The sequence below is a fragment of the Novosphingobium hassiacum genome, from assembly GCF_014196055.1.
GTDB lineage: Bacteria > Pseudomonadota > Alphaproteobacteria > Sphingomonadales > Sphingomonadaceae > Novosphingobium > Novosphingobium hassiacum.
This window is the reverse complement of record NZ_JACICY010000001.1, coordinates 436,481-490,818: the sequence shown is the minus strand read 5'-3', so window position 1 is coordinate 490,818 and position 54,338 is coordinate 436,481. Positions and strand designations below refer to the sequence as shown.

Annotated in this window: 57 protein-coding genes, 2 tRNA genes, 1 other RNA gene and 2 pseudogenes (1 of these 62 cut by a window edge); 31 read left to right on the top strand and 31 right to left on the bottom strand. The window is 64.1% G+C overall.

Features of this window, described 5'->3' with window-relative positions:
- On the top strand, positions 1–1,501 hold the 3' portion of the coding sequence (locus GGQ88_RS02630; RefSeq protein WP_183611498.1) for an acetyl-CoA carboxylase biotin carboxylase subunit. Its footprint begins 521 nt before the window's first position; only the last 1,501 of its 2,022 coding nucleotides appear in the window; its start codon lies off the left edge, out of view; its stop codon occupies positions 1,499–1,501.
- Positions 1,502–1,692: 191 nt separating this feature from the next.
- Complete coding sequence (locus GGQ88_RS02625) at positions 1,693–2,085, top strand: c-type cytochrome (RefSeq protein WP_183611496.1); 393 nt, start codon at positions 1,693–1,695, stop codon at positions 2,083–2,085.
- On the opposite strand, the gene GGQ88_RS02620 is transcribed toward GGQ88_RS02625, so the two are convergent.
- From GGQ88_RS02620 to GGQ88_RS02610, 3 genes are all read right to left on the bottom strand, one after another.
- Positions 2,082–4,019: an alkyl/aryl-sulfatase gene (locus GGQ88_RS02620; protein WP_183611494.1), complete on the bottom strand. Its 1,938-nt coding sequence runs from the start codon at positions 4,017–4,019 to the stop codon at positions 2,082–2,084. The two genes, GGQ88_RS02625 and GGQ88_RS02620, sit on opposite strands and share 4 nt — an antisense overlap.
- 77 nt (positions 4,020–4,096) lie before the next feature.
- Positions 4,097–4,366, bottom strand: a complete 270-nt coding sequence (locus GGQ88_RS02615; RefSeq protein ID WP_183611492.1) for a hypothetical protein — start codon at positions 4,364–4,366, stop codon at positions 4,097–4,099.
- Positions 4,367–4,447: 81 nt separating this feature from the next.
- The gene (locus GGQ88_RS02610; protein ID WP_183611489.1) at positions 4,448–6,205 is read right to left on the bottom strand and encodes a fatty acyl-AMP ligase; all 1,758 of its coding nucleotides are present in this window, start codon (positions 6,203–6,205) and stop codon (positions 4,448–4,450) included.
- A gap of 147 nt (positions 6,206–6,352) precedes the next feature.
- On the opposite strand from GGQ88_RS02610, the gene GGQ88_RS02605 reads away from it, so the two are divergent.
- The 4 genes and pseudogenes from GGQ88_RS02605 to GGQ88_RS02590 all read left to right on the top strand — a co-directional run.
- Positions 6,353–6,925 (top strand): regulatory protein RecX, encoded by a 573-nt coding sequence (locus GGQ88_RS02605; protein WP_183611487.1) that lies wholly within the window; start codon positions 6,353–6,355, stop codon positions 6,923–6,925.
- Positions 6,909–7,406: a DUF192 domain-containing protein gene (locus GGQ88_RS02600; RefSeq protein WP_183611481.1), complete on the top strand. Its 498-nt coding sequence runs from the start codon at positions 6,909–6,911 to the stop codon at positions 7,404–7,406. Before GGQ88_RS02605 ends, GGQ88_RS02600 begins: the two co-directional genes overlap by 17 nt.
- 74 nt (positions 7,407–7,480) lie before the next feature.
- Positions 7,481–7,894 (top strand): NADH:ubiquinone oxidoreductase subunit NDUFA12, encoded by a 414-nt coding sequence (locus GGQ88_RS02595; RefSeq protein ID WP_183611478.1) that lies wholly within the window; start codon positions 7,481–7,483, stop codon positions 7,892–7,894.
- Positions 7,894–8,310: pseudogene (locus GGQ88_RS02590) on the top strand (DUF2155 domain-containing protein); the annotation flags it as partial. The gene GGQ88_RS02595 and the pseudogene GGQ88_RS02590, both read left to right, overlap by 1 nt.
- Before the next feature lie 35 nt (positions 8,311–8,345).
- Here the strand turns inward: GGQ88_RS02590 and aat are convergent.
- A complete protein-coding gene (gene aat / locus GGQ88_RS02585) occupies positions 8,346–9,128 on the bottom strand; it encodes a leucyl/phenylalanyl-tRNA--protein transferase (protein ID WP_183611476.1) in 783 nt (260 codons plus the stop codon).
- Positions 9,129–9,195: 67 nt separating this feature from the next.
- Between aat and GGQ88_RS02580 the strand changes: the two genes are divergently transcribed.
- A tRNA-Trp gene (locus GGQ88_RS02580) sits at positions 9,196–9,271 on the top strand.
- A gap of 1,031 nt (positions 9,272–10,302) precedes the next feature.
- On the opposite strand, the gene GGQ88_RS02575 is transcribed toward GGQ88_RS02580, so the two are convergent.
- A complete protein-coding gene (locus GGQ88_RS02575) occupies positions 10,303–10,764 on the bottom strand; it encodes a hypothetical protein (RefSeq protein WP_183611474.1) in 462 nt (153 codons plus the stop codon).
- A 336-nt stretch (positions 10,765–11,100) separates the two neighbouring features.
- Between GGQ88_RS02575 and secE the strand changes: the two genes are divergently transcribed.
- From secE to GGQ88_RS02550, 5 genes are all read left to right on the top strand, one after another.
- A complete protein-coding gene (gene secE / locus GGQ88_RS02570; RefSeq protein ID WP_183611472.1) occupies positions 11,101–11,295 on the top strand; it encodes a preprotein translocase subunit SecE in 195 nt (64 codons plus the stop codon).
- 32 nt (positions 11,296–11,327) lie between these two features.
- Positions 11,328–11,864 carry a transcription termination/antitermination protein NusG gene (gene nusG, locus GGQ88_RS02565; protein WP_183611470.1) on the top strand — a complete coding sequence of 179 codons (537 nt, stop codon included), beginning with the start codon at positions 11,328–11,330 and terminating at the stop codon, positions 11,862–11,864.
- A 168-nt stretch (positions 11,865–12,032) separates the two neighbouring features.
- Positions 12,033–12,464, top strand: a complete 432-nt coding sequence (gene rplK / locus GGQ88_RS02560) for a 50S ribosomal protein L11 (RefSeq protein ID WP_054107820.1) — start codon at positions 12,033–12,035, stop codon at positions 12,462–12,464.
- A gap of 4 nt (positions 12,465–12,468) precedes the next feature.
- Positions 12,469–13,170, top strand: a complete 702-nt coding sequence (gene rplA, locus GGQ88_RS02555) for a 50S ribosomal protein L1 (RefSeq protein WP_343057053.1) — start codon at positions 12,469–12,471, stop codon at positions 13,168–13,170.
- Between the two features lie 202 nt (positions 13,171–13,372).
- On the top strand, positions 13,373–13,537 hold the full coding sequence (locus GGQ88_RS02550) for a hypothetical protein (protein ID WP_183611468.1): 165 nt from the start codon (positions 13,373–13,375) through the stop codon (positions 13,535–13,537).
- On the opposite strand, the gene GGQ88_RS02545 is transcribed toward GGQ88_RS02550, so the two are convergent.
- The 4 genes from GGQ88_RS02545 to GGQ88_RS02530 are packed head-to-tail and all read right to left on the bottom strand — an operon-like array spanning position 13,521 to position 17,080.
- The gene (locus GGQ88_RS02545) at positions 13,521–14,066 is read right to left on the bottom strand and encodes a chorismate--pyruvate lyase family protein (protein WP_343057052.1); all 546 of its coding nucleotides are present in this window, start codon (positions 14,064–14,066) and stop codon (positions 13,521–13,523) included. The genes GGQ88_RS02550 and GGQ88_RS02545 overlap by 17 nt on opposite strands.
- 1 nt (position 14,067) lies before the next feature.
- Entirely contained in the window at positions 14,068–14,760 is a 693-nt protein-coding gene (locus GGQ88_RS02540) for a peptidylprolyl isomerase (protein WP_183611463.1), read from the bottom strand.
- A 4-nt stretch (positions 14,761–14,764) separates the two neighbouring features.
- Positions 14,765–15,526, bottom strand: a complete 762-nt coding sequence (locus GGQ88_RS02535; protein WP_183611460.1) for a competence/damage-inducible protein A — start codon at positions 15,524–15,526, stop codon at positions 14,765–14,767.
- Positions 15,527–15,565: 39 nt separating this feature from the next.
- The gene (locus GGQ88_RS02530; RefSeq protein ID WP_183611457.1) at positions 15,566–17,080 is read right to left on the bottom strand and encodes a flavin-containing monooxygenase; all 1,515 of its coding nucleotides are present in this window, start codon (positions 17,078–17,080) and stop codon (positions 15,566–15,568) included.
- 85 nt (positions 17,081–17,165) lie between these two features.
- On the opposite strand from GGQ88_RS02530, the gene GGQ88_RS02525 reads away from it, so the two are divergent.
- The 5 genes from GGQ88_RS02525 (at position 17,166) to GGQ88_RS02505 (ending at position 23,135) form a co-directional block, all read left to right on the top strand.
- Positions 17,166–18,140, top strand: coding sequence for a magnesium and cobalt transport protein CorA (locus GGQ88_RS02525; RefSeq protein ID WP_183611455.1), 975 nt, complete (start codon positions 17,166–17,168; stop codon positions 18,138–18,140).
- Positions 18,141–18,279: 139 nt separating this feature from the next.
- On the top strand, positions 18,280–18,927 hold the full coding sequence (locus GGQ88_RS02520) for a DUF47 domain-containing protein (protein WP_183611453.1): 648 nt from the start codon (positions 18,280–18,282) through the stop codon (positions 18,925–18,927).
- A 24-nt stretch (positions 18,928–18,951) separates the two neighbouring features.
- A complete protein-coding gene (locus GGQ88_RS02515) occupies positions 18,952–19,950 on the top strand; it encodes an inorganic phosphate transporter (RefSeq protein ID WP_183611450.1) in 999 nt (332 codons plus the stop codon).
- Between the two features lie 79 nt (positions 19,951–20,029).
- Positions 20,030–21,649, top strand: a complete 1,620-nt coding sequence (locus tag GGQ88_RS02510) for a M20/M25/M40 family metallo-hydrolase (protein WP_183611448.1) — start codon at positions 20,030–20,032, stop codon at positions 21,647–21,649.
- A 223-nt stretch (positions 21,650–21,872) separates the two neighbouring features.
- Positions 21,873–23,135 carry an HD-GYP domain-containing protein gene (locus tag GGQ88_RS02505; protein ID WP_183611446.1) on the top strand — a complete coding sequence of 421 codons (1,263 nt, stop codon included), beginning with the start codon at positions 21,873–21,875 and terminating at the stop codon, positions 23,133–23,135.
- On the opposite strand, the gene rimO is transcribed toward GGQ88_RS02505, so the two are convergent.
- Positions 23,132–24,523, bottom strand: coding sequence for a 30S ribosomal protein S12 methylthiotransferase RimO (gene rimO / locus GGQ88_RS02500; protein ID WP_183611928.1), 1,392 nt, complete (start codon positions 24,521–24,523; stop codon positions 23,132–23,134). The two genes, GGQ88_RS02505 and rimO, sit on opposite strands and share 4 nt — an antisense overlap.
- Before the next feature lie 152 nt (positions 24,524–24,675).
- On the opposite strand from rimO, the gene GGQ88_RS02495 reads away from it, so the two are divergent.
- The gene (locus tag GGQ88_RS02495; RefSeq protein ID WP_183611444.1) at positions 24,676–25,086 is read left to right on the top strand and encodes a DUF1761 domain-containing protein; all 411 of its coding nucleotides are present in this window, start codon (positions 24,676–24,678) and stop codon (positions 25,084–25,086) included.
- A 90-nt stretch (positions 25,087–25,176) separates the two neighbouring features.
- On the opposite strand, the gene GGQ88_RS02490 is transcribed toward GGQ88_RS02495, so the two are convergent.
- The 6 genes from GGQ88_RS02490 to GGQ88_RS02465 all read right to left on the bottom strand — a co-directional run bounded on the left by GGQ88_RS02490 (position 25,177) and on the right by GGQ88_RS02465 (position 29,214).
- Positions 25,177–25,581 carry a DUF6869 domain-containing protein gene (locus GGQ88_RS02490; protein WP_183611442.1) on the bottom strand — a complete coding sequence of 135 codons (405 nt, stop codon included), beginning with the start codon at positions 25,579–25,581 and terminating at the stop codon, positions 25,177–25,179.
- Positions 25,582–25,692: 111 nt separating this feature from the next.
- Positions 25,693–26,736: a potassium channel family protein gene (locus tag GGQ88_RS02485; protein ID WP_183611440.1), complete on the bottom strand. Its 1,044-nt coding sequence runs from the start codon at positions 26,734–26,736 to the stop codon at positions 25,693–25,695.
- Positions 26,736–27,515 carry a M23 family metallopeptidase gene (locus tag GGQ88_RS02480; protein WP_183611438.1) on the bottom strand — a complete coding sequence of 260 codons (780 nt, stop codon included), beginning with the start codon at positions 27,513–27,515 and terminating at the stop codon, positions 26,736–26,738. Before GGQ88_RS02480 ends, GGQ88_RS02485 begins: the two co-directional genes overlap by 1 nt.
- Positions 27,515–28,795: a serine--tRNA ligase gene (gene serS, locus GGQ88_RS02475; RefSeq protein ID WP_183611436.1), complete on the bottom strand. Its 1,281-nt coding sequence runs from the start codon at positions 28,793–28,795 to the stop codon at positions 27,515–27,517. Before serS ends, GGQ88_RS02480 begins: the two co-directional genes overlap by 1 nt.
- Before the next feature lie 46 nt (positions 28,796–28,841).
- Complete coding sequence (locus GGQ88_RS02470) at positions 28,842–29,033, bottom strand: YgaP family membrane protein (protein ID WP_183611434.1); 192 nt, start codon at positions 29,031–29,033, stop codon at positions 28,842–28,844.
- 106 nt (positions 29,034–29,139) lie between these two features.
- Positions 29,140–29,214: transfer RNA gene (locus GGQ88_RS02465), tRNA-Val, on the bottom strand.
- Positions 29,215–29,315: 101 nt separating this feature from the next.
- On the opposite strand from GGQ88_RS02465, the gene GGQ88_RS02460 reads away from it, so the two are divergent.
- The gene (locus GGQ88_RS02460) at positions 29,316–29,645 is read left to right on the top strand and encodes a DUF3297 family protein (protein ID WP_183611433.1); all 330 of its coding nucleotides are present in this window, start codon (positions 29,316–29,318) and stop codon (positions 29,643–29,645) included.
- A gap of 140 nt (positions 29,646–29,785) precedes the next feature.
- Here GGQ88_RS02460 and GGQ88_RS02455 read toward each other — a convergent pair whose 3' ends face one another.
- Positions 29,786–30,682, bottom strand: a complete 897-nt coding sequence (locus GGQ88_RS02455; RefSeq protein WP_183611431.1) for a LysR family transcriptional regulator — start codon at positions 30,680–30,682, stop codon at positions 29,786–29,788.
- Between the two features lie 90 nt (positions 30,683–30,772).
- Here GGQ88_RS02455 and GGQ88_RS02450 point away from each other — a divergent pair, with 90 nt between their 5' ends.
- The 7 genes from GGQ88_RS02450 (at position 30,773) to mmsB (ending at position 37,257) form a co-directional block, all read left to right on the top strand.
- Positions 30,773–32,272, top strand: coding sequence for a CoA-acylating methylmalonate-semialdehyde dehydrogenase (locus GGQ88_RS02450; RefSeq protein WP_183611430.1), 1,500 nt, complete (start codon positions 30,773–30,775; stop codon positions 32,270–32,272).
- A gap of 97 nt (positions 32,273–32,369) precedes the next feature.
- Positions 32,370–32,873, top strand: a complete 504-nt coding sequence (locus tag GGQ88_RS02445; RefSeq protein ID WP_183611427.1) for an RAD23 family protein — start codon at positions 32,370–32,372, stop codon at positions 32,871–32,873.
- Positions 32,870–33,169, top strand: a complete 300-nt coding sequence (locus GGQ88_RS02440) for an I78 family peptidase inhibitor (protein WP_183611425.1) — start codon at positions 32,870–32,872, stop codon at positions 33,167–33,169. The genes GGQ88_RS02445 and GGQ88_RS02440 overlap by 4 nt, the downstream gene beginning before the upstream one ends.
- An 84-nt stretch (positions 33,170–33,253) precedes the next feature.
- A complete protein-coding gene (locus GGQ88_RS02435) occupies positions 33,254–34,396 on the top strand; it encodes an acyl-CoA dehydrogenase family protein (protein WP_183611423.1) in 1,143 nt (380 codons plus the stop codon).
- On the top strand, positions 34,393–35,463 hold the full coding sequence (locus GGQ88_RS02430; protein ID WP_183611420.1) for a 3-hydroxyisobutyryl-CoA hydrolase: 1,071 nt from the start codon (positions 34,393–34,395) through the stop codon (positions 35,461–35,463). Before GGQ88_RS02435 ends, GGQ88_RS02430 begins: the two co-directional genes overlap by 4 nt.
- A complete protein-coding gene (locus tag GGQ88_RS02425) occupies positions 35,460–36,242 on the top strand; it encodes an enoyl-CoA hydratase-related protein (protein WP_183611419.1) in 783 nt (260 codons plus the stop codon). Before GGQ88_RS02430 ends, GGQ88_RS02425 begins: the two co-directional genes overlap by 4 nt.
- Positions 36,243–36,387: 145 nt before the next feature.
- A complete protein-coding gene (gene mmsB, locus GGQ88_RS02420; RefSeq protein WP_183611418.1) occupies positions 36,388–37,257 on the top strand; it encodes a 3-hydroxyisobutyrate dehydrogenase in 870 nt (289 codons plus the stop codon).
- A 110-nt stretch (positions 37,258–37,367) separates the two neighbouring features.
- Here mmsB and GGQ88_RS02415 read toward each other — a convergent pair whose 3' ends face one another.
- Complete coding sequence (locus GGQ88_RS02415) at positions 37,368–38,141, bottom strand: CHAP domain-containing protein (protein WP_246385405.1); 774 nt, start codon at positions 38,139–38,141, stop codon at positions 37,368–37,370.
- A gap of 124 nt (positions 38,142–38,265) precedes the next feature.
- Here GGQ88_RS02415 and der point away from each other — a divergent pair, with 124 nt between their 5' ends.
- A complete protein-coding gene (gene der, locus GGQ88_RS02410; protein ID WP_183611416.1) occupies positions 38,266–39,660 on the top strand; it encodes a ribosome biogenesis GTPase Der in 1,395 nt (464 codons plus the stop codon).
- Entirely contained in the window at positions 39,660–40,085 is a 426-nt protein-coding gene (locus tag GGQ88_RS02405) for a DUF983 domain-containing protein (RefSeq protein ID WP_183611415.1), read from the top strand. The genes der and GGQ88_RS02405 overlap by 1 nt, the downstream gene beginning before the upstream one ends.
- A 4-nt stretch (positions 40,086–40,089) precedes the next feature.
- On the opposite strand, the gene GGQ88_RS02400 is transcribed toward GGQ88_RS02405, so the two are convergent.
- The 5 genes and pseudogenes from GGQ88_RS02400 to GGQ88_RS02380 form a co-directional block, all read right to left on the bottom strand.
- Positions 40,090–41,265, bottom strand: coding sequence for an acetyl-CoA C-acyltransferase (locus tag GGQ88_RS02400; RefSeq protein ID WP_183611413.1), 1,176 nt, complete (start codon positions 41,263–41,265; stop codon positions 40,090–40,092).
- A gap of 28 nt (positions 41,266–41,293) precedes the next feature.
- Positions 41,294–42,532: pseudogene (locus tag GGQ88_RS02395) on the bottom strand (3-hydroxyacyl-CoA dehydrogenase); the annotation flags it as partial.
- 36 nt (positions 42,533–42,568) lie between these two features.
- Positions 42,569–43,804, bottom strand: a complete 1,236-nt coding sequence (locus tag GGQ88_RS02390; protein ID WP_183611411.1) for a serine hydrolase domain-containing protein — start codon at positions 43,802–43,804, stop codon at positions 42,569–42,571.
- Positions 43,801–44,592, bottom strand: coding sequence for a thioesterase family protein (locus GGQ88_RS02385; RefSeq protein WP_183611410.1), 792 nt, complete (start codon positions 44,590–44,592; stop codon positions 43,801–43,803). The genes GGQ88_RS02390 and GGQ88_RS02385 overlap by 4 nt, the downstream gene beginning before the upstream one ends.
- Before the next feature lie 196 nt (positions 44,593–44,788).
- The gene (locus tag GGQ88_RS02380; protein WP_183611409.1) at positions 44,789–45,676 is read right to left on the bottom strand and encodes a LysR family transcriptional regulator; all 888 of its coding nucleotides are present in this window, start codon (positions 45,674–45,676) and stop codon (positions 44,789–44,791) included.
- A gap of 98 nt (positions 45,677–45,774) precedes the next feature.
- On the opposite strand from GGQ88_RS02380, the gene GGQ88_RS02375 reads away from it, so the two are divergent.
- Positions 45,775–46,887 carry an S-(hydroxymethyl)glutathione dehydrogenase/class III alcohol dehydrogenase gene (locus GGQ88_RS02375; RefSeq protein WP_183611408.1) on the top strand — a complete coding sequence of 371 codons (1,113 nt, stop codon included), beginning with the start codon at positions 45,775–45,777 and terminating at the stop codon, positions 46,885–46,887.
- Between the two features lie 300 nt (positions 46,888–47,187).
- Here the strand turns inward: GGQ88_RS02375 and GGQ88_RS02370 are convergent, their stop codons facing one another.
- From GGQ88_RS02370 to GGQ88_RS02345, 6 genes are all read right to left on the bottom strand, one after another.
- Positions 47,188–47,481 (bottom strand): GIY-YIG nuclease family protein, encoded by a 294-nt coding sequence (locus GGQ88_RS02370; protein WP_183611407.1) that lies wholly within the window; start codon positions 47,479–47,481, stop codon positions 47,188–47,190.
- A gap of 219 nt (positions 47,482–47,700) precedes the next feature.
- Positions 47,701–48,480: an SDR family oxidoreductase gene (locus tag GGQ88_RS02365; protein ID WP_183611406.1), complete on the bottom strand. Its 780-nt coding sequence runs from the start codon at positions 48,478–48,480 to the stop codon at positions 47,701–47,703.
- A gap of 146 nt (positions 48,481–48,626) precedes the next feature.
- Entirely contained in the window at positions 48,627–49,172 is a 546-nt protein-coding gene (locus tag GGQ88_RS02360) for an NUDIX hydrolase (RefSeq protein WP_183611405.1), read from the bottom strand.
- The gene (locus tag GGQ88_RS02355; RefSeq protein WP_246385403.1) at positions 49,169–49,834 is read right to left on the bottom strand and encodes a TPM domain-containing protein; all 666 of its coding nucleotides are present in this window, start codon (positions 49,832–49,834) and stop codon (positions 49,169–49,171) included. Before GGQ88_RS02355 ends, GGQ88_RS02360 begins: the two co-directional genes overlap by 4 nt.
- A gap of 17 nt (positions 49,835–49,851) precedes the next feature.
- The gene (locus GGQ88_RS02350) at positions 49,852–50,682 is read right to left on the bottom strand and encodes a TPM domain-containing protein (RefSeq protein ID WP_183611403.1); all 831 of its coding nucleotides are present in this window, start codon (positions 50,680–50,682) and stop codon (positions 49,852–49,854) included.
- A gap of 1 nt (position 50,683) precedes the next feature.
- Positions 50,684–51,325 (bottom strand): LemA family protein, encoded by a 642-nt coding sequence (locus GGQ88_RS02345; RefSeq protein WP_183611402.1) that lies wholly within the window; start codon positions 51,323–51,325, stop codon positions 50,684–50,686.
- 147 nt (positions 51,326–51,472) lie between these two features.
- Here GGQ88_RS02345 and mscL point away from each other — a divergent pair, with 147 nt between their 5' ends.
- Both mscL and ssrA read left to right on the top strand, forming a co-directional pair.
- Positions 51,473–51,940: a large conductance mechanosensitive channel protein MscL gene (mscL, locus tag GGQ88_RS02340; protein WP_221214458.1), complete on the top strand. Its 468-nt coding sequence runs from the start codon at positions 51,473–51,475 to the stop codon at positions 51,938–51,940.
- Between the two features lie 134 nt (positions 51,941–52,074).
- Positions 52,075–52,441: a transfer-messenger RNA gene (gene ssrA / locus GGQ88_RS02335) on the top strand.
- Positions 52,442–52,548: 107 nt separating this feature from the next.
- Here the strand turns inward: ssrA and GGQ88_RS02330 are convergent.
- On the bottom strand, positions 52,549–52,809 hold the full coding sequence (locus tag GGQ88_RS02330; protein WP_183611400.1) for a hypothetical protein: 261 nt from the start codon (positions 52,807–52,809) through the stop codon (positions 52,549–52,551).
- 138 nt (positions 52,810–52,947) lie between these two features.
- Positions 52,948–54,213, bottom strand: a complete 1,266-nt coding sequence (locus GGQ88_RS02325) for an N-succinylarginine dihydrolase (protein ID WP_183611399.1) — start codon at positions 54,211–54,213, stop codon at positions 52,948–52,950.
- Between the last annotated feature and the right edge of the window lie 125 nt (positions 54,214–54,338).

Genomic DNA, 54,338 nt, shown 5'->3' with positions numbered 1-54,338 from the left:
GCAGGACGTGCGCGAGGGCTTCGAGGCGACGAAGCGCGAAGGCCTCAACAGCTTCGGCGATGACCGCGTGTTCATCGAGAAGTTCATCCTCAACCCGCGCCACATCGAAATCCAGATCCTCGGCGACAAGCACGGCAACATTCTTTACCTGAACGAGCGTGAATGCTCGATCCAGCGCCGTCACCAGAAGGTGGTGGAAGAGGCGCCTTCGCCGTTCGTGACCCCAAAGATGCGCAAGGCGATGGGGGAACAGTGCGTCGCGCTCAGTCGTGCCGTTGGCTACTACAGCGCGGGCACGGTCGAACTGATCGTCTCGGGCGCCGATCCCACGGGCGAAAGCTTCTACTTTCTCGAAATGAACACCCGCCTGCAGGTGGAGCACCCGGTCACCGAGGCGATCACCGGCATCGATCTGGTCGAACAGATGATCCGCGTCGCCTATGGCGAGAAGCTGTCGATGACCCAGGACGACATCAAGATCGATGGCTGGGCGATCGAGAACCGCGTCTATGCCGAAGATCCCTATCGCGGGTTCCTGCCCTCGACCGGACGTCTAGTGCGCTATCAGCCGCCAGTTGCCGGTTGGGAAGATGATGGCGCAGAGAACGGCCGCCGGGGCGTGGACGGCGTGCGTGTGGACGATGGCGTCTACGAAGGCGGCGAGGTGTCGATGTTCTACGACCCGATGATCGCCAAGCTGATCACCTGGGGCCCAACGCGCGACGCAGCGGCGGACAAGCAGATCGAGGCGCTGGACGCGTTCGAGATCGAGGGGCTTGGCCACAACATCGATTTCGTCAGCGCGATCATGCAGCATTCTCGCTTCCGCTCGGGCGAGTTGACCACGGGCTTCATCGCCGAGGAATATCCCGAAGGGTTCACCGGCGCTGCCACGTCGGAAGACCTCAAGCAGACGTTGGCAGCCCTTGCAGGGTTCCTTGCGGCGGCGCGGTCGGACCGGGCGCGCCGGGTGGATAATCAGTTGGGCGACGAGCTTGATCCGCCGTCCGATTGGGCGGTGAAAATCGGCGGGACGACATACAACGTCGAACTCGATGACAACGAGGTTTCGGTCGACGGCAATGCGGTGTTCCTGTCGCTCGAATACACGCCGGGCGACCGCATGGTACACTGCGAGATCGATGACCAGCCGCTGTCGGTGAAGGTCGAGCCGACGCGTGCGGGCTTCAAGCTGACGACGCGGGGCGCGATCCATCAGGTGCAGGTCCTGCCGGCGCACGTGGCGGGTTACGCGCGGCACATGATCGAGAAGATCCCGCCGGATCTTTCGAAATTCCTGATCTGCCCGATGCCGGGACTGCTGGTCACGCTCAGCGTGGGCGAGGGCGATGCGGTTGAGGCGGGGCAGCCGCTGGCCGTGGTCGAGGCGATGAAGATGGAGAACATCCTGCGCGCCGAGAAATCAGGCCGGGTGAAATCGGTCAACGCCAAGGCGGGTGACAGTCTGGCCGTGGATGCGATCATTCTCGAGATGGAGTGACCCGGTCGGCACGCGCCCTGCCTCCCCCGGCAAGCGCCGATAATCAGTGGGTAGCTACTTGCCCCACCCTTTTGGGCTGTCCCGCGATTCTGCTATGGCGCATGATCATTCAGCCGCGATAAAGCGAACAGAATGGAATCATGTGTGGGCTCGGCGTAGGTCGGGTTCGGAATTTTCAGGGCAGGTGATTGATGAACAAGTTTGCAGGTGCTTTCGTCGTGATTGGTCTGGCGGCTTCGGCGCTCGCAGGGGCGGCCGTTGCAGCCCCGCCCAAGGGTGATCCGGCGCTGGGCAAGAAGGTCTTCATGCGCTGCGTCGCGTGCCACGCGGTGACGCCGGGCGCGGGCGTGAAGATGGGCCCGAACCTGGCAGGTGTCGTCGGACGCAAGGCCGCAGCCGCGCCAGGCTTCAAGTATTCGGCGGCCATGCAGAAAGCAGCGCTGAAGTGGGACGACGCCACGCTCGACAAATGGCTGACCAAGCCATCGGCAGTGGTGCCCGGCACCTCGATGGCATTTGTAGGCATCCCCGTTCCCGCCGATCGCGCAAACGTGATTGCCTATCTGCGCAAGCCCGTCCCCTAAGGCGTAACGATCGCGAAGGTCGGGTCCGGTTTGTCGAGCCAGCCGGTGAGGCGGGCAAACGCTGCCGGATCGCCTTCGATTGTTGCCTCTCCCGACGCTATCTTGGCGGCCAGCGGTTTGCCTGTGAACAGAGCAGCGAGCAGATCGGCGTAGCGCACGGTCAATGTGGCTTGCCGCCCATCGCGCAATCCCGGGCGGTGGACGAGCACGCCATTGGCAACGGTAATCGTGTGTTGCTGGGCCTTGTCGGGGAAGACGAACCCGAGAGATATGGCGCCGTCGCCGATCTTGGCCGGATCGATGCGTACCGCGAGCACGTCGAACAGGTCGCTCGGCGGAAGCTGGCTGATCAGGCCTGCGCCACCGGTCGGGTCCTCGGCGGCAACGCCGTTGGCCAATTCGTCAGCGCCGGTCAGATACATGTTGCGCCATAGCGCGTTTTCGCTCTGGTAGGCGAGTTGGCGATAGGTGCGGGCAAGCAGCGCCTTGGTGCTGTCGTCACTGGCACCGGCAAAGATCACCTTGTCGAGCAGTTCTGCCGCCCAGGCGTAATCGCCCTTGTCGAAAGCCGCCTGCGCCAATGCGGTTACCTTGGCAGCGCCGCCGATCGCCTCGACATAGCGGCGACCGCTGTCTTCCGGGGGCAGGGGTGCGAGGTGCACCGGGTTGCCGTCGTACCAGCCCATGTAGAACTGATATACGGCGCGCGAATTGAAGCTGTACGAGCCGTAGTAGGGCCGGTCGTACCACTGCCTGGCCAGCGCCGGGGGCAGGGTGAGCTTTGCGGCGATCTCCGGCCCGGTCAGGCCCTTGTTCATCAGGCGCACGGTCTGGTCGTGGAGGTAGGCGTAGGCATCGCGGTGGCGCGACAGGTAGGTCGTGATCTCGTCCGCACCAAAGCGGGGCCAGCCGTGGCTGGTGATCAGTACGTCGGCCCCTGCGAAGAAGTCTATCGCTTCGGTCAGCCCTTGCGCCCAGGCCTTGGCATCGCGGATCACCGCGCCGCGCGGGGTGAGGATGTTGTGCTGGGTGGCATTGGCGTTTTCGGCGAGGTCGGCAACCTTCCAGTCGGGGAAGCCGAAATTCATCTCGGCAGGCGCTTCGGTGCCGGGCGTAACCTGAAAGCGGATGCGTACGCCGTCGAGGGTCAGTTCGGTGCCGGTCTCGGTTATCTCGCGCGTGGGGGGCAGCAGGCCGCGCGTGCCCGCAGCGACGCCCATCCCGATCCCGGACCCCATCGAGCCTTCTGGCCCTTTGGGCAGACGGATGCCGAACTGGTAACCGGCGCGGCGGCCCATCGCGGGGCCTGCGATCACGTTCTCGCTGACGGCGGCACGCGTGAAGCCCTGCGGCGCGATGATCGGCGCGTTCTCGACCAGCAGCGCAGAAAACGCGCCCGCGCCGCCAAAGTGATCGACGTGGCTATGGGTGTAGATCATCGCGCTGACCGGGAGCTTGGCCACCTTTTCGGAAATCAGCTCGTAGGCGGCTGCCGCGGTTTCGGTGGCGGTGAGCGGGTCGATCACGATCCAGCCCGTGTTGCCGCGCACGAAAGTGATGTTGGCAACGTCAAAGCCACGCACCTGCCAGATACGTTCGGTCACCTTGAACAGGCCGGCCTTGCCCAAGACTTGCGCGTGGCGCCACAGGCTGGGGTTGACCGTGGCCGGAGCGTCGCCCTTGGCGAAGGCGAGTGCGGTCGTATCCCACACCGACTTGCCCGCCGCATCGCGGATCAGCGGGTCCTTGCGCGTGGCAATGAACCCGCGCGAAGCGAAATCGAAGTCCTGACGATCGGCCATCGGCAGTTCGGTGAGGGCTGCGGCATTGGCCTTGCGCGTTGCTGCGCTCGCCGTGTCGGCCCATGCGGCTGACGGTGATAGTGCGATGGCGGCACAGGCCGTAACCAGGCCCCCAAGAAATCTAGTTGGCATGCCCTCTCCCCGGCTCCTGTTCACGGAGTCTAGGGGAGTAGTCTGACCTTAATCGCGCGGTTGGGGAAGCGGTAAACTTAGCCGAACCAGCGCGCGAAAAACCCCCTGCGACGCGGCGCGGGCCTTTCGAGGCCACTCAACTGCATCAGGTACCGCGCCAGCAGAAAGGCTTGGCTGCGCGTCATCAGCAGATGGTGCGTATCGACCATGTCGGGCGTGAGCTTACTCTTGCTGGCCGATTGCACCGTCAGGTGAATGTTCCGCGCGAAATTGCGATGTTCCCAACCGACAACCACTCCGGACAGTTCTTGCGGCGCGCCCACGGGCGCGGTGTTGCCTGTCGCCATTTCCAAACCTCTCCCATTCCCTGTCGGAGAAGGAATCCGAAGTGGATGCCTTCGTCAAGCGAGAAGTGGAAGCGCGTGAGCTCAGGCCGCCAACCGGTACGGCGCGATCTCGCCGGCAAGGTACTGTTTCTTGGCCTTCGCGCGGCTGAGCTTGCCCGAACTGGTGCGGGGCAGGGTGCGCGGCGGCACGAGTTCGACGACGCAGTTCATGCCGGTGATCGATCGCACCTTGTCGCGGATCTGGTCGCGCAGCTTGATGCGCTCGGCCGGGTCGGAGACGCGGCAATGGACCAGCACGGCCGGTGCTTCCTCACCGCTTTCGGTCTCGACCGAGAAGGCCGCGATATCGCCTTGGTGGAACCCGGGAAGCTGCTCCACCGCCCATTCGATGTCCTGTGGCCAATGGTTCTTGCCGTTGATGATGATCATGTCCTTGGCGCGGCCGACGATGAACAGGTAACCGCCTTCGTCGACGTAACCCATGTCGCCGGTGTCGAGCCAGCCATCGACCATGCAGGCTGCGGTCGAATCGGGATCGCGGAAGTAGGAATGCATGACCGACGAGCCCTTGCACCACACCTTGCCGATGTGGTGATGCGGCAGGTCGTTACCCGCTTCACCGCGAATTGCGAGTTCCATGCCGAGCACCGGCACGCCGCAGTTGACCATCGCACGGTAGCGGGCGGGGCGTGACAGGTCGCGCGGGGTGCCCGACAGGCGTTCCTCGGCGACGAGTTCGACGCGGATGCCTTCGCCCGGGGGCATGATCGTGACGCCGAGCGTGGCTTCGGCCAGGCCGTAGCTGGGCAGGAAGGCGTCGGCGCGAAAACCTGCTTCGGCAAAGGCATTGACGAAGTTCTGCATCACATCGGGGCGGATCATGTCGGCGCCGTTGCCCGCCACGCGCCAGCGCGACAGGTCGAAGCGGTCGGCCACATTGGTCTGGCTGGAGATGCGGCGCGCGCAAATATCGTAGCCGAAGGTCGGCGAGTACGACAGCGTCGTGCCCGGATTGCGGCTGATCATGTCGAGCCACGCCAGCGGGCGTCGAGCGAAATCCTCGGTCTTGATGTAGTCGACCGAGACGCCGTTGGCGATCGGCGAGAGGAAGCAGCCGACCAGCCCCATGTCATGATACCATGGCAACCACGACACGGCACGATCGGGATCGGCGATCTTCATGCCGTGCGAGTGACCGGCCAGATTGGCGAGCAGGGCGCGGTGAGTGACTGCGACGCCGTGCGGGAAGCGGGTCGATCCGCTGGAATACTGGAGATAGCTGATCGCGTCGGGATCGGGTGTGGGCAGCGCGGTATCGGCGGCGATACCGGCGTGGAATTCGCTCCACGAAATGCCGTTGCAGCCCTGACGCGCGGCGGCGGCCGCCGCCATCTCGGCGATTTCGTCGGGGTAGATCAGCATCATCGGGTCCGAGCTGCCGAGCTGGACCGCAAGCTGATCGATGTAGTTTTCCTTGCCGCCGAAGCTGGTCGGCAGTGGCAGCGGCACGGGCCACGCGCCAGCATACATCGCGCCGCAGAAGATCGCTGCGAAATCGGGGCCGGTTTCAGCCACCAGCGCGACGCGATCGCCGGGGGCGACGCCAAGCGCGATCAGCTTGCGCGCGGCAACGAGCGCGTCATCGCGCAGTTCGGAATAGGGATAGACCCGTGCCAGGTTGCCGCGCGGGTCATGAAAGTTGAAGCCGAGCACGCCCTTGGCAGCATAGTCCAGCGCATCGCAGAACGTATCGAAATCCGCATAGCGACGCGGCTGACTGTCGACATTGGGTGTGGGCACGAGTGTCGCCTGTGCGGCAACGGCGTCCAAAACGGTCATGCGATACCCCGATGTTCTCTTCAGATCGTCCTGCCGGCTTGATCTGCGCCTGCAGGTGAATGGCCCATGACTTCGGTGTGACGGTAAAACAACCATGTCACAGCACGGACGTTCTCATTTAGCGTCGAGTGTGGCACGAATATGGCGATGGCCCGCAAACCGCCTTACGATCCTGCCGCTCGTAAAGAGCGCAGGGTGCCCAAACCGCTCGATCCTGCGCGGATGGAGGAGATGGCGCTGGCTTATGTCGCGCGCTTTGCGACCAGCGCGGGCAAGCTGTCGGACTATCTGCGCCGCAAGTTGCGCGAGCGCGGGTGGGAGGCGGAGGCCTCGCCCGACATCCCCGCGCTGGTCGGGCGGTTCGTTGCGATCGGTTATGTCGACGATGCCACATACGCGCGCGGCAAGGCGCAAGGGTTGCTGCGGCGCGGCTATGGCGCGCGGCGGATCGACCAGGCATTGGGCGCTGCCGGGATCGCCGAGCCCCTGCGCGAGGAATCGCACGGTTCGGATGTGGAGCGGCGGCGTGCGGTGCTGGTGCTGGCACGCAAGCGGCGCTTCGGGCCGTTCGGGGTGGTGCCGCTATCCGACCGTGCAGCGCGCGAAAAGCAGGTCGGGGCGATGTTACGCGCAGGGCACCCCCTTGATCATGCCCGCGAAGTGGTCAATGCCGTGTCTGTGGAAGCCTTGGAAGAATGGGTCGATGAAACAGACGATTAGATTCGGCATGCTGGCGGCATTGGCAATGATTGCCGGCTGTTCGCCGCAAGCGGCGGGCGCGGGTACGCGCACTGCACAGGAAAGCGCCACGCCAGCGATTCATCCCGTGTCCGGGCTGGCAGTCGTCCCGGTGACCATTAACAGCGCCGGTAAAGCCCACGTCTTCCGTTCCGAACTGGCTCGGACCGGCCCCGAGCAGGCCAAGGGGCTGATGTTCCGCACGCAGATCGGCGACGAAGAGGGCATGATCTTCCTGCGCAACCCACCAGATTACGCCTCGTTCTGGATGCGCAATACGGTGATCCCGCTCGACATCATCTTTGTCGGGCTCGACCACAAGATCATGAACATCGCCGCAAATGCAGTGCCATACGACGAGACGCCGCTCCCGGCGGCGGGTCTGACCCTGGCCGTGTTCGAGATCAATGGCGGGCTTGCGGCAAAGCTCGGGATCAAGCCGGGCGACAAGGTCGACTGGTGACCGCAAATGGCGTGGGGTTCAAGTCGCACTCCACGCTTGCCCAGACCCCTGTTGAAAGGCTAAGCGCGAGCCCCATGAGCATCCTCGGCAAGATCTTCACCTGGTGGAATGGCGCGACCATGACCACCATGCTCGACAGCGCGCTTCGCGGCGAACAGGTCGGCACCGACGCGCAGGGCAACACCTATCACCGGGCAAAGAAGCCTTTCCCCAAGGGCCATCCCTTTGCCGGACGTGAGCGCCGCTGGGTGATCTACAATGGTGCCAACGACGCCAGCCGCGTGCCTTCGGAATGGCATGGCTGGCTGCACGGATCGTTCGATGGCGTGCCCGAGAGCAACCTGCCGCCCTCGCGAATCTGGGAGGTCGATTTCACCCCCAACGCTACCGGCACTTCGGCTGCCTACCGTCCGCAGGGCGCGCTCGAGCGGGGCGGGAAACGTGCTGCTGCCACGGGCGATTACGAAGCCTGGTCGCCGGAAGCCTGATGTTGCCTGTCGCATCGCCGGCACTGCGCGCGCTCGCTTTTGCGAGCCTGCTGGCGCTTGCCGCGTGCGGCGAAAAGGAAGCGCCGCCACCGCCCGAAGCGACCGAGACTGGCTCTGCCATCGCCTCTGCATCGGGCGCGGCGGTCGAGAGCGAGTTCGGCACCCCGATCAAGGATCGCGTGGCGACGATCGGTTTCCTCAACAAGCGCAACAACATCACGCAGGACATCGTGCTCAAGAGCGGCGAATCGCGCCGCATCGGCAACGCCATCATCAAGCTGGCCACGTGCGAAAAGACCGCGCCGTGGGAAGACCCGCCGGAGACCGGCGCATTCGTCCAGCTGTTCGTGCAGGAGCGCGCATCGACCGATCAGCCATTGGCGTGGCGCAAGGTGTTTTCGGGCTGGCTGTTCAAGTCCGCGCCGTCGCTCAACGTCGTCGAGCATCCGGTTTACGATGTCTGGGTCAAGAACTGCGCGATGATTTTTCCGGGCGAGGATGAGCCGAAGGCGGCCGAGCGCAGCGCTGCAAAGCCCTCGGGCAGCCCGAGCGGCGCGGCGGCGTCGCCGGATGCTGCAGTGGCGGCACCGACGCCAAGTTCGTCGGCCAGTGCGCGCGCGGCGGCTGTTTCGCCCGAAGAATAAGCGCGCTGGGCTGCGGCCAGCAGTTGCAGATAGTGGCCTTGCGGGATTTCGACCGCACCAAGCGATGCGAGATGCGTCGTGGTGAACTGGCAATCGAGCAGTTCGGCCCCGATCCGGCGCAGCGAGGCCACCAGCCATGCCAGCGCGACCTTCGACGCATCGGCCTCACGGCTGAACATTGATTCGCCGCAGAACACGCGCGCAAACCCGACGCCATAGAGTCCGCCTACCAGCCGACCGTCATGCCAGCACTCGATCGAATGGGCGTGGCCATATTCGTGCAGGCCCATGTAGCTTTCGCGGATGCGCGCGCTGATCCAGCTTTCGTCGGCTCCCGGGCGGGGGGCGGCACAGGCGTCGATCACCGCTTCGAACGCCGCGTTGCAGGTGACGTTGAAATGGCCGCGCCGCAGGGTGCGGGCCAGCGACTTCGACAGGTGGAAGCCCTCGAGCGGCAGGATCGCCCGCATTTTCGGTTCGACCCAGAATACGTCGGGATCGTCGCGGCTGTCCGCCATCGGAAATATCCCCGCGCGGTACGCCTTGAGCAACAGCTCGGGCGGAATGATATGGGGATCGGTGCGGGACATTTTGCTGAGATTACGTTTCGGTCGGTTGCATACCCCGCGTCAAGCCTCTAAGGGCGCTTCCGGGCACAGGAGTGTAGCTCAGTTGGTAGAGCATCGGTCTCCAAAACCGAGGGCCGTGGGTTCGAGTCCCTCCACTCCTGCCAATCGTTCACTAAGTATTTGATATTGAACGATTATTATCGGGTTAGCCAACGACAGAACCTGCAAGCCTGCTCGTTCGAGGCCAGCATCTCGTCTGGACTGGCTGAATGAACGGCAGCATTCGGTTTGATTCTGTGGCCCTCACAACGGCAGGAAATGGGTGGGAAGCGGACCTATCCGTCTCCGACCTCGGGCACTGTCCCGCCGAAGAATAAACCACATTGTCGCTCAACTGATCGGTTCGCCCGCAACAACAGAGGGACAACCTGGCCTTGCTCCTCCCTTGTTATCTTTGTCCCGGTCTTGCTCCATTCGTGCCAATAATGCGTGTTGCCATCCGATTGCACTGCTACATCGAGGGTGTAGCCCCCTTGAAAAGATGGATCAGAGTAGTTGAATTGGGTGACGGTGAGGCCACTCTCGAACCCCCGCGGCCCGTGACCATCTGACTCATACGAGCCCCGCCTTACATCGGGAGCGACAGCCCGAAGCGCATTTTCAATGCAGTCATAATCGACGACGCCCTTAAAATCCTTCTTTAGCGCGACATGCACACCGGGGTCGCATCCAGCTAGCAGGACAGTCAGTGCAGCGAAGACGGCGTGGTTAGCAAGGGATCGGATACTCACGTTACGACGATGACCGAAGTTTTGGGTGCCTGCAACTGGGCGCTTTCTGCCACAAGACTTATGGCAGTTATGGCGTCGTGTCCTGACAGACAGCTTTTAGCTCAAGATATGTTGATAGCCGCCCTTCAGCGGTGCCACCCCATGAGCGAGCATTGACCGGCGTTAGACGACAGCCCGTATGCCGGAAATGTTAGCCAATGATCCCGGGTTGTGGCGGATCTGTGTGGGTTTTTTCGGAAGGTTAGCCAATCTAAGATGTTGAAAAACAACACTTCAGGCAATCCCTCCACTCCTGCCAGTCGCGCGATTAGCTGGCGCGACATGAGATCCGAAACAGACGCGCTTTAAACGCGAAAGGCCGAGGTCTTGCGACCCCGGCCTCGTCGTTTATTCGGCTTGCGATGTTACGGCCTGCGGCCAACAACCCCGCCTACTGCGCCGTCGACGGTCCCGCCAACGCCGGTTGTCGCTGTCGTGCCGTGACCGTCAGCATGGCCGCTGACCGCCGAATCGACAGAACCCGAAGTCGCTACGTCGTTGAGCGAACGTGCCTTGCGATCTTCGGTGCGCGACGTCTTGCGTGTATCGTTGCGGACCTTCGCCTTGGCCGACACGTCGCCGCCGATGCCGCCGTCACGATCCGTGCGCGCCGTCGTGCTGACGTCCGCACCAACGCCGGTATTGGCGCTATCTGAACCCGTTGTGCCCTGAGTTGGCGTAGGACTTGGCGTTGGCGTTGCCGTTGGCGTTGCGGTCGATGCTGCGGCTGCAGCCTCGGCGTCCGTTGCAGTCTTGGCCTGCTGGGCCAGCGCGGGAGTCATCGCGACGGCTGCTGTCAGCGAGGCGAGGACAAAATACTTCTTCATGATCGTTCCTTTTCAGGCCCCCGATAATGCGATCCCTGTTTCAGGTCGGCCCTTGTGCAGGGCGGGGTCTAAACCGGGGTCGGCGATGCCTGTTCCCGCGCCGCGCGCAGCCCGTCCTGCCGGTCGTTCGCCTCGTCGGTCGGTGCCCTGTGGACGCGTCGAGCTGAGCCTTCCGATACCGCACTTGCCAAATTCCGGGCCTGCGACTAAATGAAGGCAACTCCGACATCGGAAAATCGCCAGCCCCTCCCGGACCTGTCCGGGGCGGCGATTTCCCCTAGGCGGAAGAAGCGAGTTTCACGCGGTGGTTTCCGCAACCTAACAAGGCGTTCAGCGATGGCCAAGACCAGCCCCGGCGAGTTCTTCAATCAGGTGAAGGCAGAAGCGCGCAAGGTCGTATGGCCGACGCGGCAGGAAACGACGACCACCGCGATCTTCGTCGGCATCATGATGCTGATCCTCGCGGTGTTCTTCCTCGGCATCGATTCGCTGTTCGGTGCGATCGTCCGCTTCCTGCTCAAGCTCGCCTGACCCGATCCACTTCAGGACCAAGAGAAACAGATATGGCCCGCTGGTACATCATTCACGCCTATTCCGGCTTCGAGAACAAGGTTCGCGACGCGATCATTTCCGAAGCCGAACGCATCGGTCTTTCGCAGCTGGTCGAGGCGGTCGAGGTCCCGACCGAGACGATCACCGAGGTCAAGCGCGGCAAGAAGGTCCAGGTCGAACGCAAGTTCATGCCGGGCTACGTGCTGGCCAAGCTGGCGATGAACGATGATATCTATCACCTCGTCAAGAACACGCCGAAGGTGACCGGATTTCTCGGCACCAACAGCAAGCCACAGCCGATTTCCGACAAGGAAGCCGCCCGTTATTTCGGCGCGCGCGATCAGGCTGCTGCCGAGCCGCGCAAGAGCGTTGTGGTCGATTACGAGATCGGCGATTCGGTCAAGGTCAACGCAGGGCCTTTCGCCTCGTTCAACGGCATCGTCGAGGAACTGGACTTCGACAAGAGCCGCGTAAAGGTCTCGGTCTCGATCTTCGGTCGCGCAACGCCGGTCGAACTGGCCTTCGAGGAAGTCGAACTGGTTCGCTGATTAGGCGACAATGCTTGCATTTCCGGGTCGATAGCCCTATCGGCCCGGCCTTCGCAGCCTTCCAGGCTGTGATTCCGTGCGGGAGTCCCGGTTCTCCGGGGTGTTTGACCGCTCACTCTGAGGTCCCGTCCTGATCGGGCGGGCCAACAGGAAGAAAGGAGGCCCCTCGTGGCCAAGAAAATTGAAGGCTATATCAAGCTGCAGGTAAAGGCTGGCGAAGCCAAGCCTGCTCCCCCGATCGGTCCTGCGCTGGGTCAGCGCGGCGTCAACATCATGGAATTCTGCAAGCAGTTCAACGCTGCCACGCAGGAAGTCGAGAAGGGCACGCCGCTTCCGACCGTGATCACCGTCTATGCCGACCGTTCGTTCACCTTCGTCACCAAGACCCCGCCTGCCACGTTCTTCATCAAGAAGGCCGTCGGCATCCAGTCGGGTTCGAAGACTCCGGGCAAGGCTTCGGCCGGCACGATCACTCGCGCGCAGCTGTCGGACATCGCCCAGGCCAAGATGAAGGACCTGAACGCGAACGACATCGACGCCGCAACGAAGATCATTGAAGGCTCCGCTCGCGCGATGGGCCTCACCGTGGTGGAGGGCTGAGACCGTGGCCAACCTGACCAAGAAGCAGAAGTCGCTGACCGAAAAGCTCGGCGAAAACATGAAGCTTTATGCCGTCGATGACGCCATCAAGCTGCTTAAGGACCTCAAGAGCGCCAAGTTCGACGAGAGCCTCGAAGTCTCGCTGAACCTCGGCGTCGATCCGCGCCACGCCGACCAGATGGTCCGTGGCATGGTTACGCTGCCATCGGGCACCGGCAAGGACATCAAGGTCGCCGTGTTCGCACGTGGTGACAAGGCCGAAGCGGCTCTGGCCGCCGGTGCTGACAAGGTCGGTGCCGAAGATCTGCTCGAAGACATGCAGAACGGCAATCTCGACTATGGCCGCGTGATCGCGACGCCCGACATGATGGGCATCGTCGGTCGCCTCGGCAAGGTGCTGGGTCCCAAGGGCCTGATGCCGAACCCGAAGCTGGGCACGGTTACGCCGAACGTCGCCGAAGCGGTCAAGGCTGCCAAGGGCGGCCAGATCGAATTCCGCGTCGAAAAGGCCGGGATCATCCATGGCGGCATCGGCAAGCTCTCGTTCTCGGACGATGCGCTGCGTGCCAACTTCAACGCGTTCGTCGATGCGATCGTCAAGGCCAAGCCAGCCGGCGCCAAGGGCAAGTACCTGCGCAAGGTCGGCCTGTCCTCGTCGATGGGCCCAGGCCTGAAGATCGACGTGTCGCAGGTTCACGGCGGCTGATCAGTCGAACCTGACCGAAGACAAAAGCGGGCCGGGAGGGGAAACCTTCCCGGCCCCTTTTTTATGCTCCCGGCTTTTTTGCTGGCGGGCGTGGACAGGCCCACCCCGCTGCGACTAACGCCACCTTCGGTGACGCAAGTCTTACTCCCCTCCCGCCTGCGGGAGGGGTTGGGGGTGGGCCTCCACGGAGCAAGGATTGACGATGACCGACAGCAAACCACCCCGCAATCCGGTAACCGTCGCGCGCGAACAGGTCGAAGCGGTAATCCCACTGGAAAAGCGCGGCCCCGGCTGGGACCGGCACTGGCGCGAGTTGGAACACTACGCCGAAGCGGCGATGGACTGGACGGTCAACCCGCGCGATTGAGGTTGGCGCGGGTATAGCACTCCACGACGAGACTGATCGCCTGGCCGTCGGCGAGGCGCAGGACCGCGCGGTGCGACAGCACGGTGCCTGCGGGGCACTCGGCCATGCGTCCGCGCCTGCTCGCCAAACGCTCCCGCCGGAAGCCGAGCGGGGCGACGACTTTGCCAAACGGGGTCTCGGTGGTTTCCAGAATGCGGTTCATATCGGGCGTCAGACGCGCGGGCACGAACCAGTTGTGCGCGACTGACAGCACCGTGTCGCCGCATGCCAATCGGACATGACGATAAGCGACAGGCTCGGTTGCAGATACGCCGAGCACCGTGCGAATGGCGGGCGATGCCACCATACTTGCGCGGCGATCTGCCAGCGCCCGGATGGTCGGCGGTTGAGCAATGCCTTGGGCACCGCACCATTGTCCGAGAGCAGCGGTTGCGCTTTCATTTGTGGCAAGCACGCTTTCGAAGCGCGGCAAGTCGCCAGCCGCACAACCCCCCAGTGCAAGCGGGGCAGCCAGCAGTGACAGGCGCACGTTACGGAGCGGGCGTTGGCGCAAGTGTCGCGTCGGGCAGCCGCCGCGCAGTCAAAATCTTGACCGGCTTGGCCAGCATCTGCCCGCGCATGATGCCTTCGCCTTCGGTTTCCGAAATCGGGGCGGCGTAGATCGCCTTGACCACGTCCATGCCCTCGATCACCTGCCCGAACGCGGCATAGCCGGCCTTGGCCTCGGGATCGGAGGACTCGGGCTGCGCATCCAGCCCGGGCTGGTCGGACACCATGATCGAGAAATCGCCCGCCGCCGTTCCCGGCGCAAGCCGCGCCAGCGACAGCGTTCCGACCTTGTGGAGGATGCCAGTCACATTGGTCGGCTCATGCGCGATCGGCGGCAGGTTGCGCCGGGGATCGCCGCGCGTGCCCGCCTGGATCAGCCCGTTGGGCTGCTCACCCCACGCCAGATGCATCGCACGATAGAACACGACACCGTCGAACCGCTTCGTCTCGGCATAACGCACGAAGTTGGTGGCGCTGACAGGCGCACGGGCGACGTCCACCTCCACCACGATCGGACCCATCTCGGTGGTTAGCACCACGCGCACCGTGGCGGGCAGGGCCGCCTTCGACGGTGAGGGGTAGGCGGGCGGGGGCGCCGTGCGCTTCTTCAACGGCGCGGCGGCAACCAGCGCGATGGCGAGCGGGGCGAGTATGGCGAGGCGACGAGTCAGCATGGTATCAGATCCCGCCGGGTACGGGGAACCGGCCGATCGCCGCCAACCCGTCTTCCAGGCTGTGGGCACAGGCCTTGAGCAGATCGTCGCTGACCGAGCGGATGACGAAGTTCGCGCCGGTCTTGCCCTCGCGGAAGAACGGATAGCTGCCGATCTGGCAGCCTTCGTGCGCCTTTTCGGTCTCACGCAGCAGGTCGGCAATTTCGCTTTCTGCGACCCAGCAGCCGACCGTGGTCGACAGCAGCGGCAACCCGCCTTCGAGCTTTCCGGTCAGTCCATCGAGCATCTGGGCGGTGATGCCGGGGACGCCTGCCATAAGAAACACGTTCTCGACATGAATGCCCGGCGCGCCCGAGACGCGATTCTCGATCAGGTTCGCTCCGGCGGGAACGCGGGCCATGCGCAGACGCGCCTCGTTGAGTCCGCCGCGCGGTTCGTAATAGCTCTCAAGGATCGCGCGCGCCTGCGGATGGATCACGACGTCCACCCCCAGCGCCCGCGCCACAGCATCGACGGTGATGTCGTCGTGCGTCGGACCGATGCCGCCAGTGGTGAACAGGTAATCGTTGCGCGCGCGCAACTTGTTCACCGCCTCGACGATCGCGTCCATGACATCGGGAACGACGCGGACCTCGCGCAGGCGGATGCCCTGCACGCCGAGCCACGAGGCGACTTGGGCGATGTTCTTGTCCTGCGTGCGGCCTGACAGGATTTCGTCGCCGACCACGATCAGCGCGGCGGTCCAGATGCGGGAGTCGTTGGTCATGGCCGTGACGCTAACGCATCGCACCCTTGGGCAAAAGGCCTATTGCGCGTGTTCGAGCTGCCCTTCCTGCTGCACTGCCACACGGGCCTTGCCGAATTCGAGCACGCCGTCGTCGATCGGGTCGTCGCGCATCCACTTGTTGTCGCGGACATAGTCCTGATTGAGCCGCCAGCGCATGTCGCTCGCGCTCTTGGGCAGGAGGTGGCGGGCGCGGTTGATATAGCCTGATGAAAAGTCGTAGATGTCGTCTTCATCGAGCTGATGGTTGGGCGCAAGCCGGGGCACCGCGATCTGGGTGCCGTCCGCTTTCATCTTGTTGAGCACGTCGCAGATGTAACGCGCGTTGATGTCGGCGCGCAGTGTCCACGATGCGTTGAGGTAGCCGAACACTGCCGCAAGATTGGGCACGTTCGAAAACATCGCCCCCTTGTAGTAATAGCGGTCGGCGAAATCGACGGGCACGCCATCGACCGAAATCGCGATGTTGCCCGCCATGACCATCTTGAGCCCCGTCGCGGTGATGATCACGTCGGCATCGAGGTGCTTGCCCGACTTGAGCTCGATGCCGGTTGCGTCGAAGCGGTCGATATGGTCGGTGACGATGCTCGCCCGACCGGCCTTGATCGCCTCGAACAGATCGCCGTCGGGCACCAGACACAGGCGCTGATCCCATGGATCGTACGGTGGGGTGAAAGTGCGCGCATCGTACTTATCGCCCAATGCTTCCTTCAGCTTGTTGGTCAGGTAATCCTTGACCTTCTGCGGCTGCGACCGTGCCTTCTTGAACACCAGGTTCTGCATCGTGACGTTCTTGAAGCGGGTGATGCGGTAGGCCAGCTCCTCGGGCAGGACCTTGCGCAGGAAGTTGGCGATGCCGTCCTTGGCCGGGCGGATCGCGTACCACGTCGGCGTGCGCTGGAGCATGGTCACGTGTGCCGCTTCAGGCATCGACGGGACGATGGTCACGGCGGTTGCGCCCGATCCGATCACGACGACCTGCTTGCCTGCATAGTCCAGGTTTTCCGGCCAGAACTGCGGATGGACGATCTCGCCTTTGAAGTTCTCGCGCCCCTTGAATTCGGCCTCATAAGGCTTGTCGTAATCGTAATAGCCCGAACCGAGGTAGAGCCAGCGTGCGGTCAGGCGACTGCGCTGGCCGTCCTCGCCCTGAAGCGTGACAACCCAATATCCTGCCGTGCTGTCGAAGTCGGCGCTCAGCACTTTGCTGTCGAAACGGATGTGGCGGCGGATGTCGCGCTCGTCGGCGATGCGGTTGAGGTATTCAAGGATCGCGGGGCCATCGGCGATCGACTTCTCGTGCTTCCACGGCTCGAAGATGAAGCCGAGCGTATGCATGTCCGAGTCCGAACGCACGCCCGGGTAGCGGAACAGGTCCCACGTTCCGCCGATCTGTGCGCGGCGCTCGACGATGGTGAAGCTGCGATCGGGACATAGCATCTTCATGTGCGCGGCCATGCCGATGCCCGAGATGCCTGCGCCAACGATCAGCACGTCAATATCCGGTGCAGTGGCTATGGACTGTTCTACGCCCAAGACTTCTCTCCCGTTTCTATTTACAGAGATGTTAGCACGTCTTTACGCGATTGCGAGTCCGATTGCAGTTTGCCACTGGTGCGCCATGACCATGATCGCAGCGCGCCGCTACAGCCACGGAACCGCCCATGACGAGGCGCTGCTGCTGGACGGCGTGCCCCGACCGGAACTGCCTGCGCACAGTTTCGACTGGATCGGCCTATGCGAGCCCGACGCGGCCGAAATGGATCTGGTGCGGCGGCAATACGGCTTGCATCCGCTGGCGGTGGAAGACGCGCTCAACCCGCGCCAGTTGCCCAAGGTGGAAGTCTACGGCAAGTCGCTGTTCGTCGTCGCGCGCACCGCAGACCTGCGCGACGGCGATCTCCTCGACTATGGTCAGACGGCGTTTTTCGTCGGCCCCGGCTATCTGATCAGCGTACGCTTCGGTAGCACCAGGGCACACACCAGCTTGCGGCAGGAACTCGAAGGGCAGGCCGAGCGCATGGCCGAAGGGCCGGACTATGTGCTCCATGCGGTGCTCGACTTCATCGTCGATGGCTATCTGCCGTTGCTCGACAAGCTGGAAGAGGTCGCGCAGGAAATGGAGGAGTCGGCGATCGACGTGTTCCCCGAGCAGGCCGTGATCCGCCGTATCTTCCGTCTGCGACGTCAGCTCCGCCGGTTCGAGCGCGTGGTCGGGCCGATGGAGGAAATGTGCGAGCGGTTGGTCGAAGCCGACCTGCCGTGCATCGATCCGGCATCGCGGATCTGGTTCCGCGACGTGCTTGACCACGTGCGCCGTGCGATGGCGCGAATGCAGGGTCTGAAGGAAACGCTCGTCGCGATTGTCGAAACCGCAAGCCTGCTCGAACAGCATCGCCAGGGCGAAATGACCAGATCTCTGGCCGCATGGGCGGCGATCCTCGCTGTGCCTACCGCAATTGCCGGGATCTATGGCATGAACTTCGAATACCTGCCCGAACTGCGCTGGCATTACGGCTACTTCGCAGTCTGGGGAACGATCATTGCGATCTGCGGTGGCTTGTGGCTCCGCTTCCGCAGCATCGGCTGGCTCTGACGGCTACGGCGCGCCGATCTACCGGTGTGGACAATCGATAGCTGCAGGATTGTGACAGTTCTGTGTCTGCCCTAGTGCCGCAGCCGTCGGGGGCCGAATCGGTTCCGCGCACGTGACGGCAATTCAGGAAGCTATTGCGATGTTCGGTTGGTTCCAGCGCCTCCTGCCCAAGACGGGCGATTTCTTCGGAATGTTCGAGCGACACGCCGCGGCTTGCGTCGATGCCGCCGATGCGCTCGCCAACCTCACCCGTTCGCGTGGCGATGCTGCGCAATGGGTCAGCCGGATCCGCGACCGCGAGCATGACGCCGATGACGTGATCCGCGAAGTGCTGTTTACCGTCCGCCGCACGTTCCTGACCCCGTTCGACCGTGGGGCGATCACATCGCTGATCGGCGCGATGGACGACACCATCGATGAAATGCAGGCCGCCGCCTCGGCTATCGAATTGTACGAGATTGCCGAGTTCGAGCCCGAGATGCAGGAAATGGCCGACAAGATCGTCGAGGCCGTCGGCCTGATCGCGCAAGCCATGCCGCTGTTGCGCGATGTCGAGCGCAATGGCGCGCCGCTGCACCTGCTGACCGAACGCATCGTCCAGCTCGAAGGCGAGGTCGACCTGATCCATCAGGCGGGTCTCAAGGTCAATTTCCTGCGCCACCGCACCGATGGCGATCTGGTCGCGTTCATCGTCGCGCGCGAAATCTACAAGCACCTCGAAAAGATCGCCGACGCGTTCGAGGATGTTGCGAACGAAATCGACGGGCTGGTCATCGACCACGCCTGAGGGCTCAGGTCAGGAGTATTCCCGATGCACGAGCTCGCATTCCCACTGCTGGTCGGCCTGATCGCGCTGGCGCTGGCGTTCGATTTCCTCAACGGGTTGCATGACGCAGCCAATTCGATCGCCACGGTCGTTTCGACCCGGCTGCTGTCGCCCGTTGCCGCAGTGGTGTTCGCCGCTGCCGGCAATCTTGCGGCCTACTGGTTGGTCGGGCTGCACGTTGCCGACACGATCGGCAAGGGCATCATCAACAAGGATATGGTCACCCCCGGCGTCGTGTTCGGCGCGCTGGTCGGCGCGATGTTCTGGAACGTGGTCACGTGGATCAAGGGCATTCCGTCGTCGTCGAGCCATGCGCTGATCGGCGGACTGCTTGGCGCAGGCGTGATGCATGGCGGCTTCGGCGCGATCGAGGCCAAGAAGACGATCGAGACGTTTTTCGCGATCTTCCTGTCCCCGGTGATCGGTTTCGTGCTTGCCATGGCTCTGGTCCTGCTGACCAGCTGGCTGTTCAAAGGGGCCCAGCCGCGACGCGCCGAAGGCATCTTCAAGGGCCTGCACCTGGTGTCGTCGGCTGCCTATTCGATCAGCCACGGCGGTAACGATGCGCAAAAGACGATGGGGATCATCGCCGTGCTGCTCTATTCGACAGGGCACATGCAGGGCGGTTTCCACATTCCCGAATGGGTGGTGATCTCGTGCTATCTTGCGATCTCGCTGGGCACGATGTCGGGCGGCTGGCGGATCATCAAGACGATGGGCACCAAGATCACCCGCCTCAACCACCACACCGGGTTCTGCGCCTCGACTGCCGGGTCGATCGTGGTTTTCGGCGCCAGTGCGTTCGGCATCCCGGTCTCGACCACCCACGCGATCACCGGCAGCGTGATCGGCACGGGCGCTGCGCGACGCGCCAGCGCGGTCCGCTGGGGCGTGGCGCAGCGCGTCGTCATGGCCTGGTTCATCACGATCCCGGCCAGCGCAGCGGTGGGCGCGGGGTTCTACGAGCTTACCCGACTGTTCTAGGCTGCAAAAAGCTCTTGGCTTTCGTGGGCGTCGCGGCAAGATAGTTGCCAGAGAAACCGATCCGGGGAGTTTTCCAGACATGATGATTCATTTGCGCGCGGCCGCAAGCGCCGTTGCCATTGCCGCTTGCGCCGTCGCCACGCCCACGTTGGCTGGCCCCGCCGAAGACCGAATGGTCGCCCAGATCCTCGACGAGGGCCTGAACCGTTCCGAGGTGATGGAAACCGCGTCCGAACTGATGGACGGCATCGGCCCGCGCCTGACCAATTCGGAAAACCACCGCCGCGCCGAGGAATGGGCGAGTGCCAAGTTCGCCTCCTATGGCCTCAAGAACATTCACCGCGAACCATTCGAATTCGGTCTCGGCTGGAACCTCAAGTCGTATTCAGCCATGATGACGTCCCCGCGTGGCTTGCCGTTGACAGTTCTGCCGGTGGCGTGGTCGCCCGCGACGGGTGGCACCATCACCGCGCCGGTGATCGTCGCACCGATGTCGAAGGTCGAGAATTTCGATGCGTGGAAGGGCAAGCTGGCGGGCAAGATCGTGCTGGTCAGCCTGCCGGGGGAAACCAGCGAATCCAAGGACCCGCCGTTCGAACGCCTGACCGGCGAGGAAATCGGCAAGCTCGACAAGTACACCCTGCCGCGCCACGACCCCGAAGCCACCGCGCTGCAGACCGCGCGGCGCGGCTTTCTGCGCAAGCTCTCGACCTTCCTCAAAGCCGAGGGCGCGCTGGCGATGGTCAAAATGACCTACCGCGACGGCAAGCTGGTCCACGGTGAGGGCTACGACTTCACGCCGGGCGAGACGCTGGCCGTCCCTGCCATGGACATGGCGCAGGAAGACTACCGCCGCCTTGTTCGCCTCGAGAAGACTGGCCGCGCCCCGCAGATGTCGATGGCGATCGACGCCAGCTTCGATGACAAGGATCTGATGGCCGACAACGTCATCGCAGAGATTCCGGGAACCGACCCCAAGGCCGGCTACGTCATGGCCGGCGCGCATTTCGACAGCTGGATCGCGGGCGACGGTGCTTCGGACAACGGCGCAGGCAGCGTGGCGGTGATCGAGGCCGCGCGGCTGATCGCCAAGTCCGGCATCCGGCCCAAGCGCACGATCCGCTTCGCGCTGTGGAGCGGCGAGGAGCAGGGGTTGCTCGGTTCGAAAGCCTATATCGAACAACATCTGGCCACCCGCCCGGTCGACCCGTCGCTCAAGGGCATCGACAGCTACTCGGCCTGGCGGAACGCCTATCCGATCACGCCGAAGTCGGGGTACAGCGACCTCAAGGCCTACTTCAACATGGACAACGGCTCGGGCAAGTTCCGCGGCATCTATGCCGAGGGCAATGTCGGCGCGGCATCGCTGCTGCGCGACTGGTTGGCCCCATTCAATTCGCTGGGTGCCGACAAAGTGGTGATGAGCAAGACCGGTGGCACCGACCACGTCTACCTTCAGGCGATCGGCCTTCCCGGCTACCAGTTCATCCAGGACCCGCTCGATTACGATAGCCGCGTGCACCATTCGAGCCTCGACACGCTCGACCACATGCGCGCCGATGATATGCGGCAGGCCTCGGTAATCCTCGCGGGAATGCTGCTGCAAGCCGCGATGAGCGACAAGGAATTGCCGCGCTCGCCGCTGCCGACCAAGCCCGATGCGACGGACCCGTTCAAGGTGCAGGACCCCAACCAGTAAGCATTGCATTCACACACTTCGTCATTGCGAGGAGGCGAAGCCGACGAAGCAATCAAGAGTTGGTGCGAAGCGCACTGGATTGCTTCTTCCGCTGCGCGGGGCTCGCAATGACGAATGCGTGGAGGGGCAACCAACGCTCCCCTCCGTATTCTTCCTTATATAATCGGGCGCATAAGCGACACCGTACTAACCTAAGATTACGCCTGCACCATCGAGGCAGGCCATGCTCAAGCGCGTTTCTACTGATGAAATCGAACTCGGCATGTTCATCCACAAGTTGGAGGGCAGCTGGTTCAGCCATCCTTTCTGGAAGAGCAAGTTCGTGCTCGACGATCAGGAAACGCTCGCGATCCTGCGCGACAGCGATGTCCGCGGTGTGATCATCGATGTTTCACGCGGCATCGACGTCGGCGCGGTCACGGTCGCAAGCCCTGTGGCAAAAGCACGGGCCTTGCCGACGCCGCAGCTGCGGGTCCAGCCGGTTCCCCAGCGCAATGGATTTGCCCGGCCTCCGGCTGCCTTGCCTATCGCGCGCGAATTCGGGCGGGCAAAACGCGCGGCGGGCGATGCCATGCGCGTCGTCAGCAAGGCGTTCATCGAAGTGCGGCTGGGCAAGACGATCAGGCCCCACGATGTCGAACCGGTGCTCGATGCGATCTACGCCTCGGTCCAACGCAATCTCTATGCGTTCAACGGGCTGCTCCGCTGCCAGACCTCGAACGAGAAGATCTATCAGCATTCGCTCGCCGTCAGTGCGTTGATGATTGCGCTCGCCCGCCACATGAAGTTCGCAGCCATCGACATTCGCGATGCGGGCATGGCGGGGTTGCTGATGGACATCGGCATCGGGCAGCTTCCCGTCGATATTGCCAGTGTCGGTGGTGATCTTTCACAACTCAGGCCCGACTTGCGCGACCAGCATGTTCTGCTCGGCTACAGCTTTCTCAAGGCGGCTGGCGACATTCCCGAATCCGTGCTGCGCGTCATCCTGCACCATCATGAACGGCTCGACGGCAGCGGCTATCCGCAGGGGCTGTCCGGCCTCGCTATCGACCAGCTCAGCCGCATGGCCGCGATCTGCGATGCCTACGATATGCTGGCGTCATCGGGCGAAAGCGGTCCTCCGGTCGATCCGGCAGAAGCGATCAAGATCTTGCGCGAACAGCCCGAGAAATTCGACGCGCAAATCCTCGAGCGGCTGGTCGAAACGATCGGCGTCTATCCCATCGGCGCCTTCGTACGCCTGCGCTCGCGACGGTTGGCGATGGTCGTGGATGAAGACCCCGCCGATCCTGCGCTGCCGACCGTGCGCACCTTCTGGTCGCTGGACCTTGGCAAGCGGCTCAAGGGCGAGACCATCGCGCTGGCGCAATGCTACGGCGAGGACGCCATCGAAGGCATCGCCGACTTGCGCGGGCTTGACCTCCCCGCCGCCGAAAAGCTGCGCAACTCGTTGCTCACTTCTGCCTGCAACGAGGTAAACTAGCCGACGATGGCCCCGTAAAGGTCGTGCGCATCCGCGTCTTCGATCGTGACCTGCACGAAGTCCCCGGCCTTCAGATCAGCCGGTACGTCGCGCAAGTAGACCGCGCCATCGATTTCGGGCGCATCGGCCGGTGACCGGGCGGTCGCGCCGATATCGCCATCCTCGTCCGGCTCGCCCACTTCGTCGATGATCACGCGGATTGTGCGGCCGATCTTGGCCTGCAGCTTGGCCGCGCTGATCGCCTCGGTTTTTTCCATCAGCCGCGCGTAGCGCTCTTCCTTGATCGCTTCGGGCACCTGATCGGGCAGGTCGTTTGCCGCAGCGCCCGCTACCGGTTCGAACCGGAACGCGCCGACGCGGTCAAGCTGCGCCTCGTCCAGCCATTCGAGCAGGTATTCGAAATCGGCCTGCGTCTCGCCGGGGAAGCCGACCACGAAACTCGATCGGATCGCGATGTCCGGGCAAATCGCGCGCCACGCCTTGATCCGCTCGAGTACCTTGGCCTCATTCGCGGGGCGCTTCATGCTGCGCAGCACGTTGGGGCTGGCGTGCTGGAACGGAATGTCGAGATAGGGCGTGACCAACCCCTGCGCCATCAGCGGGATCACCGCATCGACGTGGGGGTAGGGATAGACGTAGTGCAGCCGCACCCACGGTGTCTCACCATCGGGCGTGCGCAGCTTGCCCAGCTCGCGTGCAAGGTCGGTCATGTGCGTGCGGACGGGCTCACCCTTCCACATGCGCTCTTCGTGCCGCACATCGACGCCATAAGCCGAAGTGTCCTGGCTGATCACCAGCAGTTCGCGCGTTCCTGCCGCGACCAGCTTTTCGGCCTCGCGCAGCACCGCGTCGATGCGGCGGCTGACGAGTTTGCCGCGCAGGCTCGGGATGATGCAGAACGCGCAGGCGTGGTTGCAGCCCTCTGAAATCTTCAGATAGCTGTAGTGACGCGGCGTCAGCTTCACGTCGCCGACATCGGCCTGCGGGATCAGGTCGATGTACGGCCCCATGCTCGGCGGGGCGGCTTCGTGGACCGCTTCGACCACCGCTTCGTACTGGTGCGCGCCGGTGACCGCGAGCACCGAGGGAAAGCGAGCGCGGATCGCGTCAGCCTCGTTGCCCATGCACCCGGTCACGATCACGCGGCCGTTCTCGGCAATCGCCTCGCCAATCGCGGCAAGGCTTTCTTCCTTGGCGGAATCGAGGAACCCGCACGTGTTGACCAGTACCACGTCGGCACCGGCATAGTCCGCGCTCATGGCATAGCCGTCAGCGCGAAGGCGCGTCAAAATCCGTTCGGAATCAACGAGGGCCTTGGGGCAGCCGAGGCTGACCATGCCGACTTTTGGGGCGTCTGGAATTTCGCGAGGGGGAATCTGGGTTGCCATGGTGGCGCGCCCATAGGCCAATTTTCGCGGTTCGTCACGCGCCATGCCCGGTGCGTGCGACGAGGCGGTGACGGCACGATCTGCGGTCATTGCCAATTGGAGGCTGCGGGGGTAGCAACGGGGCCTGCGGGGCACGCTAGAGAAGGAACGTCATGGGTCCGGTCAATTGGCTTGCCGTCGTAGTCGCCGTCATCGTGGCGCTCGCCGTCTCGGCGGCGTGGTACGGGCCGCTTTTCGGCCGCGCGCGGCTTGAGGCGGTTGGCCCGGGAGGCCTCGGAATGCGCCGCTCGCCTGCGCGCACGCTGGGGATCACAGCTGCGCTTCTGCTCGTTACCTCGACGATGATGGGCCATATGTTCGCCCGCGTCGGCGCCGATACGCTGGCGGTGAAGTGGTGGCTCTACTTCATGATGTCGGGCGGGCTGGCGATCGCTTTCGTGATCCCGTCGCTATGGATCAGCTACACCCAACAACGAATCTGTACCCGGCTTGCGCTGATCGACGGCGGCTTCTGGCTGGTCGCATATCTGGCGATGGGGCTGGCGTTTTTTTTGCTCGGGTAGACGTTCATGGTCTGGGCCGTGAACGTGTGAACGATGATTCTCGATATTGAGTTGAGAATGGCGTGAAGTAGTGGCGAGCGGACTCGCGAGTCACCTTGAAATACGACCCGCCGCTGCGTGGACGCGGCTCCAAATCTCATCCGTCATCGAGTTTTTCCAGATACAACCTAATGTCCAGAAAAGTCGGCGATCTTGACGCGCTGCAGCCTCAAGCCGTTCGATGAAGACGGGGCCGTGTTCGGCGAGCAGTTCTTCAAATGGACCAGCCGCCAAGTTACTCAAGACTGCCTTTGCCTCTGTTTCGTCATCAGAAAACAGATCAGCCTCTGCATAGCTGTTCACGAGCTTCGAAATTACCTGCCAAGCGACCTCAGGATTAGAACGAGCCAATTCGTAGAGCACCCAGCCCCTTTCATGTTCATCATCAGACGATAAGCGAGTTGAGCGCGCGTAAATGATCCAATCAGCGGCAATTTTTTCGTGTGAAGTATCCATGAACAGAGCGTTTCGCAGTTGGACCTACGGTCCGCAAGGGCGTCGTATCCGGACAGGCAGTTATCGGCGCCAGATGGGCGTTGCGCGCCAGCCGCTTGGCTAAGCCACCACCTAAGCAGTCGGTACAATCTCCACAACAACATCGCCCGACTGCAGCAACCCCGCAGCGTCATCCCAAAACCCGTAAGCCTTGCCATCGCGATAAAGGCGCAGGCCCCGGCCACCGGTTGCAAGGTCATTCAGCGACTTACCCACTTCCTCAGGGCGCACCTTGCGTTCGACCAGTTGCACCTTGCCTTCGATCGAGGCGAGGTCGGTCAGGTAGTCCGCCACATGCGTACCGTGCGCAGATCCCGCCATAAGCAGCCCGGTAAAGCGCACCGGGTTGATCACCGTGCTCGCGCCCGCCTGCCGCGCCAGCACTTCGTTGTCGGCGGCGCGGACCACCGTGCTGATCGGAACGTCGGGGGCAAGGTGCCGCGCGGTCAGCGTGATCAGGATCGAGGTGTCGTCGCGTCCGGCGGAAACCAGCACCGAGCAGGCGTTGGCGATGCGCACGTCCATCAGGATCGCATCGCGTGTGGCATCGCCCATCATCACGTTGCAGCCAAGGCTGGCGGCGGTGGCGAGGCGGGTTTCGTCGCAATCGATCACGACGATCCGCGCTGGATCGGTGCCGCGCGCGATCAGTTCCGCCACGGCTTCTCCGCCCGAAATGCCGAAGCCGAGCACGACGATGTGATCGGTCAGGTTTCTCTGGATATGCGCCATGCGAAATCTTTCCCAGCTGCGCTTGATGATGAAGTTATAGGCGGTGCCGACAAAGATGAAGAGCACCATGATGCGGATCGGGGTGACGATCACCGCCTCGATCAGCCGCGATTTGTCGCTGACCGGTGCGATGTCGCCAAACCCGGTCGTCGTGATCGAGATCATCGTGAAATAGACGACGTCGAGGAAGCTGATCACCCCGTCGTGGCTGTCCTTCAGCCCCTCGCGGTCCATCCAGTGCACCAGCACCACGAACGCGATCAACGCAAAAGCCGCGCCCAGCCGCAGCCCGAGGTCGGCCCACACCGGCACCTTGAGCGCGCGGCGCAGCACGTTGACCGGGTTGCGTCCGGCCCGCCGCAGTCCGTGGAGATCGAGCTGCATCAGAACCGGTTCGGCAGATAGAGTTCCGGATCGCGCGGCACGTTGTTGCGGCGCAGTTCGAAATGCACCGAGGGCCGCAGCGCCTCGCCACTTTTCCCGACCAGCGCAATGCGTTCGCCTGCGGTCACTTTATCGCCTTCCTTGACCGTCATCGTGCCGAGATAGGCATAGGCGGTGACGAAGCCGCGGCCATGATCGATCAGGATCAACTGCCCAAACCGCTCTGGCTCGCGCCCGGCGTAGAGCACCGTTCCCGCGGCCGCAGCGCGCACCTTGGTGCCGTAGAGCGCGGCAAGGTCGATGCCGTTGGACGGAATGCCGGAGACCTTCTCGCCGAAACGCACGATCACAGCGCCTTCGGTCGGCCAGGCCATGCGTGGAGCGTCCGATTCACGAAGGCCGATGGGTGGACGGGGGGAGGGGGCGGGGCGAGGCGGGGGCGCCGGGCGGGGGAGCGCCTTTGCGGGCGGTGAGGCCGACGGCTTCGGGGTGGGCGCGGGTGACGTCCTGGGCGTGGGAGCAGTTGTGGGACGAGCGAGCGGGACGCTCCCCGACGCAGGTCGGCGCAGCACTTGTCCGATGCGGATCACGTAAGGGCTCGGGATGCCGTTCGCTGCGCCCAGCGACGTCATGTCCACGCCCCAGCGCTGCGCGATCTGCGCGAACGTATCACCCGGCTGGACGGTATACTCCCACGCCACGATCGGCGCGCGCGTGCCCTGCTGCGCTGCGACGGGCGCTGCCGCCAGCAGGATCAGTGCGGCGGCAAGGCGCTGCATCAGACCTGCTGGATCAGACGAGCCAGCCCGCCCATGTAGGAATGCAAGACCTCAGGCACGTCCACCGATCCATCCTCGCGCTGGTAGTTTTCCAGAACTGCCACCAGAGTGCGTCCGACCGCAAGGCCCGAACCATTAAGAGTATGAACGAACTCGGTGCCCTTCTGGCCTTCCGGGCGATAGCGCGCATTCATCCGTCGCGCCTGAAAATCGCCGCAGTTGGAGCACGATGAAATCTCGCGATAGGCACCCTGACCCGGCAGCCAGACTTCGAGATCGTAGGTCTTGCGCGCAGTGAAGCCCATGTCGCCGGTGCACAGCAGCACCTTGCGATAGGGCAGGCCCAACGCCTGCAGCACGCCCTCGGCACAGGCGGTCATACGCTCGTGCTCGGCTTCGGAATCCTCAGGCCGCACGATCGAGACCAGCTCGACCTTCTCGAACTGGTGCTGGCGGATGAACCCGCGCGTATCGCGCCCCGCCGATCCCGCCTCGGAGCGGAAGCACGGTGTCAGCGCGGTCATGCGCATGGGAAGGGCGCTGTCGGCAAGGATCTGGCCCTGCACCGCGTTGGTCAGGCTGACTTCGGCAGTGGGGATCAGCCAGCGGCCGTCGGTGGTCCTGAACAGGTCTTCGGCAAACTTGGGCAATTGCCCCGTGCCGAACACCGCCTCGTCCTTGACCAGCAACGGCGGCAGGCATTCGAGGTAGCCATTTTCGCCCGTCTGGCGATCGAGCATGAACTGTGCGAGCGCGCGGTGCAGCCGCGCCATCCCGCCTTTGAGGAACGTGAACCGCGCACCCGCAATCAGTGTGCCGGTCTCGAAGTCGAGTCCGAGGTCGGGGCCGATGTCGGCGTGTTCGCGCGGGGTGAAGCTGAACGCACGCGGGCTTCCCCAGCGGCTGACCTCAACGTTGTCCGCCTCGTCCGCGCCTTCGGGGACGTCGGCAGCGGGCAGATTGGGCCAGGCGGCGAGCGCGGCGTCCTGCTCGGCGGTCAGGCGGCGCTCGTCCTCTTCAAGCTGGGGCAGCTCGGTCTTGAGCGCGGCAACTTCGGCCTTGAGCGCCTCGGCCGTATCCTTGTCGCCCTTGCCCATGGCCGCGCCGATGGCCTTCGACGCTTCATTGCGACGCGCCTGCACGTCCTGCATCCGCGTCGCGACCTCGCGCCGCTGGGTATCGAGGGCGAGGATCGCGCTCGATACCGGCTCCACGCCACGGCGGGCAAGAGCGGCATCGAATGCGGCGGCGTCTTCACGGATCAGGCGGATGTCATGCATCGCCGCGCTATGCCGTGTGGACCCGCGCTAGGCAAGACGGGTGCAGCTACTTGGTCGAGCAGGTACTTAGCCCGAACAGAGAATAGAGCGGGCAGGTGCGCATGAAGCCCGTCAGCAAGGGCACCAGCCCGAGCCAACCCAACGGCGTCTGCGGCCCGACGAACACCAGCGCAATGAGCACAAGGCCCAGAACGATGCGAAACGCGCGGTCGACACTGCCGACATTGGTCGTGAACATGAAAGTTCTCCCCTGAAGATCGGGAGACGATGGCAGGTTGAAAGGGTGCGTCATTGATTGCGCGCAATTCGCGGCAGCAGCGCCATTTCGCCAGTCATGCAGAAAATGGTGGGCGCGGCAGGGATTGAACCTGCGACCCCACCCGTGTGAAGGGTGTGCTCTACCACTGAGCTACGCGCCCGTCGCTTGGCCGGTGCCCGAGGGGCAGGCAGGACAGGGGCGCGCCATTACGACGGCGGGGTTTGATTGACAAGTGGGGCGATCAAGATATTTGCGCGATCCATGACCGACGAAACCACCTCGCCCGAACCCTTGCCCGAAGCTGTTGCTGCCGCAACCAGCGCAGGACCCGACGTGCCGCCTGACCGGCTTGCGATCAATCCGCGCAGTCCGCACTTCGATGCCGACAAGCTGCGCCGGGGCATCGGCATCCGCTTCAAGGACGTCGTGCGCCACAACGTCGAGGAATATTCGATCTCCGAGGGCTGGGTGCGCGTGCAGGCTGGCAAGAGCATGGACCGCAAGGGCAATCCGCTGACGATCAAGCTGAGCGGGCCGGTCGAGGCGTGGTACGAAGATCTGGGCGAGGATGCGCCGGTGGCAAAGGCTTGATGGCCTGGCGACTTTCCGCCGCCTAGCGACTTTCAGCTTTCGTTGCTCCCCCGCGAAGGCGGGGGCCTCGTGCCTTTGGGCGCAGTTTTATTCGGCCTGAGGCCCCCACCTTCGCGGGGGAGCGGTAGCTGTTTATTCAATTACTTCGGCAGCAAGCGCCCGCGTTCCTTTGCCACTAGTTCCGTCAGCCAGTCCTTGAACGCGCGCACTCGCGCCAGGTTGTGCGTGTCCTTGTGCGTCACCAGCCAGAAGGAGCGGGTGATGCGGCGGTCGGGCAGGACCGGAACCAGCCATTTGTCCGCATCGCCGATGAAGCACGGCAGCACGCCGATGCCGGCGCCGCCCGCGATCAGGCGGTGTTGCGCGTTGATCGACGACGAGCGTACCGTCGCGACAAGGCCTGGCTCGATCTCGGCCAGATAGCGCAGTTCGGGTGCGTAGAGCAGGTCGGGGATATAGCCGACCAGTTTGTGACCATGGGCGAGGTCCGCCGGCTTATCGGGCCAGCCGTGCTGCGACAGGTAGCCGCGTGTCGCGTACATCCGCAGCGTATAGTCCGACAGCTTCCCCGCGATCACCGGCCCGGCGCGCGGGCGCGACAGCGTTACGGCAAGGTCCGCCTCGCGCTTGGATGGGCTGAGAAAGCCCGATGCGGCGACCAGATCGATCACCAGCCGCGGGTTTGCCTCGACGAACCCGCGAAGGGCCGGTGCAACGATCCAACTGGCGAGGCCTTCGAGCAGGCTCACGCGCAGCAACCCGGCAGGCCCGCCGCCACTGACCGCGCTTTCGGCGATGCGGCTGGCGGCCTGTTCCATCGCCTCGACTTCGGCCAGCAGTGCCTCGCCCGCCTCGGTCAACACCTGACCCTCGCGCGTCTGTTCGAGCAGTGTGGCGCCGATGCGCGTTTCGAGGCGGCGCAGGCGGCGGCCCACGGTCGTTGCGTCCACGCCCATCGCTGCGGCAGCGCGCGCCAACTGCCCCGCGCGTGCGACGGCAAGGAATGCCTGAAAGTCGTTCCAGTCCGCAGCCTGCATAATTGCAGGCGGACATCGCATATTCGCTTGTTGCCTGCAATCAATCATGGGCGCATCAGGCCGCCAAGCGACTTTCAAGAGGATTGTGCGATGCGCCTTGTAGACCATTTCATCGTCGGCGGCCCCGGTGGCGCGCCCACCCGGTTGGGTGACATCTTCGATCCCAACAACGGCGGCGTTCAGGCGCAAGTCGCGCTCGGCACCGCCGAAACGCTTGAGCGTGCGGTGCAGGCGGCGTTGAAGGCCCAACCCGCATGGGCGATGACCAACCCGCAGCGCCGCGCCCGCGTGATGTTCCGCTTCAAGGAACTGGTCGAGGCGAACATGGATGCGCTCGCGCACATGCTCTCGTCCGAGCACGGCAAGGTAATTGCCGATTCCAAGGGCGATATCCAGCGCGGGCTTGAAGTCGTCGAGTTCGCCTGCGGCCTGCCGCACGTGCTGAAGGGCGAATACACGCAGGGCGCAGGTCCGGGCATCGACGTCTATTCGATGCGCCAGCCGATCGGCATCGGCGCGGGCATCACGCCCTTCAACTTCCCCGGCATGATCCCGCTGTGGATGAGCGCGATCGCGATCGCCACGGGCAACGCCTTCATCATCAAGCCTTCGGAGCGTGACCCGTCGGTGCCGGTGCGTCTGGCCGAACTGTTCATCGAGGCAGGCCTGCCCGAGGGCATCTGCCAGGTCGTTCACGGCGACAAGGAAATGGTCGACGCGATCCTCGATCACCCCGCCATTGGCGCGGTCAGCTTCGTCGGCTCGTCCGATATCGCGCACTACGTCTACAATCGCGGCGTTGCTGCGGGCAAGCGCGTGCAGGCAATGGGCGGGGCCAAGAACCACGGCATCGTCATGCCCGACGCCGATCTGGATCAGGTGGTCAACGACCTGTGCGGCGCGGCCTTCGGTTCGGCAGGCGAGCGCTGCATGGCGCTGCCGGTGGTGGTACCGGTCGGTGCCGACACCGCAGAGCGTCTGCGCGCAAAGCTGATCCCGGCGATCCACGCGCTTAAGGTCGGCATCTCGACCGATGCCGAGGCGCATTATGGTCCGGTGGTGACGCAGGCGCACAAGGAGAAGGTCGAAGCCTGGATCGCCAAGTGCGTCGACGAAGGCGGCGAGATGGTGGTCGATGGTCGTGGCTTCACGCTGCAAGGCCATGAGAACGGCTTCTTCGTCGGCCCGACGTTGATCGACCACGTGACCGTCGACATGGACAGCTATCACAACGAGATCTTCGGCCCGGTCTTGCAGATTGTCCGCGCCGAGAATTTCGAAGAGGCGCTCGAGCTTCCGAGCAAGCACCAGTACGGCAACGGCGTGGCGATCTTCACCCGCAACGGCCATGCCGCGCGCGAATTTGCTGCGCGCGTCAACGTCGGCATGGTCGGCATCAACGTGCCGATCCCGGTGCCGGTGGCTTACCACAGCTTCGGCGGCTGGAAGCGTTCGGCGTTCGGCGATACCAACCAGCACGGCATGGAAGGCGTGAAGTTCTGGACCAAGGTCAAGACCGTGACGCAGCGCTGGCCGGACGGCGGTGTCGGCGATCTGGCCAACGCGTTCGTCATCCCGACGATGGGGTGATAGGGCCGAGGGGATGCAGGCAGGGGGTAGCGCGTTGGAAACGATTGCTTCGGCGCGCGTTGGCAGTTCATCTGCCAACAGCACCGGAGAATTCCCGATGACTCGTTTCTGCCTGCCGCTCCTGCTTGCCCCACTCGCACTCGCCGCCTGTTCGGACCCTGCGCCCGATCCATCTGCGGCCGCGACGCCCAGCCTTGCGCCGATGGTCAGCGAATCCGAGGCTCTGGCCCCGCCGGTCGCGCCTGGAGCGAGCGAAGCCGCACCGGTTGCGGCCGTTGCCACGTTCCCGGCCGGAATGCGCGGCAAGTGGGGCATGAACACGCTCGATTGCGACCCCTCGCGCGGGGATGACAAGGGCGCGATGACGGTCAGCGCCAAATCGGTGAAGTTCTTTGAATCGATTGCCGAGATCGGAGCCGTCAGCGACAGCACCACCAATGCCTTGCGCGCAAAGTTCGATTACGAGGGTGAAGGCATGGCCTGGCAGCGCGAGGCGAAGTTCGAGCTTGTCGATGGCGGAACGACCTTGATCCTCACCGAGTACGGTGCCGACGCGCCGCAGGGCCCGCGCCGTTACGCGCGCTGCGGAGCCAAGGGATGATCCGGACCGCGCTCGCCATCGCGGCGTCGGCGTTGCTTGCGAGCTGCGCCGCGCAGGGCGTGCCGCCTGAGGAGCTTCCCGCGATGCCCGAAGGCGAATGCAAGGCTCCGCCTGCGCAGGACCTCGTCGGGCAGAAAGCGACAGCGGAACTCGGCGTGGAACTGCTGCGACGCACCGGCGCGAAGCATCTGCGCTGGGTGCCGCCGCGCAGTGCCGTTACCATGGATTATCGCGCCGACCGGCTGACCGTCGGCTATGACGACGCCTACACCATCGTCCGCATTTCCTGCGGGTAGGACTGGACAGCAAAGGTGGCGGAGCATATCCGCCACCGGACAACTTTAAGGGCGCGGTTAATCCCGCGTGACGGGACGACAAGTATGACCGACCAGTTCGCGCTGACCGAAGATCAGATCGCCATCCAGGACATGGCGCGGCGCTTCACCGCCGATGCGATCACGCCGTTCGCGGCGCAATGGGACGAAGACCACGCGTTCCCGCGCGAGACGATCAAGGCGGCGGCAGAACTGGGCTTTGCTGCGATCTATGTCAGCGAGGAATCGGGCGGGATCGGACTTGGTCGGCTTGAAGCGGCGCTGATCATGGAGGCGATGGCCTATGGCTGTCCTGCGACGAGCGCGTTCATTTCGATCCACAACATGGCATCGTGGATGATCGACAAGTTCGGCGGGGACGAGCTCAAAGGGCGTTATCTGCCGCAGCTGGTGTCGATGGAGCAGATGGCCGGATACTGCCTGACAGAGCCGGGTTCGGGATCGGACGCCGCCGCGCTCAAGACGACGGCGCGGCTGGAGGGCGATCATTATATCGTCAACGGAACCAAGCAATTCATCTCGGGCGGTGGCGTCAATGATGTCTATGTCACGATGGTCCGTACCGGCGGCGACGGTCCCAAAGGCATTTCCTGCCTGGTCATCGAAAAGACGATGGAGGGCGTCAGCTTTGGCGCGCCAGAGCGTAAGCTGGGCTGGAATGCATCGCCTACCGCGCAGGTGATTTTCGACAACGTCCGCGTCCCCGTCGCCAACCGCGTGGGCGCCGAGGGCGACGGCTTCAAGTTCGCGATGGCAGGGCTCGATGGCGGGCGCCTGAACATCGGCGCGTGTTCGCTGGGCGGTGCGCAGCGTTGCCTCGACGAGGCCGTGGCCTACGTCAAGGACCGCAGCCAGTTCGGCAAGGCGATCGCCGAATTCCAGAACACTCAGTTCCAGTTGGCCGACATGGCGACCGATTTGGAGGCGTCGCGCGCACTGCTCTATCTCGCCGCTGCGAAGGTTACGCAGAACGCGCCCGACAAGACGCGGTTTTCGGCGATGGCCAAGAAGCTGGCGACCGACAACGGCTCGTCGATCGTCGACCGTGCGCTGCAGATGTTCGGCGGCTACGGCTATTTGCGCGATTACCCGATCGAACGCTTCTGGCGCGATTTGCGGGTGCATCGCATTCTGGAAGGCACCAACGAAGTGATGCGGATGATCGTGGGACGGGATTTGCTGAAGTGACCGATGATGTGATCGTAGCCCGCACCGGAGCCGCCGGAACGCTGTCGCTCAACCGCCCCAAGGCGATCCACGCGCTGACGCTGGAGATGGTGCATGCGATGATCGCGGCGCTGCTCGAGTGGCGCAACGATCCCGCAGTGGGTGCGGTGATGATCGACCATGCCGCCGCGCCCGATGGCGATCCCAAGCTGTCGCGCGGGTTCTGCGCGGGCGGCGACATCGCGTTCCTGCGTAACTCGGCGCTGAACGATGGCGGCGTTTCGGGCGCGAAGTTCTTTTACGACGAATATCAGCTGAACCACCTGCTGATGACGTACGGCAAGCCGGTCGTGGCGTTCATGGACGGCATCACCATGGGCGGCGGCGTCGGCATTTCCGGTCCGGCGACGTTCCGCGTGGCGACTGCCAATACCAAGCTGGCTATGCCCGAAACTGGTATCGGTCTGTTTCCTGACGTAGGCGGCGGTTGGTATCTGTCGCGGCTCAAGGGCCGGCTGGGGCAGTATCTTGCCCTGACCGGTGCAAGGCTCGATGGCGCGGAATGTGTCTGGGCGGGGTTGGCGACGCATTACCTGCCGGTCGAAAATCTGGGCGAGGCCAAGGCGCGCATTGCTGCCGATACGGCGGCGATTCCCACGATTTTGCGCGAACTGTCCGCGGTTCCGCCAGAGCCAGGCATTGCCGCCCATGCCGAGGATATCGAGCGGCTGTTCGCCTCGGATCGCTACGAGGACATCCTTGCCGCGCTCGAAGCTGATGGCGGGGAGTTTGCGCAAGCCACGCTCAAGACGCTGGCGACCAAGAGCCCGCAGACCTGCAAGGTCGCGCTGCGCCAGCTTGCGACGAGCCTGACGCTGCCCGATTTCGCCGCCAACATGGCGATGGAATATCGCGTCGGCTCCCGCGTGCTGCTCCGCCCGGACTTTGCCGAGGGCGTGCGCGCGGTGATCGTCGACAAGGATCACGCCCCCAAGTGGTCACCCGCGACGCCCGAAGGCGTGACCGACGACATGCTCGACGAAATCTTCGCGCCGCTGGGCGCAGCTGACGAATGGAAACCGCTATGAGTTACGAATCCATCCTCGTTGAACAAAAGGGTGCCGTCACCCTGATCACGCTTAACCGCCCGCAGGCGTTGAACGCGTTGAATTCGCAAGTGCTGGCTGATCTGATCAAGGCCTTCGCCGCCTTCGAAGCAGACGCATCGCAAGGGTGCGCGGTGCTGACGGGCGCAGGCGAGAAGGCCTTCGCAGCGGGGGCCGACATCAAGGAAATGGCCGACAAGCCCGCGTCGGACTTCTTCAACGAAGATTTCTTCTCGCAATGGACCAGCCATCTGGTCAAGACCACGCGCAAGCCGTGGATCGCGGCGGTCAACGGCTTTGCGCTGGGCGGCGGGTGCGAGCTGGCGATGATGGCGGATTTCATCATTGCCTCTGACAACGCCAAGTTCGGTCAGCCCGAGATCAAGCTCGGCGTGGCGCCCGGCATGGGCGGATCGCAGCGGCTGACGCGCGCTGTGGGCAAGTCCAAGGCAATGGACATGTGCCTGACCGGCCGGATGATGGACGCTGCCGAAGCCGAACGTTCGGGCCTCGTCAGCCGCGTCGTGCCGCTGGCAGACCTGCTCGCCGATGCGCTCAAGACCGCCGAGGCGATTGCCGCGATGCCGCCGATGGCCGCCAAGGTGAACAAGGAAATGGTCAACGCTGCGTTCGAGACCACGCTCGACCAGGGCCTGCTGTTTGAACGTCGTGCGTTCCAGATCCTCACCGCGACCGAGGACAAGGCCGAAGGCATGAAGGCTTTCGTCGAAAAGCGCCCCGGCGTGTGGAAGGGTAAGTAAGTCCCCCTTAAGCCCTCTTCCCTTCAGGGGAGAGGGTTGGGAGTGGGGGCACAACGCACAAACCCCTCTCCAACTTCGGCTATGCAGCAAGCTGCCAAGCCTTCGTATCCTCTCCCTTCAAGGGCAGAGGGCAAGGAGAACAACCATGAAAATCGCATTTATCGGCCTCGGCAACATGGGCGGGGGCATGGCCGCAAATCTGGTCAAGGCGGGGCATGACGTCCATGCCTTCGACGTTGCCGAAGCGGCGCTGACCCGCGCGCAGGAAAACGGCTGCACCACCTACACCTCGGTGCGCGAGACGGTGCAGGGGGCTGACGCGGTCGTGTCGATGCTGCCAAACGGGGCGATCGTCAAATCGGTCTATGCCGCCGACCTGATCGGCCACGCACCGACATCCGCACTGCTGCTCGACTGCTCGACCATCGACGTCGCGACCGCGCGCGCAGTCGCGTCCGAGGCCGAGGCTGCGGGCTATGCCATGGTGGATGCGCCGGTTTCGGGCGGGATCGCGGCGGCCAACGGCGGCACGCTGACCTTCATGGTCGGTGGCACGCCCGAGGCTTTCGCTCGCGCAGAGCCGATCCTTTCTGCGATGGGCAAAGCGGTGATCCATGCCGGCGCCAGCGGAGCGGGGCAGGCGGCGAAGATCTGCAACAACATGCTGCTCGGCGCATCGATGGTCGCGACTTGCGAAACGTTTGCGATGGCAGAGAAGCTGGGGCTCGACCTCCAGACGTTCTATGACATCTCGTCGAAGGCCTCGGGCCAGTGCTGGTCGATGACCTCGTATTGCCCGGTCCCCGGCGTCGGCCTGCAAACGCCTGCCGACAACGGCTACCAGGGCGGCTTTGCCACCGCACTGATGCTCAAGGACCTGAAGCTGGCGATGGGCGCTGCGGCGGACGTCGGCGCGAGCGTGCCGATGGGCGCGCGGGCGGAGGAGCTTTATGCCGCTTTCGCCGACACGGGCAACGCGGGGCTCGATTTCTCGGCGATCATCAAGACGCTGTGATCATGTAAACTCACGCGCCCCCGCGAAGGCGGGGGCCTCAGGCCGGGTAGCGCCCACCTCAAGGCACGAGGCCCCCGCCTTCGCGGGGGAGCAACCTCAATGGATTTGGATCAGCGCATCCGGCTCGCGATGATCCGGCCGATCGGATCGTTGCGTAGCGCGGGCGTGAGGTGGGATGGGCGCGGCTGTTCGGGGCGCGGTGCGCTATAGGCAAGCTGCCGCCGTGCCGGTGCGGATTTGACGGCCACTTCGCTCCGCACGCCGCGCAGGAAGTCTGCGCCGATGCGAGAGACCGGCATGTCCGACGCCTTGGCCTTCTGAACGACGTCGGCAGATGCCAATACGGTCAGCCGCTCGGACTTGCCCGGCTTGTCGGGATAGATGAACCCGTTGACCGGCCACGCGGTCGTGCCAAGGTTGCCGATAGGGGCATACCACACCCGCACTTCGCTCCAGTCATTGCCGGCAGAGACGTCAACCGCGCGCACGTCGTTCTCGATCTGCCCGCGCCGACCGTCTATCGGCGACCAGTTGGAGTGGCGCAGCAGCACCGTGCGCGAATCGATGATCCGGCTGACGGCAGCGACGTGGCCCAGTTCCATCCGGCCATAGGGGCGAAAGCTCATTACCGCGCCGATTTTCGGGCGATGGCCCCGGGCATAGCGCCCCTCGGCCTGCCCCCACCAGGTTAACGCATCGCCATAAATGCGTATGCCACTGACTTCACGCGCATAAGGCACGCATTGCAGGTACGGCAAAGTTTCGCCGCCCGCGTCGGGAGTCGCCCGATAACGCCCGGAATCGCGCAACTCCGCGCCTTGGGCTCCACTTCCGGGCATGGTCAGGCAGCACGCGAGCGCCGCAAGGCAAAGTTTGTCCCTCATGTCGGCAAGTATCTGCCGCCAAGGTTAGGGTGAGCCTTATGCCAATGGTTAACGGGTGACTAATCAATCACCCCGACTTAACGCTATGCTTGCGTTCACGCGTCGGAACAGCCACGGGAAGCCCATGCGCCCACAGGTTATCATCATCGGACGTCCCAACGTCGGCAAATCCACCATCTTCAACCGCCTCGTCGGCAAGAAGCTGGCGCTGGTGGACGATCAGCCAGGCGTCACGCGCGACCGCCGTTTCGGCGAAGCCACGCTGCTTGGGCTCGATTTCACCATCGTCGATACTGCGGGCTGGGAGGACGAGGATCCTTCGACGCTACCGGGCAGGATGCGCAAGCAGACCGAGGCCTCGCTGATCGGTGCCGACGTCGCGCTGTTCGTGATCGACGCGCGCGCCGGAATCACCCCGCTGGACGAGGAAATCGCGCGCTATCTGCGCCAGAACCGCGTGCCCATCGTTCTGATGGCGAACAAGGCCGAAGGTCGTCAGGGCGATCCGGGCATCTTCGAGGCGTTCTCGTTGGGCTTCGGTGAACCCGTCGCGTTCTCGGCCGAGCACGGGCAGGGCCTCGCCGACCTGTTCGAGGCCCTGCGCCCGCATATCGAGGCCAAGCAGTCCGATGAGGACGACGACGACGAAGTTGGCACCAACATCGATGCCGAGGAAGAATTCGATCCCGAATCGGTCCTCAAGCTCGCCATAGTCGGACGTCCAAATGCGGGCAAATCGACGCTGATCAACAAACTGCTGGGCGAGGACCGCCTGCTGACCGGGCCGGAAGCGGGCATCACGCGCGATTCCATCGCGATCGACTGGCAGTGGTTCGATCCCAAGACTGAAGGCTATCGCCCGGTCCGGCTGATCGACACGGCGGGCATGCGCAAGAAGGCCAACGTCGTCGACAAGCTCGAGAAGATGTCGGTCGCCGATGCGCGCCACGCGGTCGATTTCGCCGAAGTCGTGCTGCTGATGCTCGATGCCACGCGCGGGCTTGAGCATCAGGATCTCAAGATCGCCTCGCTGGTGCTCGAAGAGGGCCGCGCGCTGATGATCGGCATCAACAAGTGGGACATTGCCGAAGACCCATCGGGTCTGTTCCAGGGCATCCGTGCCGCGCTCGAAGACGGCCTGGCGCAAGTGCGCGGCGTGCCGCTGCTGGCTATTTCCGGTCGTACCGGCAAGGGCCTCGACGAGATGCTCAGCGCCGCATTCGAGATTCGCGCCGCGTGGTCCAAGCGCGTGCCGACCGCTGCGCTCAACCGCTGGTTCGACGATGCGCTGGCCGCCAATCCACCGCCCGCACCGGGTGGCCGCCGGATCAAGCTGCGCTACATCACGCAGGCCAAGACGCGGCCTCCCGGCTTCGTGCTGTTCGGCACCCGGCTCGACCAGTTGCCCGAAAGCTATCGGCGCTACCTGATCAACGGCATGCGCCGCGAACTGGGCTTTGACGCCGTGCCGATCCGGCTGACGCTGCGCAGTCCCAAGAACCCGTTCGCGAAGACCTGATGCCGACGCTCGCCCTGCCCCTCGATCATGCTCGCCTGCCGCACGGGCTGGGCGCGGCGGTGTGGCGCGGCATTTGCGGAAAGTGCCCGCGCTGCGATGGCACGCGCCTGTTCGCGCGCTTCCTCAAGCCGGTCGAGCGGTGCACGACTTGTGGCCAGAACTGGACGCTGCATGGCGCGGACGACTTTCCGCCCTACGTCTCGATCCTGCTGACCGGACACATCATGGCCCCGATCATGATCGCGCTGGGCCAGCACCAGAGCCTGCCGACATGGGCGATGATGGTGATCGTCGTGGTGCTTGCGCTCACGCTGCTGATCGGCCTGCTGCAACCGGCCAAGGGCGGTATCATCGCGCTGCAATGGTGGATGGGCCTGAACGGCTTCGCCCCCGCACCCGGCAGAGCCGAGGCGGAGGCGGGTTGACCGCTTAAAGTACCTCGAACAATCCGGCAGCGCCCATGCCGCCGCCGACGCACATCGTCACCACGACATGCTTGGCACCGCGGCGCTTGCCTTCGATCAATGCGTGCATGGTGCCGCGTGCGCCGGTCATGCCATAAGGGTGGCCGATCGAGATCGCGCCGCCATCGACGTTGAGCAACTCGTTGGGAATCCCCAGCTTGTCGCGGCAGTACAGCACCTGCACGGCGAAAGCCTCGTTCAGCTCCCACAGGCCGATGTCGTCCATCTTCAGGCCGAAGCGCTGGAGCAGCTTGGGGATCGCGAAGACCGGGCCGATGCCCATCTCGTCAGGCTCGGTACCTGCAACCGCCATGCCGACGTAGCGGCCAAGCGGAGTGAGGCCGCGCTTGGCGGCAAGGTCTGCGTCCATCACGATCACGGCGGCAGAGCCGTCCGATAACTGGCTGGCGTTGCCTGCGGTGACGATGCCGCCCTCAATCACCGGCTTGAGCGCCTGAAGGTTCTCAAGTGTGGTCGACGGGCGATTGCCTTCGTCCTTGGTCAGATGCACGTCCTGGAACGTGATCTCGCCGGTTTCCTTGTTCTGCACGCCCATCGAGCTGTCGGTCGCGACGATCTCGTGATCGAACCGACCTGCAGCCTGTGCCGCTGCGGTGCGCTGTTGCGATTGCAGCGCGTATTCGTCGCAGGCCTCGCGGCCGATGCCATAGCGCTGGCCGACCACTTCGGCGGTCTGCAGCATCGGCATGTAGATCGCCTTGTGCATCGCCATCAGGCTCTTGTCCGGGGCGAAGCGCATCTCCTTGGTCTGGACGAGGCTGATCGATTCCTGGCCGCCTGCCGCGACCACGTCCATGCGGTCGATGATCACCTGCTTGGCGGCCGTGGCGATGGTCATCAGGCCCGACGAGCACTGGCGGTCAAGGCTCATTCCCGACGTGGTGACCGGCAGGCCCGCACGCAGCGCCACCTGACGAGCGATGTTGCCCGCCTGCGCGCCTTGCTGCAGGGCCGAACCCCAGAGGACGTCATCCACCTCGGCAGGGTCGATGCCAGCACGCGCGACCGCGGCTTGAAGCGACAGCGCGCCCAGAGTCGCACCGGGGGTGGCGTTGAACGCGCCTTTGTAGGCCCTTCCGATGGGAGTGCGGGCGGCAGATACGATTACGGCGTCACGCATGGTCAGGCTCCTTTGACGATATTTCAGTTCAGGCGTTGAATTTCTCGCCCGCAGCCGCCTTTCGGGCCAGCAGCGGGGCAACGGGCAGGCCGTGCCTTTCCAGCCCCGCGACGACGGTATCCAGCCCGATGTGGTCGGCCCAGAACATCGGACCACCGGTCCATGCAGGCCAGCCGTAGCCGTTGAGCCACACCGTATCGATGTCGCTCGCGCGTTGCGAGATGCCCTCGTCGAGGATCAGTGCGCCTTCGCTGATCATCGGATAGAGCAGGCGTTCGCGGATTTCATCCTTCCCGATCTCGCGCTGCGGCTTGCCTTCCTTGGCGGCGAACTGCGCAATGATCGCCTTCACTTCGTCCGATGGCGTACGCTGGCGGCTGTCGTCGTAGTCGTAGAAGCCCTTCTTGGTCTTCTGGCCCCAGCGGCCCACGGCACACAGCGCGTCGCGCAGGGACTCGATCCGATTGGGATCGCGGTGCCATCCGATGTCCACGCCCGCCAGATCGGCCATCTGCCACGGCCCCATCGGGAAGCCGAACTCGAGCAGCGCTTCATCGACGTCCCAGTAGTTTGCGCCTTCCATGATCAGCGCGTGGGCCTGCGCCTGACGCGGCGACAGCATGCGGTTGCCGATGAAGCCGTGGCATACGCCCGAGACGACCGGGACTTTGCCGATCTTCACCGAGAGCGCCATCACCGTGGCCAGTTCGGCCATACCGGTCTTTGCCCCGCGCACGACCTCGAGCAGCTTCATCACGTTGGCGGGCGAGAAGAAGTGCATGCCCAGCACCGATTCCGGGCGGCTGGTGGCAGCGGCGATCTCGTCGATGTCGAGATAGCTGGTGTTGCTGGCCATGATCGCGCCAGGCTTGGCGACCTTGTCGAGCTTGCCGAACACATCCTTCTTGACGTCCATGCTTTCATAGACAGCCTCGATGATCAGGTCCGCCTCGGCCAGCGCACCGAAATCGAGCGTCGGGTTCAGGCGCGCCATCGCGGCCTCCGCATCGGCGGCATCCATCTTCCCGCGCTTGACCGTGTTCTCGTAGTTCTTGCCCATCGTCGCCACGCCGCGATCGAGCGCTTCCTGCGTCATTTCGACGATGGTTACAGGGATGCCCGCGGTCAGGAAGTTCATCGTGATGCCGCCGCCCATCGTACCCGCGCCGATCACGCCGACGCGGCCTATCGGAAGCAGCGCAGTGTCTGCGGGAATGTCGTCTACATGTGCTGCCAGTTTGCGGGCAGCGTCGATATGCTCTTTGGCACCGGGAATGGCATCGGACATCGTGGTCTCTCCGTTTCAGGCGCGACTTGCGGTCAGCGCGCTGTAGATCAGCGTCTTCAACTGACGCCGGATGGGGTAGATGGACGAGGGCAGCAGCTGGGTCATGAACACCGCGTGGACCTTTTCGACGGGGTCCACGAAGAACGCGGTCGAGAATATCCCGCCCCAGTAGAATTCGCCCGCAGACCCCGGCACCAGCGCGCGCGCCGGGTCGATGGTCATGCCGAAGCCGAGGCCGAAGCCCGCGCCTGCGTTATAGGCCTCGCTGAACAGCGCGCGCGAAACCTGCGTCAGGTCGGCGCCGCCGGGCAGGTGGTTGGTGGTCATCAGGTGCAGCGTCTTGGGGCTGATCAGGCGCACGCCGTCAAGGCCACCACCGCCCACCAGCATCCGGCAGAAGCGGTGATAATCCGCTGTCGTCGAGAGTAATCCGCCACCTCCGCTTTCGAAGCGCGGCACTCGGCGCGTGCCCGATTTCTCTGCCGGGTCGAGCAGTTGTGGCGGCTCACCCGGCTCGTAGTTCCACGCGTCGGTCAGCCGGTGCACCTTGTCGTCGGGGCAGAAGAACGCGGTGTCGTCCATGCCCAGCGGTCCGGTGATCCGCGTCCGAAAAAACTCACCAAGGCTCACCCCCGAAAGCCGCGCGACGATCACGCCGAGCACGTCGGTGCCGACCGAATAGTTCCAGCCATCGCCCGGATCGAATTCCAGCGGCAGCTTGGCCAGTTCGGCGATGAAGTGGTCGTTGCCGGGCAGGCTGGCGTGGCCATCGAGCCGCGCCTTGCGATAGGCGGCATCGACATTGGTGCGGTTCTGGATGCCGTAAGTCAGGCCCGACTGGTGCGTGATCAGATCGACCATGCGCATCGCTGCGGCGGGGCGTGGTGGCGCGAATGCCGCCTCCGCGCCGCCGCCGGTGTAGACGCCGAGGTTCGCGAATTCCGGCACAACCGACGTCACCGGATCGTCGAGCGCGACCTTGCCTTCCTCGACCAGCATCATGAACGCGATCGAGGTCAGCGGCTTGGTCATCGAGGCGATGCGGTAGATCGCGTCCGGGGCGAGCGGCGTGCCATCGGCGCGCGCCTTGCCCGAGGTGTGGCGATAGACCGCCTCGCCATCGCGCGCGACCAGCACGTCGAGCCCCGGTAACTTGCCCGGCGCGACGTAGCGCTCGTCCAGAAACGCACCGATGCGTGCCAGCCGCGCGGTATCGAAGCCCATTGCTTCAGGGTTTGCCAGGTCCGTCATCCGAAGATCGCCACGCTCTGCAACCCGCGCATCACCTCGACGCCATCGCTGTTCCACATCCGCAACGTCTCGCTGCTGAAGCCGTCTGCCATGTGGTTCGAAGCGGTTTCGAGCAGCCACCAGCCGTCGTGCGTGGTCGGGTTGTCGCCCAGCAGCGTGAACGACCAGTTGATCGAACTGATCGGCCCCTCGCGCTCCATCTCGCGCAGCGAACCGGGCGGTAGTGCGTCGCCGATCAGCACCAGTTCGCCCACCGGGACCAGTCCGCCGCGCGCCTTGAGCCGCACCCAGCGCCGGATCACGCCGGCCTGCGCGCCCTCGCGTTCGGCATGGCGAATGTCGAACTTGCGGATGAAGTGCAGTCCCGGCCGGCTCGCGGCAGGCCTGGCGTCGGCGTAGGGGACAAGGTTATCAAGGACCTGCGGCGCGACTTCGCCGTTGGATGGCCGTGCGCTGCCGAACAGCCACAGCCCGCGATGCGCCAGCGCGCCATCGGAGGTAAGGTCGGTCTGGATTTGGCTGACGCTACGCCCTTCGCGCAAAACGCTGACGGTGATGGCGAGGTCCGGTCCGACCGGCGCGACGAACCCGACCTGTGCACCGCGCAACGGCGGAAGGTCGGGCAAGGCGGCGCGCACTGCGGCATAGGCGAGGTACGACGAGGCACCGCCATACATCGTGCGCCCCTGCAACCAGCCATCGACGCCAAGAAGCTCGAAGCGCTCACCCACGCGCGACATGGCTGCCACAGTCGCGGCGATGTCGGAATCGTCAGCAGCGCCGCTCATGCGCGCGGCGCGCCCGCGACCGTCATGCGAACCTGTTCGTCCAAAGTCCTCTCCTCGCGCATATGCCTTGCGACTCCCGCTAGCTTGCTAATGCAACTTTACGTGAGGGGAAAGGGCAGGAACCCCCGGATAGCGGCCACTTGAGAGGCTTACGCTACGGCACACAAGCGCCGACGAGCGATAAAAATTTTGGCGGTCAACCTTCGCTCATGGCGGCGGGCAATTCGCGGCGCAGTTTGTCGATCAGCCGCTGGACCTTGGGCAGCAGATGACGACGCTGCGGATAGACCGCCCAGATCGGGTCGTCGGCGGGCCGGAACTCTGTCAGCACTTCGACCAGCCGCCCTTCGGCAAGCGCGCGACTGACGTAGAACGTCGGCAACTGGCACAGCCCCATACCCGAAAGCGTCGCCTCGAGCACCGCAGCGCCGCTGTTGCAGCGCCAGCGGCCACGCGGCCTGAGCGAACGCGGCTCACCGTTCACGCGAAAACGCCACACGTCCGCATTGGCGAGCAGGCATTCGTGCTGCTCGAGATCGTCCACGACCAGCGGCTCGCCCTGCCGCACGATATAGTCGGGCGCGGCGCAAGTCATGATGCCGCGCATCGCGATCTGCGTTGCGATCAGGCGGCTGTCGGGCAGGGTGCCGGTGCGCAGAGCCAGGTCGAAGCCCTCGGACACCAGTTCGACCACGCGGTTGGTCAGGTCCATTTCGACTGAGAGCCTGGGATATTCCTGCACATAGCTGTGCACGATCCGCGCGATGAATCTTTCACCCAGCGACGTCGGGCAGGTGATCCGCAACTGGCCCTGCGGCTCGCCCTGCAGGTCGAGCATCGCGATCGCCTCGTCGCGTTCGGCGATCAGACGGCGGAACTGATCGACCAATGTGCGGCCGGTGTCGGTCAGGCTGACTGCGCGCGTGGTGCGGTGGAAGAACTGCGCTCCCAGAGACTGCTCCAGCCGGGCGACCGCGCGGCTGACATGCGAGGTTGATGTCCCGAGGCGCTTGGCCGCGCCCACGAAAGTGCCCGTATCGGCCACCGCAACAACCTCATCAAACCCATCCCAGCGATTGCTCATTATTCTCGTCTTGCAACAGTGTTTCGCACAATGCGCAATTTAGCAGGTTCGCTGAAATTATGCTATCGCGCCGACCACGTCATTCGGAGACCCGCATAATGAAGACCCGCGCCGCCGTTGCCTTCGCCGCCAAGCAGCCACTCGAGATCGTCGAACTCGACCTCGAAGGGCCCAAGGCCGGCGAAGTTCTGATCGAGATCATGGCCACCGGCGTGTGCCACACCGACGCCTACACGCTCGATGGGTTCGACAGCGAAGGTCTGTTCCCCAGCGTGTTGGGCCACGAAGGCGCAGGGATCGTGCGCGAAGTCGGCGCGGGCGTAACCTCGGTCAAGCCCGGCGATCACGTGATCCCGCTTTACACGCCAGAATGCGGCAAGTGCAAAACCTGCCTGTCAGGCAAGTCCAACTTGTGCACCGCGATCCGCGCGACGCAGGGCAAGGGGCTGATGCCCGATGGCACGACGCGCTTTTCCTACAAGGGCCAGCCGATCTTCCACTACATGGGCTGCAGCACCTTCTCCAACTTCACCGTCCTGCCAGAAATCGCGGTCGCCAAGATCCGCGAAGACGCACCGTTCCAGTCCGCCTGCTACATCGGTTGCGGCGTGACTACGGGCGTGGGCGCAGTGACCAAGACCGCCAATGTCCAGCCCGGTGACAACGTTGTGGTCTTCGGCCTCGGCGGGATCGGTCTGAACGTGCTGCAAGGTGCTCGGATGGCGGGCGCGAACAAGATCATCGGTGTCGACCTCAACCCCGACCGCGAGGAATGGGGCCGCCGCTTCGGCATGACCGACTTCCTCAATACCAAGGGCATGAGCCGCGAGGACACCGTCGCGAAGATCGTCGAGATGACCGACGGCGGCGCGGACTACACCTTCGACGCCACCGGCAACACCGAAGTGATGCGTACTGCGCTCGAAGCCTGCCACCGCGGCTGGGGCACCAGCATCATCATCGGCGTGGCCGAAGCAGGCAAGGAAATCGCGACCCGCCCGTTCCAGCTCGTGACGGGCCGCAACTGGCGCGGCACCGCGTTCGGCGGCGCCAAGGGCCGCACCGATGTCCCCAAGATCGTCGACATGTACATGACCGGCAAGATCGAGATCGACCCGATGATCACGCATGTCATGGGGCTGGAAGAGATCAACACAGCCTTCGACCTGATGCACGAAGGCAAGTCGATCCGCAGCGTGGTGGTGTTTTGAGGGCTTAGGCACAACAACCGTCGCCCCGGCGAAGCCCGGGGTCCATCTCGCTGTCCGGATTGCGCATCGCCAATGTGCTGGGTGAGCAACGACGACGGGATAGGCCCCGGCCTGCGCCGGGGTGACGACCAAGAAGGGTAATGGCTCGTCCTTCTTACCTGCGCCACCCACCGTCGCCTTGGCGAAGGCCGGGGTCCATCTCGCTCTCCAGATTGTGCATCGACAATGTGCTGGGTGAGCAAAGACAGCGGGATAGGCACCGTCCTGCGTTAGGGTGACGAGCTATTTCTATGGATTTGGCTAGAGATAAGCTAAATCATGGTACAGATCTCGCCAATCGGGGTTCTGGGCACGGATCAGCCGCAGCTTCCATTGGCGTTGCCATTCTTTGATCCGCTTCTCGCGCACGATGGCATCTTCGATCCGATCGTACGATTCGGCGTAGACGAGACGAGTAAGGCCGTACTTGTGGCAGAATTCTGAGCCGTTTCCATCGCGGTGCTGCTGGACCCGGCGAGGTAGGTCAGACGTAACGCCCGTGTAGAGCGTGCCGTGGGGGCCGTTCGACATGATGTAGACCCAACCGCCCTTCATCTGTCCAGGTTAGCTGCTTGCCCGACTGTTGCACCGGCAAAATGCCCGAATCAGCCAGAACCGAACAATCTCCCCCATTGCCCGTCGCCCGGCGCAGGCCGGGATCTATCCCGCTGTCCGGATTAAACGAGGGCACTATGCGCGCTGATATTCGGGATGTTGGTAGTAATAGAGTGATGGGCCCCGGCCTACGCCGGGGTGACGGGTGAGGGGAGTGCCTCACATCGCAGAAATGCCGCCGTCCAGCTTTAATTCCGCGCCGGTCATGAACCGGCTCTCGTCGCTCGCCAGATAGAGCACGCCCGCCGCGATGTCGTCGGGCACGCCGATGCGGCCGAGCGGGATCTGGCGGGCGAGTTTGCCCATCACGACGTCCTTGTCGATGTTGGCGTTGCGGGCGATGCCGTCGAGGATCGGCGTATCGATGAAGGTCGGGTGGACCGAATTGCAGCGGATGTCCCAACCGCGCTTGGCGCAGTACAGCGCGACCGATTTCGACAGCATCCACACCGCTGCTTTGCTCGCGTTGTAGCCGGGCATCGTGTCCGAGGCGATCAGCCCTGCGATCGAACTGATATTGACGATCGAGGCGGGCTGGCTGTCGCGCAGCAGGGGCAGGGCCTTCTGGCAACCGAGGAAGACGCTGTCGACGTTGATGGCAAAGCCGCGATGCCAGTCCTCCAGCGTGCAGGTCTCGATGTCGCCGCGCACGCCGACGCCCGCGTTGTTGACCAGCACCGACAGGCCGCCCATTTTCTCGGCGGCGAGCGCGATTGCGGCGTCCCAGTCGTCAGGGCTGGTCACGTCATGGCGCGTCGCAAAGGCGGTGCCCCGGCCCAGTTCCGCGTCGATCGCTGAAGCCGTCTCGTGCGCACCATCGCCATTGATGTCGGTGAGCAGGACCTTGGCCCCTTCGCGCGCGAGCATCCATGCATGTGCCGCGCCCAAGCCCTGTGCCGCGCCGGTGACGAGCGCCTTCTTGCCGTTGACCCTGCCCATGGTTGTCCTCTCGCTCGTTCGCCAATGACTCTGCTTCCCCGCGAAGGCGGGGGCCTCAGGCCGTTGCGCGCAACCTCCTGAGGCCCCCGCCTTCGCGGGGGAGCAGCGATAGAAGATTATGGAAGCGACTTGCGCAAGGGCAGGGGTCAGTCCTGCATGATCCCCGGAGCCAGCAGAAGCAGCATCCGCACGTCGACAGCATAGCCATCGGCGCGCTTGCTCGCGAGGAAGCCTTCGATTTCCGTAACGGCAACCCGGTGCACGGTGATGCCTTCGCCCTCGACCCCGCCGCCATCGGAAACTTTTTCCAGATCGTGCGCGCGGAACAGGGTGAAGGCTTCGGTGACCATGCCGGGCGAGGAATGGAACTCGCCGATCGATTCGATCCGGCCCGGGCGGTAGCCGGTTTCCTCTTCCAGTTCGCGCGCGGCGGCAGTTGCGGCGTCCTCGTGCTCGGAACCGGCTTCATCGCCGATCAGTCCGGCCGGAAGCTCGATGCACGGGCGGCCCAAGGGCACGCGGAACTGTTCGACGAGCAGCACGTGGCCGTCGTCGATCGCGAGGATCACCGCCGCCTTGATGTTGCGCGTGCGGCTGACGTACTCCCAGCGCCCGCGCGTCTTGGCGGCGATGAAGCGGCCTTCCCAGCGCATCTGCTCGGGCTGCTCGCGATACTCGTCTTCAAGACTCATACTTCGATCAACCTGTCGGGCAGTTCGTTGCGGTCATTCTCGGCGCGGGGAAAGTGCTCCGCCAGCACTGTGCCCACTTCGCCGACCGCCGCCGCCATGCCTTGCGCCATGCGGCCCTGCCGCAGCGGATCGAGCATCGCTTTCATCGCCACGCCCCAGGTTTCGGGCGAAACCCTCGATGCGATTGCCGCATCGGCAATGATCTCGGCGCGGTGTTCGGCAAGGCTGAGGTAGATCAGCACGCCGGTATGACCGGTCGTCCGGCTTTCCGCGCCCACGCGGAAGCAGGTCAACGCGCGTTCGCGCACGCGGGCGTTGCTCACGCGCTTCGGTGTCAGCCAAGCCCCAAGCGGCGTAAACCGCATCAGCAGGTACATGGCGAGGAACTTGATCGTACCAACGATCAGCGCAAGGCCAAGCACCGCGCGCGGTGTCCATTCGAAGGCCCACAGCCCGAGCAGGCGCTCAACCAGAGGCAGGTAGAACCCCGCACCGATCTCAAGCGCGCATAGCGCCACGAACGCCACCAGCGCCGACCACACCAGTGCAACATCGCGGTAGGAATCCGAGCGCGGCGTGACGATCGTGACGATCTCGCCCGCGCTGTGCATCTCGGCTGCGGCAACCGCGTCGGAGACCAGCTTGTGGTCAGCCTCGGTCATGGGTGTCAGTCGTGCCATCACCAGCCCCCCGAAGCGCCGCCGCCGCCAAAGCCGCCGCCACCAAATCCACCGAAGCCGCCTCCGCCGCCTCCGCCGCCACCGCCCCAGCCACCGCCGGAATCGTGGTCATGGTCCGAGGCGGACCGTGCCAGTTCGCTTAGGCCCCACAGCACGATGCCCGGATCGATCCCGCTGCGCCGCTGACGATGGCCGCGCTTGCCGCGTCCGAAGATGCCGAGGAACACCACGATCAGCACCACCCAGAATATCGCGCTGGCAATGGTCGATCCGCCGCCAGACGCGTTTTCGCGCTCCGCCGCCTTGGCCGCCTCTGCGACTGCTTTTGCGTCGGCTGGCGTGCGATTGAGCTGGGTCAGAATCTGGTCGATCCCGGCGTTGATGCCGCCCGGATAGTCGCCCGCCTTGAACCTTGGCGTGATGGCGCCTGCGATGATCCGCCCGGCCAGCACGTCGGGCATGTACTCCTCAAGCCCGTAGCCGACCTCGATGCGCACCTTCCGGTCATTTGGAGCGACGAGCAGGATCAGGCCCTGGTCGGTTTCCTTGCCGCCAACGCCCCAAGTCTGGCCAAGTTCGGTGCCATACGTATCGATGTCTGCCCCGTCGAGCGAAGCCACCGTCGCCACGATGACGGAGCGCCCGGTCTGTGCGTTGTACGCCGCCAGCTTCTGCGCCAGCGCCGCTTCATCGGCGTCGGGAATGATGTTCGCCTGATCCAGCACCGGCCCGGCGGGACGTGGCGGGAACGCCGCGTGCGCCGTCCCTGCTGCGAACAGCAGGAACAGCCCCGCGAACGCGTGCCAGAAAGCCCGAACCGGGCGTGTCATGTCAGTTGCCCGACGCTGCCGCAGCAGGTGCCGCCGGAGCAGGCGTGTTCATGTCGAAATTGACCGTCGGCGCGACTTCCGAACCGGCAGCCGCCTTGAACGGGACCATCGGCTTGGCACCGTGGATCAGCTTGGCACCGATCGCGTCGGGGAAAGTGCGGATGGTCGTGTTATAGGCCTGCACCGCTTCGTTGTAGCGCGTGCGCGACACGTTGATGCGGTTCTCGGTTCCTTCCAGCTGGACCATCAGGTCGGCAAAGCGCGCCTGGCTCTGCAGTTGGGGATAGTTTTCCACCACCGTGCGCAGCTGGCCCAGGGCCTGGGTCAACTGGTTCTGCGCGTTCTGGAATTTCTCGAACTCGGCTGGGTTCGACAGGTCGTCGGTCGTGATGTTGATCGACGTTGCCGCAGCGCGCGCATTGGTCACGTTGGTCAGGATCGTCGTTTCCGACGCTGCCGCACCCTTGGCGGTCGAGACCAGGTTCGGGATCAGGTCGGCGCGGCGCTGGTATGAGCTTTCGACGTCAGCCCAGCGCGCCTTGGCCTCTTCCTCGGCGGCAGGCACGGAATTGATGCCGCAGGCCGAAAGGCTGGCGGCGGCTACAGTTGCGAAAGCGATCTGGCCAAAGCGTGAAGCAACCATCGACATCATACCCCTTTGCAGGATCGCACGCGCGATCCGTCATGGCGCAAGAGATAGCGCAAGGGCGCGCCACTTCAAGGTGTGACCGATCTGCAACCGATTGAGGGTTGTGGCGTTCGACCCGGAGTGGCAACCAGAGGAAGGGTCATGGTTAATAATGTGAAGGGGGAAGTTGTGAGCGTTCTGGGAGAGTTCAAGACATTCATCGCGCGCGGAAACGTGCTGGATCTGGCGGTCGGCGTGATCATCGGAGGGGCGTTCGGCAAGATCGTCACCTCGCTGACCGAGAGCGTGATCATGCCGATCGTCGGCTGGATCACCGGCGGCGTTGATTTCACGAAGTATTTCGTGCGGCTGGGCGATGTGCCTGCCGATTTCAAGGGCGACCCGACCGCCTATGCGGACCTCAAGACCGCTGGCGTGCCGATGATCGGCTATGGCGATTTCATCACCCAGGCGGTCAACTTCGTGATCGTCGCGTTCATCATCTTCATGATCGTCAAGGCGGTCAACCGGATGACGGTGAAGCCCGAGGAAGCACCGGCAGCACCGGCCGGGCCGACCGAGGTCGAACTGCTGGCTGAAATTAGGGACGCGCTCAAAGCACGCGATTGAGCGACAGCCTGCTTTCGTCATTCCCGCGAAGGCGGGAATCCAGCGCGCGCCGTGAGTGCCTCTGGGTCGCCGCCTGCGCGGGGATGACGATTTAGGGATGGAACAGGACTAGCTGAGGGGCGGGAGCAATCTCGCCCCTTTTCATTTGGCGCGGCATCCCTATATCGATCCCTGCCGGTTTCGACCGGCTATGGTGATAAATTGCGGCGTGCAATAGATATATCGGACCCGGGGGCGGTACCCGGCGGCTCCACCATCACTACTGATCGCTCGCGGTCAGGCCTTGTTGTCGCAAGGGTGTTGATGGGGCCGAACTAGGATCGACGTGTATTGAAAAGCGCTGTTTTTGCCCAGGCTGAGTAACCTGTTATAGGCTCACAACCCACAAGTGCCAACGACAACGAAGCACTTGCTCTCGCTGCATAATTCTAGGGGCTAACGCCCTGAAGTTATAAGGTTAGAGCACGGTTCGGACCGAACCGGGTAACAGAATCGGAAACCGGGGGCTGGGGGCGAGCCTAGCAACAGAATCGCCCCACCTACCTTCACATCTGCGATCAACACACCCGTCACCCCGGCGAAGGCCGGGGTCCATCACGGTGGCCTTGTCAGTTGCCGCCGGACCCCACCACCGTCACTTTCGCCGCAGCCGCTGCAGCCTGCTCCATCCGCACCGCATCGAGGATCTTGGCACCCGCGATGAAGACCGCGCCGGTCGCGGCGACGAACAGCATCTTGCCACCGTACCCCGGATACTCGGTCAGGTAGCCCCTACCGCGTTCGACGCAGCCCAGCGCCAGCGCGTAGATGATCGCAAATGCCTCGAAACGGGTCTTGATGACGAACAGGCGGGCGATCTTTTGCAACATGCGGGCAATTATCCTCTTCTGCCTGACGTCGTAGCAACCATCATGCCAAACCATGTTCTGCGGGCAAGGCCCTTGTTAAACATTCGTTCACTGTAAATGGCAGCGACAGCGTCGGGCGGCCGGAATACGCGCGACCGGTCAGGCAAGTTCCGCAAGACCGAGCGCGTCCAACAACCTGTCCCGCGCTGATACGACCGTGAGCATCAGAGTTTTCCGCCCAAGATCAGCAGGATCGATCTGCTCGGGCCAATGCGCCGCGATGGTTCGCGCGACCAGATCGGCTTTGGCCTCGTCCAGGAGGAAGCGAGGATCGACGGTGGCAGGATCGGCGACAACGCGCAGGCGCAGGCACGCAGGCCCCCCGCCATTAGCCATCGACTGGCGCACATCGACCGGCAACACCCGTCGGATTGGCCCGTTCGAGGAGAGCATTCCATCGAGCCAGACGCGCACCGACGGCGTCTCCCATGCCTCGAGCGGGATCACCAGCGCCATCTCGCCGGTCGGCAGGGTCAAGAGTTGCGCGTTGAACAGGTAGCTCTTGATCGCATCGCCAAGACTGACAGCATTGGCTGGCACCACGACGATTTCGGCCTCGGGCAGCTTGGCGCGGATTGCGGCATATGCGTCCTCGGGATTGGCAAATGCCTGTTCGTGGGTAAACAGCACGCGCTCGTTGGCGACCGCGACGACATCGTTGTGGAACGCGCCCGCCGCGATGGCTTCGGGCGCCTGCTCGATGAACAGGCAGGCGTCGGGCGAGAGGCCATGCAGACGGGCGACCGCGCGGCTGGCCTGTTCGTGCTGGCGGGCTGGGAACGCCCCGCCGCTTTTGCCATAGACGAACAGTTCGATGCCCGGGGCGGCGTGACTGGCCCCCATGCGCATGTGGTTGGCCGCGCCCTCATCGCCGAAACAGGCGGGCACCGCGTCGTGGACGGCGAAGTGCGCCTCATCCGCAAAGGCCAGCCGCAACTGACGGACCGTGTCGGGCCATTCCTGCGAGCGGTGGGGCATCGTGACGAGGTTGGCGGCGGTCAGGTGGCAGCGTCCGTCTGTGGTATCGGGCGCGGGGCTGACCGTGGCGGCATTGGCGGTCCACATCGCACTTGCTGACCACGCAGCGGCACGCAGGCGGCGCTGGTCGGCGTCGGTTTCGTCGATGGCGGTCAGGCCAAGCGCAGTGAGCAGCACCGGGTTCGGTCGCGGCAACGGCACGAACAGCCCCTGCGCCAGCCCCAGCGCCAGATTGTGCCGCATCTTGGCAACGCCCTGCAGCGCGGCGGCGCGCGGGTAGGATGGCGTACCGGCATGCGCGGACGAGGCAAGGTTGCCCAGGCTCAGCCCTGCGTAATTGTGGCTCGGACCGACAAGGCCATCGAAGTTGATTTCAACGAGAGGCATCAAAATCTTCCTGTAAATCTATCCTAGACCCGTTCGTGGGGGGGGGGGGGGGGGGCCCCCCCCCCCCCCCGGGGAGGGAACGCCAACCCCAACGGGGGCGGGGGAAACAAGAAAAACAAAAAGCC

Coding starts and splice junctions, on each gene's coding strand:
- GGQ88_RS02625 (WP_183611496.1), top strand. CDS start 1,693: ATGAACAAGTTTGCAGGTGCTTTCGTCGTGATTGGTCTGGCGGCTTCG.
- GGQ88_RS02620 (WP_183611494.1), bottom strand. CDS start 4,019: ATGCCAACTAGATTTCTTGGGGGCCTGGTTACGGCCTGTGCCGCCATC.
- GGQ88_RS02615 (WP_183611492.1), bottom strand. CDS start 4,366: ATGGCGACAGGCAACACCGCGCCCGTGGGCGCGCCGCAAGAACTGTCC.
- GGQ88_RS02610 (WP_183611489.1), bottom strand. CDS start 6,205: ATGACCGTTTTGGACGCCGTTGCCGCACAGGCGACACTCGTGCCCACA.
- GGQ88_RS02605 (WP_183611487.1), top strand. CDS start 6,353: ATGGCCCGCAAACCGCCTTACGATCCTGCCGCTCGTAAAGAGCGCAGG.
- GGQ88_RS02600 (WP_183611481.1), top strand. CDS start 6,909: ATGAAACAGACGATTAGATTCGGCATGCTGGCGGCATTGGCAATGATT.
- GGQ88_RS02595 (WP_183611478.1), top strand. CDS start 7,481: ATGAGCATCCTCGGCAAGATCTTCACCTGGTGGAATGGCGCGACCATG.
- aat (WP_183611476.1), bottom strand. CDS start 9,128: ATGTCCCGCACCGATCCCCATATCATTCCGCCCGAGCTGTTGCTCAAG.
- GGQ88_RS02575 (WP_183611474.1), bottom strand. CDS start 10,764: ATGAAGAAGTATTTTGTCCTCGCCTCGCTGACAGCAGCCGTCGCGATG.
- secE (WP_183611472.1), top strand. CDS start 11,101: ATGGCCAAGACCAGCCCCGGCGAGTTCTTCAATCAGGTGAAGGCAGAA.
- nusG (WP_183611470.1), top strand. CDS start 11,328: ATGGCCCGCTGGTACATCATTCACGCCTATTCCGGCTTCGAGAACAAG.
- GGQ88_RS02550 (WP_183611468.1), top strand. CDS start 13,373: ATGACCGACAGCAAACCACCCCGCAATCCGGTAACCGTCGCGCGCGAA.
- GGQ88_RS02540 (WP_183611463.1), bottom strand. CDS start 14,760: ATGCTGACTCGTCGCCTCGCCATACTCGCCCCGCTCGCCATCGCGCTG.
- GGQ88_RS02535 (WP_183611460.1), bottom strand. CDS start 15,526: ATGACCAACGACTCCCGCATCTGGACCGCCGCGCTGATCGTGGTCGGC.
- GGQ88_RS02525 (WP_183611455.1), top strand. CDS start 17,166: ATGACCATGATCGCAGCGCGCCGCTACAGCCACGGAACCGCCCATGAC.
- GGQ88_RS02520 (WP_183611453.1), top strand. CDS start 18,280: ATGTTCGGTTGGTTCCAGCGCCTCCTGCCCAAGACGGGCGATTTCTTC.
- GGQ88_RS02515 (WP_183611450.1), top strand. CDS start 18,952: ATGCACGAGCTCGCATTCCCACTGCTGGTCGGCCTGATCGCGCTGGCG.
- GGQ88_RS02510 (WP_183611448.1), top strand. CDS start 20,030: ATGATGATTCATTTGCGCGCGGCCGCAAGCGCCGTTGCCATTGCCGCT.
- GGQ88_RS02505 (WP_183611446.1), top strand. CDS start 21,873: ATGCTCAAGCGCGTTTCTACTGATGAAATCGAACTCGGCATGTTCATC.
- rimO (WP_183611928.1), bottom strand. CDS start 24,523: ATGGCAACCCAGATTCCCCCTCGCGAAATTCCAGACGCCCCAAAAGTC.
- GGQ88_RS02495 (WP_183611444.1), top strand. CDS start 24,676: ATGGGTCCGGTCAATTGGCTTGCCGTCGTAGTCGCCGTCATCGTGGCG.
- GGQ88_RS02490 (WP_183611442.1), bottom strand. CDS start 25,581: ATGGATACTTCACACGAAAAAATTGCCGCTGATTGGATCATTTACGCG.
- GGQ88_RS02485 (WP_183611440.1), bottom strand. CDS start 26,736: ATGCAGCTCGATCTCCACGGACTGCGGCGGGCCGGACGCAACCCGGTC.
- GGQ88_RS02480 (WP_183611438.1), bottom strand. CDS start 27,515: ATGCAGCGCCTTGCCGCCGCACTGATCCTGCTGGCGGCAGCGCCCGTC.
- serS (WP_183611436.1), bottom strand. CDS start 28,795: ATGCATGACATCCGCCTGATCCGTGAAGACGCCGCCGCATTCGATGCC.
- GGQ88_RS02470 (WP_183611434.1), bottom strand. CDS start 29,033: ATGTTCACGACCAATGTCGGCAGTGTCGACCGCGCGTTTCGCATCGTT.
- GGQ88_RS02460 (WP_183611433.1), top strand. CDS start 29,316: ATGACCGACGAAACCACCTCGCCCGAACCCTTGCCCGAAGCTGTTGCT.
- GGQ88_RS02455 (WP_183611431.1), bottom strand. CDS start 30,682: ATGCAGGCTGCGGACTGGAACGACTTTCAGGCATTCCTTGCCGTCGCA.
- GGQ88_RS02450 (WP_183611430.1), top strand. CDS start 30,773: ATGCGCCTTGTAGACCATTTCATCGTCGGCGGCCCCGGTGGCGCGCCC.
- GGQ88_RS02445 (WP_183611427.1), top strand. CDS start 32,370: ATGACTCGTTTCTGCCTGCCGCTCCTGCTTGCCCCACTCGCACTCGCC.
- GGQ88_RS02440 (WP_183611425.1), top strand. CDS start 32,870: ATGATCCGGACCGCGCTCGCCATCGCGGCGTCGGCGTTGCTTGCGAGC.
- GGQ88_RS02435 (WP_183611423.1), top strand. CDS start 33,254: ATGACCGACCAGTTCGCGCTGACCGAAGATCAGATCGCCATCCAGGAC.
- GGQ88_RS02425 (WP_183611419.1), top strand. CDS start 35,460: ATGAGTTACGAATCCATCCTCGTTGAACAAAAGGGTGCCGTCACCCTG.
- mmsB (WP_183611418.1), top strand. CDS start 36,388: ATGAAAATCGCATTTATCGGCCTCGGCAACATGGGCGGGGGCATGGCC.
- GGQ88_RS02415 (WP_246385405.1), bottom strand. CDS start 38,141: ATGAGGGACAAACTTTGCCTTGCGGCGCTCGCGTGCTGCCTGACCATG.
- der (WP_183611416.1), top strand. CDS start 38,266: ATGCGCCCACAGGTTATCATCATCGGACGTCCCAACGTCGGCAAATCC.
- GGQ88_RS02405 (WP_183611415.1), top strand. CDS start 39,660: ATGCCGACGCTCGCCCTGCCCCTCGATCATGCTCGCCTGCCGCACGGG.
- GGQ88_RS02400 (WP_183611413.1), bottom strand. CDS start 41,265: ATGCGTGACGCCGTAATCGTATCTGCCGCCCGCACTCCCATCGGAAGG.
- GGQ88_RS02390 (WP_183611411.1), bottom strand. CDS start 43,804: ATGACGGACCTGGCAAACCCTGAAGCAATGGGCTTCGATACCGCGCGG.
- GGQ88_RS02385 (WP_183611410.1), bottom strand. CDS start 44,592: ATGAGCGGCGCTGCTGACGATTCCGACATCGCCGCGACTGTGGCAGCC.
- GGQ88_RS02380 (WP_183611409.1), bottom strand. CDS start 45,676: ATGAGCAATCGCTGGGATGGGTTTGATGAGGTTGTTGCGGTGGCCGAT.
- GGQ88_RS02375 (WP_183611408.1), top strand. CDS start 45,775: ATGAAGACCCGCGCCGCCGTTGCCTTCGCCGCCAAGCAGCCACTCGAG.
- GGQ88_RS02370 (WP_183611407.1), bottom strand. CDS start 47,481: ATGAAGGGCGGTTGGGTCTACATCATGTCGAACGGCCCCCACGGCACG.
- GGQ88_RS02365 (WP_183611406.1), bottom strand. CDS start 48,480: ATGGGCAGGGTCAACGGCAAGAAGGCGCTCGTCACCGGCGCGGCACAG.
- GGQ88_RS02360 (WP_183611405.1), bottom strand. CDS start 49,172: ATGAGTCTTGAAGACGAGTATCGCGAGCAGCCCGAGCAGATGCGCTGG.
- GGQ88_RS02355 (WP_246385403.1), bottom strand. CDS start 49,834: ATGACCGAGGCTGACCACAAGCTGGTCTCCGACGCGGTTGCCGCAGCC.
- GGQ88_RS02350 (WP_183611403.1), bottom strand. CDS start 50,682: ATGACACGCCCGGTTCGGGCTTTCTGGCACGCGTTCGCGGGGCTGTTC.
- GGQ88_RS02345 (WP_183611402.1), bottom strand. CDS start 51,325: ATGGTTGCTTCACGCTTTGGCCAGATCGCTTTCGCAACTGTAGCCGCC.
- mscL (WP_221214458.1), top strand. CDS start 51,473: ATGGTTAATAATGTGAAGGGGGAAGTTGTGAGCGTTCTGGGAGAGTTC.
- GGQ88_RS02330 (WP_183611400.1), bottom strand. CDS start 52,809: ATGTTGCAAAAGATCGCCCGCCTGTTCGTCATCAAGACCCGTTTCGAG.
- GGQ88_RS02325 (WP_183611399.1), bottom strand. CDS start 54,213: ATGCCTCTCGTTGAAATCAACTTCGATGGCCTTGTCGGTCCGAGCCAC.